Consider the following 57,671-nt stretch of genomic DNA (forward strand, 5'->3'; position numbering starts at 1 on the left):
AGGCATCGGGCACATGGGGAGCCACTTCCCGGTTGAAGTAGGTTTCTATCAGTTCGGAGTTGCTGACGGACGGATCGAGGGGAATGTTCTCGTTATCCCGCAGGTCGCCGTCGGGCTGGAATTCGACCACTTTGCCTTTGTAGCTGAAAGCGCCGTATAAAGGTTGCTCCTCCTCTTTCAGTACCTTTTTAACCACGGGTTCGGCTTCAGGGTTCTTCCATGTGACGGCATCCAGAAACTGCTTTTTCTCTTTGGCATCGAATTTGATCCCGGTGGATTTAAGCGCCGCTTTCAGTTGGGTGTCGAAATGGTTGTAGTCGTTGAACTGCTCAGTGCCTATCGTTTCCAGCAGCTTTTCTGCTTTATCCGTCAGTTCACTCTGGAATAGCCAAATTTTGTCGTTCAATACCTCTTTGATCTGTTTTTCTTTAAGCTCTTTGAAGTCGGCTTTTATTTTGTTGCGAATGGCGGTCTCGTTTTCTGCCAGTTCGGTGTGAATCTCGAAACCAAACTCGTCGATCATCCAGCTCATTATGGCTTTATAAGGTCTGGGAGCAACAAGTAAGCCTGCTACAGCTTCATAGGTGATCTGAGCCGACAGGCGCAGTGGGCGTTCAACGGTAATGCGACGGTAGCCGAATTCGTGAGTATCGAAGATTTTACTGAAAATTGCTCCTGCATTTTCAGTACTTCCGCCATCCATGGTGGTCGCAAATGTTCCGAAACTTCGAGTGATCTTCTTCCGGTCTTCTTCGCTCATAATATTACGCTTGGAACCAAGCGACTTACGCATCTTGCCAAACAGGTTCGCCCCGTTAATCAACTGCACTTTGCCTTTGCGCTCGTCCGGCTTCTTATTGGTCAGTACCCAGATATAGGTGGCGATGCCGGTGTTGTAGAACATATCGGTAGGCAGGGCGACAATGGCTTCGAGCAGGTCGGCCTCAAGAATGTAACGGCGGATTTCGCTTTCACCACTGCCTGCACCGCCGGTAAACAGCGGCGAACCGTTGAGGATAATACCGATGCGGCTGGGGTTGCTGTTATCTGCGCTCTTTTCAAAAGAAGGCGTTCTGAACTTGCTGATCAGGTGCATCAAAAATAGCAGAGAACCGTCGGATACCCTTGGCAGGCCGGGGCCAAAACGACCATCGAAGCCTTTGTGGGTGTGTTCGTCTTTGATGTGGCTTTCGATCTTTTTCCAGTCCACACCGAACGGTGGATTGGAGAGCATGTAGTCAAACTGGTCGCTGGCGAGTTGATCCTGTGACAGGGTGTTACCCAGCTTGATACGGCTGACATCCTGCCCTTTGATCATCATATCGGCTTTGCAGATGGCGTAGGATTCCGGGTTCAGCTCCTGACCAAAAGCACGCATGACGGCATCGGGGTTGTGGGTGTAAACGTATTCCATACCGGACGACAGAAAGCCACCTGTTCCGGCAGTGGGGTCATAAATGGTGCGAATCACGCCTTCTTTGGTCAGCGCATCGTCGTCTTCCATAAACACCAGGGAAGTGGTGAGTTCGACAATATCCCTTGGGGTAAAGTGTTCACCGGCTGTTTCGTTGGAAGATTCCGCAAAACGACGGATCAGTTCTTCAAATACCAGACCCATGTCGTGATTCGAAATGGCCTTTGGACTGAGGTCAATGGTGGCGAACTTCCGCACCACTTTATACAGCAGGTTGGCTTCGTTGAGGGTGCCGACAAATTCATCAAACTTGAAATGCTCAAAGATTTCACGGGCATCACGGGAGAAGGACTGGATGTAAGTTTCCAGGTTGTCTTTGATGCCTTGCTGCCCCAGCTTTTGCAGGTTCATGGGGGAAGTGTTGAAAAACACCATGCCTTCCGGTTTGTCGGTGGTTCTAGTGGCCCGCAGCAGCATTTTCTCTTTGCCGTCTTCCGGCAGACTCATGGCCTTGAGTTTTTCATACTGCGCCAGCACGGCGTCTTTGCTGGGTTCCAATACACATTCCAGACGACGCAGCAGTGTAAAGGGCAGAATGATACGTCCGTACTGGGACTGTTTGAAATCACCCCGCAAGAGGTCGGCAACGGACCAGATGAAGGCGGCGAGGTTGGTTTGGGTGTTTGGCATGGGTTACTTCGATCCAGCAAATGGGAAGCACCGGGACTGATCATCCAGAAGGCGTTCCTTTTATGATGCCGTCTATGCAGTGTATTGCCCGGTGGCTCAGATAATCATTTGCCGGGAAGTGTACCGTTTCTTACAGGCGGGCTGTAGCGTTATTTAGGTGAACAAAGAGAAGTCAGTGATGGAAATCCATGCCGTCGAGCGGTCGTAGCTAATGAGTCTGTTTGATAACCACAATTATGAACACTATAATTACCATAATTAATATATATGGAAACTATAGTGTCCAAAGATAAGAAAAGAAAGGCTCTTATTTTTCCAAAAAACAAAGAAGTTCTCAGCATTTTTGGTGAAAATATCAAGCTAGCCAGAAAACGCAGGAAATACACTCAGACTCAAATTTCAGAGCGAACAGGCCTCAGCCGTGTCACGATTCGAAAAATAGAAAGGGGAGACCCTACCGTTTCAATTGGACACTATGTGATGGTTCTGACCGTCTTGAATCTAGTCAGCGATCTGGCCAACGTAGCGAGAGATGACGAATTGGGTCAAAAACTGAGAGACATTGAACTACTGGGCGGTAAAGGATGAGCCGGGAAGTTTATGTGTACGCAGACTGGGCTGGCCTTGCCGGGCCAACACTGGTGGGTTGCCTGCGAGCCACTGCCACAAGAAGAACGGAACACTTCAGCTTTGTGTACGATGAAAGCTGGCTGGCATCGCCCAGTGTGCAACAGATTGATCCAGAGCTGGAGCTGTTCACGGGAGAGCAGCATTGCCTTGACGGAAAGAACTTTCGAAGCTTTCTGGATTCATGTCCTGATCGCTGGGGGCGTCTGCTGATGAAGCGCAGGGAAGCGGCTTTGGCTCGCAAAGAAGACCGGCGACCCAAACCATTGACGGAAGTGGATTACCTTCTGGGGGTTCATGATTTTTACAGGCAGGGAGCTATCCGTTTTAAAGAATGCTTGAACGGACCATTTCTTGATAACCATGACAGGCAGGCGGCTCCTCCATTCTCCTCCCTGCGAGAGCTGGAATACGCAGTACAACAGGTTGAGAGTAGCGACGTTACAGACAATGCGCTGGACTTTGACCTCGCAATGGACGTTGCAGAGTATTTTCAGTTAACGCCATCAGGTGCCAGGGTGATCCTGAGCGATGTCACATCAGCCGTCAGAACCTGGCGAGAGGAAGCGCAGTCTGTCGGACTTTCAAGAATGGAACAGGAAAAAATGTCCGGTGCGTTTTTTCTTTCAGCAAAATTACCATGAATGGATTAAGGCTTTAAGGTTTCGAACAAAGAGAATTCAGTTTCAGTGCTGGGAGAGTGACAGAACAAGCAAAACTGATAAATAAGAGGAAAGGAAAACACACTAAGTCATTGAAAAATATGGCGCACCTGAGTGGATTCGAACCACCGACCAATGCCTTCGGAGGGCACTACTCTATCCAGCTGAGCTACAGGTGCGTATAAGCTGCTATGGGCTGAGAATTCAACGGGCAGCGGCTGCAATACTACTGACCAGGTTGCTCTTTGTCCATGATTTTTTGAGTTTCAACCCAGTGGTACTAACGTATTTTACAAGGTGATTTTGTCCCTTCTTTACTTTGTACGCACACACCACCCATGACCACGTACAAACCACTGTTTTGAGAAACGCATCTGTTCTATAATCGCAATGCTTAAGAACAATTCAGCTCACAGGTTCACATTCAGGCAGATCCGTTTTCCTGACAGGAAGACAAGATCTCAGACAATAAAAAACATCGTGTTCCTGATGTTGTCATAATGAGGATAAGCGAGTGGCTTGGGTTACACACATGCGATTGTTGACGATTTTATTGGGGTGGCTTTTCCCGATGATGGCACTGGCCAAAGCGGTGCCGCTGGACGATGTTTCCCGTCAGGAAATTGTTGAACGAATAGCTCCGGTAGGAACTGTCTGCAAACAGGGAGAAGACTGTGCAGCTAACTTAGGTGCTGTAGCAAGCGCTTCCAGTGAGCCTCGTAGTGGTGAAGCCGTGTATAACCAGTTCTGTACGGCCTGCCATACGTCAGGGTTACTGGGGGCTCCAAAGAAAGGCGATACGGCTGAATGGACAAAGCGGGTCAGTGCGACGGGCGGCTACAGCAAGCTGCTTCAGCAGGCTTACGCCGGTATTCGCAGCATGCCTGCCAAGGGTACCTGTATGAATTGCTCTGAAGAAGAGTTTGGTAACGCCATGCAATACATGGGAGTCAAACAAGAGTAAACCGTTCACTTGGTTAGTGGTCGTTGCAACACCACTAACCGGGACCATTACCCAAGTGGGCTGACAAAACCTTCCGGCTTAATCGCCAGAATTGAGCAATAGACATTGTTAATGATATTTTCTGCGGTGTTCCCCATAAGAATGCCCTGGCTATGACGCCCCAGGGTTCCCATGACGATAACATCAACATTCACTTCATTAGCCAGCCTCTGAATCTCCTGGGCAGGATGCCCTTTCAGTAAATAGCAATGGATATCAGGGCGACTCTTATCAATATCTGCATCGCTCAGTGCTTCATCCAGCTTTTTCTGGTAACGAAGGTGCGTTATTTCCTGTAGCTCATACAACTCTTCCTCACCAAGATGCTGCAAAGCATGATGCTCAACAGGAAGCCCCCAGACACTGACAATATGCAGCTGGGAATGTTCCTGACTGCTTAAGTAGAGCCCGTTGAGTAATAAAGTGCGGTTCAGCTTTACGGCTTCGGGGTCAGCGTCACCCACATCCAGTGCGACCATAATTTGTCCGGTAAAATCAGGCAGCTGCCCCCGGCTGGCCATCATCAGCACTGGCACCGGACACTTTCTTAACAACGCCAGATCATTCCCGGTCAGCTGGTTCCTGGCCAGTGGGCCACAAGGGTCTGCCAGCTTGACCACCAGATCGACACCATAGTTATTGATCAGCCCCCCTATAACCTGTCTGGGTTTGCCCGGGACAATACAGGTTTCAGCCTGCACACCTTCTTCCCACGCCTTGACTTTTAATTCTTCGGAATACTCCTCCAGCTGTTTTCTGCATAAAGCTTCAAGCTTCCCTTCCAGTGGCAGAAACTGCAGTCGTTGCAACACATCCAGACTCTGGTCAAACACCGCAATAATCAGGCGGGCGTTATTGTCCGATACCAGTCTGAAGGTCTGGCTTAACTCCAGTTCGCTGGAGTGCAAACGGGTTAAAGCCAGCAGGATGGTTTTAAACGCATGCATTGGAGACACTCCCACAGTGGGCTACGCAGCAAGTATTACACTGTGAAATTCCGCTGACAAGAATGACTCCGGCACACCCCTCATTTTGCCGATGAGATGAGTAGTACATTTATCAACCTGCCTCGTGCCTCAGACTGAGACACACATCCGTTATTGTCCCCACACAATTATTATTTCCTATCTAAACCTTGCTTATAACCAATGATTATTCGTTCAATGACTTTATTGTCACCATTACAAAGTTCATTAACCGCCCGGAAACTCTATTTCATATCGACTATTTCACACCTACAATGTTTTGCATTGAACACATACAATACTGCCAAGCCTTTGATCAAAAGCTGGAATAATAAATGAATCAGGCCGAACAACCATTAATTGAAAATCGTCACTCTGACAAATTAAACAATCGCCCTGGCAGCGGGTGGCAACCCAGCCTCAGCCGTTTCTCAGGACCAAAATACAAGGCTCTGGCTGATGCTATTGAAGTAGCGATTACAGAAGGCAGACTCAATAACGGCGAACGCTTACCCACTCACCGGGCTCTTGCCGATCAACTGGGCGTGACCATTGGCACCATTACGAGAGGCTACGCTGAAGCTGAGCGAAGACGGCTTGTCGTTGCCAGGGTCGGTAGCGGAACATTTGTACTTGGTAAAACCTGGGAGAACCGCGACTTCAGCATTCCAGTCAGTAAAAAAGCGGAAGACGATGTCATTGATTTAACCCTCAGCCTGACGGTTCCCGCCCGAAAAGAGCAGGTTCTGGCTAAAACCCTGTTAACACTCGCACAAAACGGGTCATCTCTGTCTGAGCTTCTGGATTACCATCCCGAAACCGGGCTGCCCAGACATCGACAGGCCATTGTTCGCTGGCTTCGATATCATGGTATGGAAGCGGATGCTGAAAACATTCTGATCACCTCTGGCGGGCAACACGCAACCGTTATGACGTTGCAGGGTCTTCTTCATCATAACGATACGGTTGCATCCGATGAACTGACCTACCCCGGCTTTATTAATGCCACCCGCCAGTTGCAGTTAAAACACCTTGGCTTGCCCATGGATGACGACGGGCTTATCCCGTCAGGGCTGGAAGCCTGTTGCCAGCAACACCGCCCTCGCCTGTTATACCTGATGCCCAGCCTGCAAAACCCGACGGCGTCTGTCATGCCCCTGAAACGGCGGCAAGAAATAATTGCCATTTCTAAACGCTACAACCTGCTTATTATTGAAGACGACGTTCAGTTTATCTCCCCCGAAAACCGCCTTCCTTCACTCTACAGCCTGGCTCCCGAACAGGTGATTTATGTCTCAAGTTTTGCCAAACATCTTGCTGGCGGCTTACGGGTCGGCTTTATTGTCAGCCCTGTGGACTTACACCACAAAATAGCCATGGCATTGCGGAGCAACTGCTGGATTACCCCACCCCTTATGGCAGAAGTTGCCAGAGAGTGGATAGATTCCGGAGAGGCCTGGCAACTGATCGCCTGGCAGCGGGAAGAAATCAGCCAGCGCCGACAATTACTGCAAGAAATACTGTCCGATTTCGACGTTGTGTCACAGCCCCACAGTTTTCACGGCTGGCTTAAGTTGCCAGCGCCCTGGCGAGCTGAAACTTTTGTACGACACATGGATGATAAAGGAGTAAAACTGTTACCGTCGGAGCTGTTTGCCGTGGGCAGTACGGCGGCACCTCAGGCTGTCCGGTTATGTATCAGCACACCGGACTCCCGTGAAAAATTACGCACAGCTCTGGAAAGGATTAAAGATGCACTGAGTTATGAGTCAATCGATATCATTCGTCCAATGGTTTTTTAATGTTCAACAAACGACACTCGACTAATGTTATTCTGTTTCTGGCGGGCTGGATCATTTGTTTGACAACCAGTAGTAAGGACAACAGCAGCACTATAGCGCTTGTAACAACGATCACCATTCTGCTCATCCATTTAAAATTTATTGGCAACTGGATGAAAGAGAAAGAGGTTCTGTTAATAACTGTGTTGCTGGGCTCCACTGTTGACAGTTTTGCAGGCAATCTGAACATTCTTGAGTTTTCCACCACCAATCGCCTGTTACCACTATGGATGGCATGTGTCTGGATACTGGCAGGAACAACCATTCGACACTGCATGACATTTTGTCGTAAAAACCACTGGTATGCCCCATTGACGGGTTTTCTTTTCAGCCTCGTCCACTATTTTTCAGTCAGCCAGATAAGCAATGTCGCATTATCGGCCCCGATCTGGCTGTCTGTTCTGATAATGGCGATTATCTGGTCAATCACGGTTCCGGTATTGCTGATATTTTCAGCAGTGTGGCTGGAGCGTTATAAAAGAAAAAATATGTAGTTGAAATCTCATATGGGTTTGAGATAAAAAGTCACAATCGAAGAGCCAATAAATAAAAAATATAGCTCTCGACTTAAAGGAAAAACAAATAACAAACAGGGGTGAAGTGCATCATGAGCACGACTGCCAATGCTTCAGATATCAGTACTTTACTTAAACATAAGGCAGTAGACGTTAAAGCGTGGTTCGAGTCCGGAACCGGTGAAATGAACGATTTATTCGTTCGCAAACGTCCAGTCCATGCTCAAATCACAAAGTTTATTGCAGCAGAGAAAGAAAGGGAGCCAGACCGGGTTCACTTTGACCTCACGGTGCAATACGGCGAGAAGCGGTGGATTGTCAGGCTGGAAATGGCATTTTACAGTCTGCGCTGGGTTTCTGGAGACTCAATCAATATGCCGGGACTGCTGTTTAACGCACTGGCTCCAGACGGTATGCCAACACGAATTGCTTATTACAACCTGAAATACACACCCGTTCTGGATGCCATGGACCCACAAACCTGGTGTAAAGGCTGGATTCAGAAAATCCTGAAACACCCGGAGATAAAGCATCTGTTTGCCCATAAAGTAGAAGTGCCTGAAGAAGAACTCGAAGAGTAAGCGCTTCCAGGGAGTTATGCTACGCTGGTTATGTTTTAACCGATGTAATCGACGGGCACAGTGATGAATAGCATAACAACAGACACTGTCAAACTGACGGAATACAGCCACGGTGCAGGTTGTGGCTGTAAAATTTCGCCTGAAATTTTAGACAGCATCCTCAAAACCAGCCTGTCGCTGCCCAGTTTTCCGGGGCTGCTGGTTGGCCACTCCAGTAAGGACGATGCAGCCGTTTTCGATACCGGTAACGGCGACGGAATTATCAGTACCACCGACTTTTTTATGCCTGTTGTCGACGATCCGTTCGATTTTGGACGGGTCGCTGCTACCAATGCGATCAGTGACGTTTATGCCATGGGTGGAAAGCCCCTGATGGCCATTGCGATTCTTGGCTGGCCCATTAATACCCTGCCTGCTGAAATTGCCGGAACGGTGGTCGATGGAGGAAGGCAGACATGTGCTGACGCAGGCATTCCCCTGGCTGGCGGACACAGCATTGATGCACCTGAACCCATTTTTGGCCTGGCAGTTACCGGACACGTTCCGGTTCAACAGCTCAAGCGCAACAATCAGGCGCGACCGGGTAGTTGTCTGTACCTGACTAAACCCCTGGGTATTGGCATTCTGACCACTGCCCAGAAGAAGAAGTTGCTGAATCCTGAACACTCTCATATTGCCCGGGATACCATGTGTACCCTGAACAGGATCGGCGCAGAGTTATCCAGACTGGACGGCATCAGTGCCATGACCGATGTCACCGGTTTTGGTCTGCTGGGGCATCTTCTTGAAATCTGTGAAAGCAGCCATGTAAAAGCCATTCTTGAAACTGACAAGCTGCCAGTCCTCCCCCATGTTGAACACTATCTGGCACAAGGCTGCATTCCCGGTGGTACCCATAGAAATTTCTCAAGCTATGGGCATAAAGCAAGCCCGTTGACAGAAAAGCAGAAGCATATTCTCTGCGATCCTCAAACCAGCGGCGGTTTGCTGGTTGCCGTTGATGAAGGTTCTGAGAAGCCGTTTCATAACATTGCCAGAGCGTCTGGTCTTGAGTTAACCGCTATTGGAAGGCTGGAGGCATACGACAAAGGGCATCAGATTACGGTTAAATAAAAAGCCCGAACTCAAATGAGCCGGGCTAAAAACTATCAGATAGGTCTGTTACCGTACTCGCCAGAGGGCTTCTGGGGTGGATCAGCGGTAACATTCGATGGTACTTCTTCTATCTCGCCACCCTTGGCCAGAAAGGCTTCAATCTGAGAATTGAGGCTCTCTCTGAGCTTTTTGCGAGACTCTACTGTTCTTTGATCCGCTGGTTCGTCGCGACTTCCCAAAAATCCTATGTCGACACCATCAAAACCAGCAGCAGCTTTTTTCGGCGTTCTCCGTGCCATAGCTAGATCCTCTTGGATACTGGTTCAGGAGCATCTGCTCCAAACTGATTGTAAATGTATGTTTCCGATTTTTTATAGTTATAGTCCAGCGTCATTAAAACGCTAGTTCGGTTATACCCTCCGGTGTCTTTCGGTTAAATTAAAGTGAACTTAAGTTTTTATTTAAAATCATCATTACTTATATGTCTGACCTTGTAAAGTTGCAATGTCGATTCTTTGCTCGTCTTTGTCGAATACCTGTCAAGCTTCTCCTTTTTCAGTCGATGGCACTGTGTTATCAGGATTCATGGTTATCCGGGTTTATGAAGCTAAAAGGTAAAGCGGAGCAAAGTTATCTGGCTCTATGTTTTCTGGTCTTTTCAGCACTGGTGCAAGCCGGTGAGCTGAACCCCTATGGCTGTCAGTTCAAGGATATGGAAGCTTTCTACAAAAAAAAACTTGGGATAGAAACAGCACACATTGACTACGAATACGAACGGGTTAAAGACCCAAAGATTCAGGGTTATGCCCAGCAAACCGGCAGGGGAAGGTATCGCATAACGCTGGCTAACTGGCTGGAAGACAGTGAACTGAGGGTCACACTCGCCCATGAGCTGGTACACGTCAGACAATTGGAAAGGGGGCAGATAGACAGGGCGGAGTTTGAAAAGCACTATCTGGATCGAAGCTTCGAAGATGAAGCCTTCCGGCTCAGCCTGCCAATGGCAGCAGAGTTTTTCACTCAGCACAAATGCATTAAAGGCGATTCAAACCTCAAATGGCTGCGCAATAGGGAATCTTGAATGGGCGATTCGTATAAGATTGGGAAATTCTGACTTCAGGCGGTTAGGCCAAGCATCTCTTCGGCATGAGCCAGTGTGGAGTGGGTGATTTCCACCCCGCCCAGCATTCGGGCTATCTCGTTGATACGGTGGTCACCATTAAGGTTGGTGATACGGGTGCTGGAGGAGGATTTGCTGTGCTTCTTGCTGACAAACAGATGTTGATGTCCCTGTGATGCTACCTGTGGCTGGTGGGTAACGCACAATACCTGGCTTTTTTCGCCCAGTTCTCTCAGCATGGAACCAACGATCTCGGCGGTTCCACCACCAATTCCAACATCGACTTCATCGAATACCATGCTGGGAATACGAGAGGTCTGCGCAGTAATAACCTGTATTGCGAGACTGATACGGGAAAGCTCGCCGCCGGACGCCACTTTTGCCAGAGGGCGGGGAGGCTGGCCGGGGTTGGTGGTTACGAGAAACTCAATGTCTTCCTGCCCCAGTGGTGAAAGGGTTTTGGTATCGTGCGGTGTTAGCGAGATGTTGAACAGGCCCCGGGGCATTCCCAGCAGGCTCATGCGTGCAATAACCTGCTTTTCCAGTTTACGGGCTGCTTTCTGGCGACGTTCAGACAGCTTTTCTGCCTTGGCCTGATACTTGTGTTTGAGTTCGTCCAGTTTGCTTTGCAGGGAGTCTGCGTGTTCATCGCTGAACTGTATTTTTTCCAGTTCACTGGCAAGTGACAGTTGTTTGCCCAGCAGTTCATCGGGTTGAACGCGGTGCTTTCTGGCCAGGTCATATATGGCACTGAGTCGCTCATCCACTTCCTGCATACGTTGCGGGTCGGCATCAAAGTGGTCAATAAAATGATTCAGCTCGCCTACGGCTTCTTCTACCTGAATATGGGCAGATGAAAGCATCTCCATGGTGCTGTTGATGGCTGGGTGGTCAACGGAGAGATCGCCGAGTAGATGCATACAGTGAGTGAGTTGCTGAAGCAGGTTGCCTGCATCGCTGTCGGAACAGATATGGTTGATTTGATGGCAGGCTGACAGCGTGGCTTCAGCATGGGTGAGTTGCTGCAGTTCTTTTTCCAGCCCGGAGAGTTCCCCTTCCTGCAACGATAGCTGTTCAAACTCTTCCAGTTGATAGGTCAGTAGCTGGATGCGTTCGTGCTGTTCCTGCTGGCTGCTGAGCAGTTCGTCCAGTTCTGTCTGTAAACGATTGTGCTGGTGGGCAATAAAGGCGACGTCTGTTGCCAGTTTGCGGGTATTGGCATAATCGTCCAGCAGAAGGCGATGACTGTTCTTTTTAAGCAGGGATTGCGATTCATGCTGACCATGAATATCGACCAGTAACTCACCGATGCCGCGCAGGTCCGAGAGAGGAGACAGGGTGCCGTTGATATAAGCTCTGGAACGACCTTCCTTCGTTATGACCCGGCGCAGAATGCATTCATTGTCGCTGAGCAGTTCCTTGTTTTCCAGCCATTTAATGGCATCCGGACAGAGGGTCAGGTCAAAGCAGGCGTGAATTTCAGCCCGGTCAGCGCCTGTACGGACGCATTCCGGGTCGGCGCGGTCGCCGGTGGCCAGTCCCAGGGCGTCGAGCATAATGGATTTACCCGCACCGGTTTCGCCGGTAATAACGGTCATGCCGGATTCAATATCCAGGTCAAGTTGGTCAACGATGGCGAAATTGCTGATAGACAGTTGAGTCAGCATAACGGCTTCCGGAGGCTGCTTTAGTATAACTGTTTATATATACAGTAACCTGAAGTCGTTGCGGCGTAAAGGCTTGGGACAAAAAGATTTTCAGGGATAAAGGTTCAGAACAGGACGGCATCGTAATCCATTGGCAAAAAACTTCCTGCCTCCTCTTGAAACTCCCAAAGCCAGCCCCATATAACCCATCAGTAAAAGATTTGACTCCCAACCGGAGATTCGGAATGACAGTTGAAAACGGTAAGCCTGAAGAACAGGTATCTGAAGAAGCAGTAGCAGCTGAGCATGAAACAGTAGAAGAGTTCGTGCTTAACGAAGAAGGTGGTGTGCCTCTTGGTGATGAAGCAGAACAGGCTGCGGACAGCAAGCTGCAACAGCAGGTTGAAACCCTGACCGAACAACTGGCACAGGCTAAAGACCAGACCCTGCGCGCCCACGCTGAAATGCAGAATATCAAACGCCGCTCTCAGCAGGATGTTGAAAAAGCCCACAAGTTTGCCCTGGAGAAGTTTGTCGACTCCCTGATCCCGGTGGTAGACAGCCTGGAGAAAGGCATTGAAAGTGCCGAACAGGCGGAAGGCAGTCATGAAGGTATCATTGAAGGTATGAACCTGACCCTGAAGCAGTTCCTGTCTTCCCTGGAAAAGTCAGGTGTAAAACAGGTCGATCCGGCTGGTCAGCCATTTGACCCGAATTTCCATCAGGCCATGTCCATGGTGCCTAATCCGGATATGGAACCAAACACTGTCATGGATGTTTTCCAGAAAGGCTACACCTTGAATGACCGCCTGGTTCGTCCGGCGATGGTGGTTGTTTCCAAGTAGCAGTTATTTAGAGCAGCTATTAAAAATTGAAAAAAAGTCTGTATCGGACACTTGAAAAAAAATTGGGCGATCCCATATAGCAAAGCGAAGGCCATCGACCTCCGGATCATCAAAACGCTTTACCGGCTTCTGATCGGGTAAAGCACACAGGATGACAACGGCAGATGGCAAACCGGATTTAAACAGTTTTCAAAAATTTAACGCTCTGATTTCAGAGTACTGGAGATAACCATCATGGGTAAAATTATCGGTATTGACCTGGGTACAACAAACTCCTGTGTATCCATTCTGGACGGCGAAAAAGCCAAGGTTCTGGAAAACGCTGAAGGTGGTCGCACTACTCCTTCCATCATCGCTTTTGCGGATGAAGGTGAAATTCTGGTAGGTCAGCCAGCCAAGCGTCAGGCCGTTACCAACCCTGATAACACCCTGTTTGCCATCAAGCGTCTGATCGGCCGTCGTTATAAAGATAACGTGGTTCAGAAAGACATCGAGATGGTGCCTTACAAAATCGTTGAAGCCGACAACGGCGATGCGTGGGTAGAAATTAAGGGCGACAAGAAAGCACCGCCTCAGATTTCTGCTGAAATCCTGAAAAAAATGAAGAAGACCGCTGAAGACTACCTGGGTGAGTCTGTATCTGAAGCAGTCATCACTGTGCCAGCGTACTTCAACGATTCTCAGCGTCAGGCCACCAAAGATGCTGGCCGCATCGCGGGTCTGGACGTTAAGCGAATCATCAACGAGCCAACCGCTGCGGCACTGGCTTACGGTATGGATAAGCGTAAAGGCGACCAGACCATCGCGGTTTATGACCTGGGTGGCGGTACTTTCGACGTATCCATCATTGAAATTGCCGACGTAGACGGCGAACACCAGTTTGAAGTACTGGCGACCAACGGTGACACGTTCCTGGGTGGTGAAGACTTCGACCTGCGTCTGATCGACTATCTGGCAGAAGAGTTCAAGAAAGACCAGGGTATCGACCTGAAAGGCGACCCTCTGGCGATGCAGCGTCTGAAAGAAGCGGCTGAAAAAGCGAAGATCGAATTGTCTTCCGCACAGCAGACCGACGTAAACCTGCCATACATCACGGCTGACGCAACCGGTCCTAAGCACCTGAACGTTAAAGTAACCCGTTCCAAGCTGGAATCTCTGGTAGAAGATCTGGTTCAGCGCTCTCTGGAGCCATGCCGCATTGCAATGAAAGACTCCGATCTGGATCTGTCCGAGATCGACGAAGTCATTCTGGTAGGCGGTCAGACCCGTATGCCAATGGTTCAGGAAAAAGTTGCAGAGTTCTTCGGCAAAGAGCCTCGTAAAGACGTTAACCCGGATGAAGCCGTTGCTATGGGTGCTTCCATTCAGGGTGCGGTTCTGGCGGGTGACGTAAAAGACGTTCTGCTGCTGGATGTGACTCCGCTGACTCTGGGTATCGAAACCATGGGCGGTGTTATGACCTCCCTGATCGACAAGAACACCACCATCCCGACCAAAAAGTCCCAGGTATTCTCTACAGCTGACGACAACCAGACTGCGGTAACCATTCACGTATGTCAGGGTGAGCGCAAGCAGGCGTCTGCGAACAAGTCTCTGGGCCGTTTCGACCTGTCCGACATTCCACCGGCTCCACGTGGTATGCCACAGATCGAAGTAAGCTTCGACCTGGACGCTAACGGTATCCTGAACGTGTCCGCTAAAGACAAAGCGACTGGTAAAGAGCAGTCCATCGTGATCAAGGCATCTTCCGGTCTGTCCGATGACGAAATCGATCAAATGGTACAGGACGCTGAAGCCAACGCTGCAGAAGACAAGAAGTTCGAGGAACTGGCTGCTGCACGCAACACTGGCGATGGCCTGGTACACGCAACTCGCAAGACTCTGGAAGAAGCTGGCGACAAGGCCACTGAAGAAGAGAAGACTGCGATCAACGCGGCTCTGGCCGAGCTGGAAGAAGCTCTGAAAGGCGACGACAAAGACGCTATCGAAGAGAAGTCCAAGGCTCTGTCTGAAGCCTCTTCCGGCCTGGTTCAGAAGATGTACGCTGAAGCTCAGCAGCAACAGCCGGGTGCTGAAGGTGCTGCTAAGCAGGAAGCTAAATCTGATTCTGCGGACGACGCTGTTGACGCCGAGTTTGAAGAAGTGAAAGAAGACAAGAAGTAAGCACGGCATTCCGCGCTGCGGTATGAAGTGAGTTAAACGACAGCGCGGGATTATTCCCGCGCTGTTGCATTTAACAAAACGATTAAATGATCGGGAGTGTTCCCGGTGTGAAAACGGTTAAGAATATTTAAGAGCCTGCGGGTACAAGTACCGCAGCTCTCAGGGTTTTACTGATGGCAAAACGTGATTATTACGAAGTTCTCGGCGTGGCAGAGGGTGCTTCGGACAAGGAAATCAAGAAGGCCTACCGCCGGATGGCCATGAAGTATCACCCTGATCGTAATCCTGATGACAAGAATGCTGAAGAGCATTTCAAGGAAGTCAACGAAGCGTTTGAGATTCTGTCTGACGACCAGAAACGGGCTGCTTATGACCAGTATGGTCATGCTGGGGTTGACCCTAACATGGGTGGCGGACAAGGCGGCTTTGGCGGCGGTGCCGGTGGCTTTGGTGATATCTTTGGCGATGTGTTTGGCGACATCTTCGGTGCAGGTGGTGGTCATTCCCGCAGCAGTGTCCAGCGTGGTGCCGACCTGCGTTATCAGCTGGATCTGAGCCTTGAAGAAGCGGTTAAAGGGACGACCAAGAAGATTCGTATCCCAACCCTGAACGAGTGTGGCAGCTGTAATGGTACGGGTGCCAAAAAAGGCACTTCAGCAACGTCCTGTAACACCTGTGGTGGTATGGGGCAGGTGCGTATGCAGCAGGGCTTCTTTGCGGTTCAGCAGACTTGTCCGGACTGCCGTGGTTCCGGCAAGATGATTAAAGACCCTTGTCGTGAATGTCACGGTGAAGGTCGTGTGCAGGAATACAAGACGCTGTCTGTTAAGGTGCCTGCGGGTGTTGATACTGGCGACCGTATTCGTTTATCTGGTGAAGGCGAAGCGGGTGCTAACGGTGGTCCTTCCGGCGACCTGTATGTGCAGGTGAGCGTTGCGGATCACCCGATCTTTCAGCGTGATGGCAAAAATCTGTATTGCGAAGTGCCGATTACCTTTGTCGATGCTGCGCTGGGTGGTGAGCTGGAAGTGCCAACCCTCGATGGTCGGGTTAAGCTGAAGATTCCAAAGGAAACTCAGACCGGCAAGCTGTTCCGCCTGCGTGACAAAGGTGTAACGCCGGTTCGTGGTGGCAGTCGTGGCGACCTGATGTGTCGTGTAGTTGTTGAGACGCCGGTGAAGCTGACAGAGCGCCAGAGAGAGTTGATGCAGGAATTGAAAGATACCTTTGCAGCTGAAGGTGAAGAACGCCAGTCTCCAAAGAAAACCTCTTTTTTTGAAGGGGTGAAGAAATTCTTTGACGATATGGCTTCCTGATTTGGCGATTCAGACACAAAAAAAGCGGCTTTTATAGCCGCTTTTTTTGTCTTTGGTTTTATGTGAAAAATGTCTTTTATCGTTTATTTTAAGTTTACTTTACGGCAGAAGGTTTGCCGCCGGATGGGTCGTCCGGATCCTCTTTTTTGTCTCTGCTGCTACCTTTTTCTGTAACTTCTGAGTTGCAGGATTGTGGTGTGGTGGTTTTATCCTTGGTTTCACTCTTTTTTTCAGTGGGCAAGAGTATATATACACGCCCACAATCTGGACAAGGCACCGCTAGTAGCCCAAACTGCCCGATTATAAAAGACAGCTCATCTGGACTGTAAGCACCACCACCATCACTATTATTGATGGGTGGGCCGGCCTCCTGAGTGGAGGTTGGAGGCTGGTCACCCGTTCCGCTTTCACTACCTGACTGAGTGTTTTCCCCTTCGTTCGCTGCCGTGGGGGCGGGGGCGTCTTTTTTTATTACTACCATTACCACTGCTGTGGAGGGTGTTGGTTGTTGTAGCCATGCTTCCTGCTCGCTGTACAGGTCGGATTTTAGCTGTCCCTGATAGCGAACTATGTGTCCCCATTGTTCAGCTGTCGTTGTTGTCTTTTTTCCGCCTTCGCGTTGTAAGCCGTGAAAAAGTGGTTTGAGTTGCCGGGGTTGGCCGTTGACTTTATTTTTTTCTGTATCAAGAGTGCCTGTTCCAATCAGGGAAAAAGCGCGGGTTCTTACTTGTTTGCTGGCTGACAGGTTAATGTCGACCTGATATTTATTATTCCTGATCTGGCTAACGGATACCGAAATGCCACTTTCAAAGGTAACCAGCTCTACAGCATCGTCAAAAAACAGGGTTATTGTAGTCGCAGGTGATCCGGGCAGGCTGGTCACTGCAAAGGAGTGGTTTTGCTCTGTGTTGTAAATAACCGGGCCGTAGGTATTGGGGTCACCAGTGCTTGCAGGCAGAGGAATGTGCTGAAATCCACCTGAATGGCTTGAGTAATGTAGCAAAAGAAAATTATCCAGAGCGTTGGTTTTTGAATAAGCCTGGGTGCTTATAAGCCCGGCAATAACGAGCATCCATAAAAAATAACAACTTCGCATATTAGATAGTTCATGACGTGATTGGAGTTCATAAATATAGACATCATTGAGCAATTATCAGGTTTGCTGTTTTAAAGGCTGGCGTTAGACTGTTCGCAGACAACTGAATGCCGGAATTCATGGAGAAGCTCATGTCAAAAACAAGAATTGCTGTCGTTGGTGCCGCAGGTCGAATGGGGCGAATGTTTGTCGAGGCGATTGCTGCTGATGAACGGGTAGAGCTGGGTGCTGCCATAGAGCGCCCCGGTAGCAGTCTGCTTGGTGTTGATGCGGGAGAACTGGCTGGAGTAGGAGCCTTAGGCGTAAAGTTGTCGCCGCAGCTGTCTGACGTTGTTGACCAGTTTGATACTGTGATTGATTTTACCTCGCCTGCTTTTACCCTGAGCAATGTTGAACTGTGTCGTGAGCATGACAAGAGCATTGTGATTGGCACAACGGGTTTGAGTGATGAGCAGAAAGCCCGGTTGCAGGAAGCGGCCAGAGATATCCCCATCGTCTTTGCTTCTAATATGAGTGTCGGTGTGAACCTTGTATTTAAACTGCTGGAAACTGCCGCCCGTATCATGGATGAAGATGCGGATATTGAAATCATTGAAGCCCATCACCGCAACAAGGTGGACGCACCTTCCGGAACTGCCCTGACGATGGGTGAAATTGTGGCGGGTGCCGTGGGTCGGGATCTGAAACAGTGTGCCATTTATGGCCGTGAAGGTGTTACCGGTGTTCGGGAGCGTGAAACCATTGGTTTCTCAACCATCCGTGCCGGAGATGTGATTGGTGACCACACGGTGTTGTTTGCCTCAGAGGGTGAGCGGGTTGAAATCACCCATAAAGCCAGTAATCGTGTGATCTACGCCCGTGGTGCATTAAGAGCCGTGCGTTGGTTGGCAGGTAAACCGGCAGGCCTTTACAATATGCAGGACGTTTTGGGGCTAAAATGATGTCTGCTTAACGAAAATGGCTCAATGAGAACTCGCTAAAAGCCCGATAAAAGTAAGTAGACAGTTCAGTTTTTTTGTGTTTAAATGCGAAAAATTTGAATTTGATTTGTTGCGTGTGTGGCGACAGTTCAGCATTAGCTTTCCGGCTGGTTTTGAATGGTACGGACATAAGCTGATAAGAAAGCGAGACGGTATCTTAACCTCTCGCTTTTTTTGGGCGTGTTCATAACTTCGCTGGTTGTAATTTGAGTAGGTGGTTGTTCTTATATTGCCTGTTTTTAGTGCCTGGATTGTTGTAGATGCCTGGACGGTGCCACACGATTACTGCGCAATCCCATTTGTTATCCATCTGAGTTGTAACAGCGCTGATTGCTGTTACTGCAGTAGGATATAACAGGTCGAAGTTTGGGAGGACCCATTGACTAAGTCTGCCGTTCTGGCCCTCGAAGACGGAAGTCTTTTCTGGGGCATTGCCATCGGAGCTGATGGCGAAACCAGTGGTGAGGTTGTTTTCAATACAGCCATGACAGGCTATCAGGAGATTCTCACTGATCCTTCCTATTCCCGTCAAATCGTCACCCTGACTTATCCCCATATTGGTAATACCGGCATCACCCCTCTTGATAATGAATCTTCCAGTGTTCATGCTGCCGGACTGGTTATTCGTGACCTTCCTCTTATTGCCAGCAACTGGCGCCACCAGATCTCCCTTGATGACTACCTCCGCCGTGAAAATGTTGTCGCTATCGCTGAAATCGACACCCGTCGCCTGACCCGGATTCTGCGTGAGAAAGGTGCCCAGAATGGCTGCATCATGACCGGTGAAAACCGTGACAGTATTGATGTAGAAGCGGCTCTGGCGAAAGCCCGTGCTTTCCCGGGTCTGAAAGGTATGGATCTGGCGAAGGAAGTCACGACCGGGCAGCCTTATGAATGGACTGAAGGTGTCTGGGAGCTGGAAACTGACAGCCATCAGGCGGTTGCCAGACAGCCATTCCACGTAGTGGCTTATGATTTCGGTGTGAAGCAGAACATTCTGCGTATGCTGGCGCAGCGCGGTTGCCGTCTGACGGTGGTTCCGGCTAAAACACCAGCCAGCGAAGTACTGGCGATGAACCCTGACGGTGTTTTCCTGTCCAATGGTCCGGGCGATCCCGAGCCGTGCGCTTACGCGATTGAGGCGATTACAGAGATTCTGGAAACCCGTATTCCGGTATTTGGTATCTGTCTGGGTCATCAGCTGTTGGCTCTGGCCAGTGGCGCACAGACTGAAAAAATGAAATTTGGTCATCACGGTGCTAACCATCCGGTTCAGGATCTGGACAAGGGCACAGTAATGATCACCAGCCAGAACCACGGTTTCGCAGTGTCTGAAGAAGGCATGCCGGAGAACGTTCGTGCGACGCACAAGTCTCTGTTTGATGGCAGTCTGCAGGGTATTGAGCTGACAGACCGCCCGGCGTTCAGCTTCCAGGGACACCCTGAAGCCAGCCCCGGACCGCACGATGTAGCCTGCCTGTTTGACCGCTTTATTGATGAGCTGGCTAAGCATACGGCCTGATTTATCGGATAACGAAGCTGCGGTTTTTCGTATCCCGTGGCCCGATTCCCGTTTGTTCATACGGGCTTCGGGCTACGGGCCACGGGCTACGATGAGACAGCTTCCAGAAAGATTCCCAGCTTGTTTGTCTGTCTGAAGCTGCATAGAGAACAGACAGGCAAACGTGAAAACTAGTTACGAGAGCGACGATGCCGAAACGTACTGATATTGAAAGCATCCTTATTCTGGGAGCCGGCCCCATCATCATTGGTCAGGCTTGCGAATTTGACTATTCCGGCGCCCAGGCCTGTAAAGCGCTGAAAGAAGAAGGTTACCGTGTCATTCTGGTGAACTCTAACCCGGCGACCATTATGACCGACCCGGTGATGGCTGATGCGACTTACATCGAGCCAATTCGCTGGGAAACCGTTGAGAAAATTATTGCCAAGGAGCGTCCGGACGCCGTTCTGCCGACCATGGGTGGCCAGACCGCTCTGAACTGTGCGCTGGATCTGTTCCACAAAGGTATTCTGGACAAGTATGACGTTCAGATGATCGGTGCCAGCCGTGACGCCATCGACAAGGCTGAAGACCGTGAGATGTTTGACAAGGCGATGAAGAACATCGGCCTGGAAACACCTCGTGCCGGTATTGCTCACACTATGGATGAAGCCTGGGGCGTACAGGAAGAAGTGGGCTTTCCCTGTATCATCCGTCCGTCTTTCACCATGGGTGGCAGCGGGGGTGGTATCGCCTACAACCGTGACGAGTTTGAAGAAATCTGTAAGCGTGGCCTGGACCTGTCTCCGACCAACGAGCTGCTGATCGACGAATCCCTGATCGGCTGGAAAGAATACGAAATGGAAGTGGTGCGTGATCGCAATGATAACTGCATCATCGTCTGCTCCATTGAAAACTTCGACCCGATGGGTGTACACACAGGCGACTCCATTACCGTTGCGCCAGCCCAGACGCTGACTGATAAGGAATATCAGATCATGCGTAACGCCTCCATTGCGGTACTGCGTGAGATCGGTGTTGAGACCGGCGGTTCTAACGTACAGTTTGGTATCTGTCCGGATACTGGCCGTATGGTCGTGATCGAAATGAACCCGCGTGTATCCCGTTCTTCCGCCCTGGCTTCCAAGGCGACCGGTTTCCCGATTGCGAAAGTAGCAGCCAAGCTGGCGGTGGGTTACACACTGGATGAGCTGCAGAACGAAATCACAGGTGGTGTGGTGCCGGCTTCCTTCGAGCCTGCCATTGACTACGTTGTGACCAAAATTCCTCGCTTCGCTTTCGAGAAATTCCCACAGGCTGACGACCGTCTGACGACTCAGATGAAGTCAGTGGGTGAGGTAATGGCTATTGGTCGTACATTTCAGGAGTCCATGCAGAAAGCCCTGCGTGGTCTGGAAACTGGCGCTAACGGCTTTGATCCGATTATTGATGTGACCGCTGAAGGTGCGCTGGATCGCATTAAATCCGAGCTGGTGACGCCGAAGGCTGATCGTCCTTATTACGTGGCGGATGCGTTCCGTGCCGGTATGACCGTTGAAGCGGTGTTTGACCAGTGCATGATTGACCCGTGGTTCCTGGTTCAGATTGAAGACCTGGTGCGTGAAGAAGAGAAGCTGCAGGGTACTTCCCTGAAGGATATCTCTGCGGATCAGATGTTCCGCCTGAAGCGCAAAGGTTTCAGTGATGCCCGCCTGGCAGAGCTGTTGAACATTGCTGAAGACGAAGTGCGCAGCCATCGTCGTGTGCTGGATATCAAGCCGGTATTCAAGCGTGTCGATACCTGTGCGGCAGAGTTTGCTTCCACGACAGCGTACATGTACTCCACGTACGAAGAAGAGTGTGAAGCCGATCCGTCTTCCCGCGACAAGATCATGGTGATCGGTGGTGGCCCTAACCGTATCGGTCAGGGCATCGAGTTTGACTACTGCTGTGTGCATGCCGCCATGGCAGCTCGTGAAGACGGTTATGAGACCATTATGGTCAACTGTAACCCGGAAACTGTTTCTACCGACTACGACACGTCTGACCGTCTGTACTTCGAGCCCATCACTCTGGAAGACGTACTGGCGATTATTGATGTTGAAAAGCCAAAAGGTGTTATCGTTCAGTACGGTGGCCAGACGCCGCTGAAACTGGCGCGTGCGCTGGAGCGTGCAGGCGTGCCAATCATTGGTACCAGTCCTGAAGCGATCGACCGTGCGGAAGACCGTGAGCGTTTCCAGGAAATGATTCAGAAGCTGAAACTGGTTCAGCCTCAGAACGCTACCGTTCGCAGTGTTGAAGAAGCGGTCACGAAAGCTGAAGAGATCGGCTACCCGCTGGTCGTGCGCCCATCCTATGTTCTGGGTGGCCGTGCCATGGAGATCGTGGCCGGTGAAGACGAGCTGCGTCGCTATATGTCTTCTGCGGTAAAAGTATCCAACGACAGTCCGGTACTGCTGGACTTCTTCCTGAACCGTGCGGTGGAAGTAGACGTGGACGCGGTATGCGATGGCAAGCATGTGGTGATTGGTGCCATCATGCAGCACATTGAGCAGGCGGGTATTCACTCTGGTGATTCCGGTTGTTCCCTGCCACCCTACTCCCTGAGTCCACGTGTCCAGAACAGGATTCGTGAGCAGGTTCGGGATATGGCGATCGAACTGGGCGTTATCGGTCTGATGAACGTACAGCTGGCGATCCAGGATGACGAGATTTATGTGATCGAAGTCAACCCTCGTGCCTCCCGCACGGTGCCGTTTGTGTCCAAGTGTATTGGTCACTCACTGGCGAAAGTGGCAGCACGCGTTATGATGGGTAAGACTTTGGAAGAGCTGAACTTCACCAGGGAGATTATCCCTCCGTATTTCTGTGTGAAAGAGGCGATTTTCCCATTCAACAAATTCCCTCGTGTTGACCCGATTCTCGGCCCTGAGATGAAGTCCACTGGTGAAGTAATGGGTGTTGGTCAGTCCTTCCCGGAAGCTTATTATAAGGCTCAGCTGGCTGAGAATATGTCTCTGCCAAAAGGTGGCAAGGTGATCATCAGTGTCCGTGACCTGGATAAACCAGCGGTTCCGGCACTGGCGCGCCTGCTGATGGATACCGGCTTTGAGTTGGTCGCTACCAGTGGTACTGCCCGTGTGATTGAGGAAGCCGGTTTGCCGGTCACCTACACCCGCAAGGTCATGGAAGGTCGTCCAAACCTGGTGGACAGTATCGTGAATGGTGATATAGCCTTTGTAGTGAATACTACAGAGGGTCGTCAGGCGATAGCGGATTCGTATAAAATCCGTCGTTCTTCTCTGACCAACAAGGTTCTGTACACCACCACTATGGCGGGCGCAGAAGCTATTGCCCGGGCCATTGCTTTTGGTTCGGAAAAAACAGTCAGACGACTTCAGGATCTGCACGAAGGTAAGACTGGATGAATCGATACCCAATGACGGTAGAGGGCGAAAAAGCCCTCCGCGAAGAACTGGCACAACTGAAAGGTGTTGAGCGGCCTCGTGTTTCTCAGGCCATTGCGGAAGCAAGAGAGCTGGGTGACCTGAAAGAGAACGCTGAGTACCACGCTGCCCGGGAGCAGCAGGGGCTGATGGAAGCTCGCATCAATGATATTGAAGCCAAGCTGTCGAATGCGGTGGTCATTGATGTCAGCACGTTGACGCAGAATGGCAAGGTTGTATTTGGTGTCACGGTTGCTCTGGTGAATCTTGATGACGACAGTGAAGTGGAATACAAAATTGTTGGTGATGATGAAGCGGATATCAAAGCCAGCCGTATCTCCATCAACTCGCCCATCGCCCGCGCCCTGGTGGGTAAGGAAGAAGGCGATGTTGTAGTGGTGAGTACACCGTCAGGCTCTATCGAGTATGAGATTGATGAGGTGAAGTACATCTGATGATGTACTGACTGGTTGATCTTGAAAAAAGCCGCGCCCTGAAAAGAGGCGCGGCTTTTTTTGTGCCTGCTGCCTGGCTAAGTCAATCCGCCGGACGATTGCTGATAAGCCGACTAACCTGTTCTGACTGGTATCTGTAAAAACAAGGTAATCGCTGTGAATCCTGAATCCAGGCAGTCAGTCATTCAGCCAGCACCTTTCTCTGAGGCGCGTTACGCTGAAGCATTCAATTTTCTTGTGAAGGTGTCCCGTGAATACGAGCCAATGAAAAGGGCATTGGTTCGTGTTATTAACAAGCATTGCCCCGGCCCATACTCTCTTCTTGATATAGGGGCTGGTCGCGGCATTTTTTTTCATGACGTATTATCTGAGCTTTACAGGCAGCCTTGCCGTTATGGAGCTTATGAGCCCAATGCGAACCATTTTCAAGAGCTTCAGACAAGAGCCGAAGCGTTGGGAGAGCAACAGGAATTACGACAACAGTCTTTTACTCCGGAGTCAGAACTGAAGCCTGTGTGGGATGTGGTGCTTATGTCGCATTGCCTTTATTGGATGCAGCCTATGGGGAAGTATGTTCGGGCAGCAATGGCAGGACTGAAACCGGATGGTGTACTGGTGATTTTTCTTCAGCCGGCTGCGGGTTTTTATCTGATTCAGAATGATTTTAGTGAACTGATGTCCATCCGGGAGGATGGTTTAAATACCCATTCGAGTACTTTGGAACTTATGCCTGAACTCAGTGAACTGAATATCGAAGCTGTTGAAGAGTTGCTGCCGGGTTATCTGGATTTTTCTGGTATATGGAATGACGATGAAGCCTTGCTTGAGATGGGGTGTTTTATTTTAGGGGGAGAGCTTCGGGGCTTGCCTGAAAGCATTCAGAAAAGCATGTTGCATCACATACGGGCAAACACTCTGCAGTTAGATCAATTCAAACTCTTTAACCAGCCAACGAGCATGGTGCTTGTGTATAAGTAAATACAGTGTGCGAAGCTTTTACTTCGCACGATACGGACACCCTGCAGCAGATGCCCATAGAATAGTAGTGCCTGGCGGAGACAGTTTGGAGGATACACAAGTTACCTTTTGTGAATCTTTAATCATTATTTTTTATTTCTGGAATTTTTGGGCTTTAAACCTATTCTTGTCCCGGAATAAATATTCGACAGGTTTTTTATGTCCCTGCTGCTTAAAAAAAAACAGCCAGAACGATTGTGCATTTTTTTGGTTGTATTGGCCTTTCTGCCATTAACGGTTTTTGGGGAAGAACTCTACAGGGTTGAAGAAACGTTTTCATACTTTCCTTCGGATCCTGAATATGGGAAAAGGTTCAACGCAAGGCAGTCAGAGTCAGAAGAAGTCAATTATAAGCGTTTTAAGGAACATATTCCCAAAATCCATTTGTCGACAAAAAAGGATTGGGAAAAACTAAACAATCTCACCTGGAAAGCCTTTTTTAATAATATTCGGTTGTCGTCTAAAGAACCGAAAATGGCTGCCTTTGTGTCGAACAGGTTGAGTACTCAGCTTTCTGATCACGAATTTTTCTGGCATCAGGCGTTTATCAGCCTCGGTTTCGGACGTTATGTCCATAGAGCATTTAATACACTGGGGGGGTTAGACTGCTTTTACAATCAGCAACATGAAGATGGTTTTATACCCAGGGAAATTTCGCCGAATGGTAGTGAAGTGCATTTCTTTCCGGGATGCTCCGTCTGGCTGTTAACCAATCTGCCTCCGGAGCTGGCAATAGGCAGCAACATAACAGACTTCGGTTTGAAAAAAAGTAACTGGGATGTTTACAAAGGGGCAGGCAATGAAATTGCTTATGAAAAATTCAGGAAATCCATCCTTAAAAGAAAGTCCAGAATCATAAAGCGTTTTGGACAAGAAAATAACAGTAATCCCCCTTTGGCTGCCCACGCCGAATGGCGACATTATCTTGCAAGCCGTGACCGCAGCAGACTGGAGGCTGTTTACGACGTGCTTAAGGGGCATACTGAGTGGCTGGAAGAGAATCGAAAAATTAAAAGTGGGGAGGAGGTTGACGGATTGTTCTGGCAGGGGGGGATGGGGTCAGGTATGGATAACTTGCCCATTACGTTTGAATTTATCGACATAGACAACCGTGGTTTATTTAAGGGTGATATCTGGTCTGTGTCTATTCTGTCTCATTCCTATAACCCCCTGGATCCGGAAGTTACAGTGAAGAATCTTGCTATGTTTGATGCCTCAGCCCAGATGAAGCTGCATTATGATGCGATGGCAAACATATCGGACATTCTGGATAAAGAAACACAAAAAGAACTGTATCACAAAAAAGCTGAGGTGCTGAAAGAGAAAATAAATGCATGCCTTTGGGATGAAAACAAGGGTTTTTACTTTAACGCTTATGAAAAATGTAATTACAGATCTTCTGATTTTGTTTTGTCTGCCTACTGGGGGCTGTATGCAGAAATTGCCAGCACTGAACAAGCCCGGGATATGTTGACCTATCTGAAGAATGATCGTTATTTCAACACCCCGATGCCTTTTCCGGCAGTCGCTACATCAAGCAGCTGGTTTCAGAAAGAGGGTGATTACTGGCGGGGTGGCGTCTGGCCGCCGCTTGTTTATATAACGCTGAAGGGGCTGATGAACTACGCAGGGTCTGTGAAAGGGGCGTGGACTGTAGCCGTCAATGCCAGTGAAAAATATCTCGCAGGTCTTGCCGAAACCATGTTTGAGTCGTCAGGGAGTAGCACAGATGATGAATATGAAGTCTGTTGGTCAATCCCTGAAGATGGCTCAATCGACTTTTGTGGAAAGGCGGGAGATGAAAAAAGAATTTATGAATACAACAGCCCGATGACCGGGGGGCGGGGACAGCGAAAAGATTCGACAGGCAATGAATGGTTAGCCAAAGACAATTTTGTGGGTTGGGGAGGGTTAGGGCCTATAGGTGTGATGCAGGAAGTGGCTGTGGGTCTGGATATTCATGAAAATGAGATTGTCTGGCACCTGCATCGCACTGATGAGCATGGCATCAAAAATCTATATATTGGCACTCAGTCGTTAAGTTTTATGGTGACAGAGAGAATCCCCGGACAGTTGAGCCGGGAGAACATCATTATAGAAGGCATGTTGCCGGAAGACTCTCCCATTCAAAGTATTCGTGTTATTCCCAAAGAAGAACCTTCTAATGAAATAAGGATTTCCCTGAAGCAGCAGGGAGAGTAACAACCCAGAACGTCCCGGAGCCATAACCGCGCAGGCAAGTTCGCAAACCGTTGCACGTAAAGAATACAAAGACTGTGCGAAGTTCGACCCTCGCACAGTCTTAACGATCAGGCTGCAGAACCTGCGACAGAATTTGTTTTTGTTCTGTATAACCTACAATAAGATACTAAGCTAATGATCCTGCAAAATTATTCACAGTTTCCATTTATGATGATTAGATCGATTTTGATCATATTGCTGCCTGGCCTCTTAACCTTATTGGTCAGCACGGGTAGTGCTTCGCAGTATTTTGATGACAGGCTGACTTTGCCCCTTGTGTGTGTGATATTTGTTATATCAAACACTATGCAAACCAAACAGGTTTTAGATTCACATTTTTTTTTGTATCCCAAAGACCCCCCAAAAACAGAGAGTGATATCAATAGCAACGCAGGCGGATCTTTATTTTCTATTGCAAACTTACAGAGTTCAGAGACCCTGTCTGACTCTTTATCCAGAAAAAGTTTTTTAGGGGATGACGACGACGAACTTAATGTTCTGCTGCAACAGTTCGGCAATATTCTGTCGGAATACAATCAATATAATTTTCTTATTGTTACGGATGTAGATGGTATTCTGTATCAAAGCAAACATCCGGTGGGTGATAACAATGCGGCTTTGAGTGTGCATAGCAAAAAATCAGCTAAAAAGATAAAACGAAATCAGAAAAGATGGTTAGAAAAAATAAAGTCATTTCTCCAAAAATACCCAAATGTTTTTTTGGTTTATAATATGACATCGCCTCTTATTCCAGTTGCAGCGCCTCAAAGGCAAACATTTTTTGGACATGATTTATATCGGTTTGGCAGTAGGTTGCCAGTTCCGGATGCCATTATTTCCAATGCTGGAGCGAAAATAACAAAAAAGTCTAAGTTGTTGGGTGGTCGTATATCTTTCATCAACGAGCAGCTCAAAGAGTGGCTTTTGGAAGATAACGATGAACCTCTGAATAAGGTGAGTCTATGGCAAGGCGACGGTATGATTGAAAAACCGTTTATTTTATTTAACAATTTACAGAAGGGCGATGACGATCAGACTAAGCCAGGTAACCCGGTTACTTTTACTGGGTTTACCAACTATCTCAATGAACAGTTTATTTATCGGTTCGGGAATAATACTGATCGATACAAAGCTATAACTAACAAACAAGAATACACTGGCAAAACCGGTGAGAATCCATACGACATTAACTCTTTGCCTTACATAATATTGACGCCTTTTGAAGAAGGGCAGTACCTGAAGCAAATATTGTTCAGTAATACCAGAATTAATAAAGGGCAAGCACTGAGGGTACTCATAAATTTAATGCATTTAGATGGTGATTTTGGGAGGAAGCCTACATTTCTGGTTGTTGTAGGTGGGGGTATCACTGATATGCCAATGATCAGGATTGATCAAAAAGCCAACGCACTCACTCCGTTAAGCGTTGAGCAACAAAGCCGGACAGATTCTTGCATGAATACATTGATTGACTCTATTGGTGAGCTGGAAAGTTCCGTAATATGGCTGAAAAGTATTGTTTTTAATAATTTGAATTTAAAAAAACTGACTAACTCTCATGTCTCTGAAATGCTTAAGCATGAAAAAGTAGTGCAAGTTGATTCAGACCCGGGACCCTTTGGTTTTCTGGAAGCTATTGTTAATGAACTGAAACCGGACGAATTAAAAATTTGGGATCACTTTTTTCAAAAGTGATTGGGCAGGCTCTCCCAGGGTTTGCGGACCGGACGGATCCCAAACCCTGAGATAGAGAGTCATGAGATAGAGAGTCAGAAGCTCTTTACGTTAGACAGACTGGGTTTGGCGTCCTTGTTTTCCTTGTAAATCAGGGCGATGTTGCCAATGGTTTGTACCAGTTCACACTGGGTTTGTTTAACCAGTGCGTCGATCATTGCCTTTTTAACATCGCGGTCACCTACTGCGAATTTTACCTTGATCAGCTCGTGATCACTCAGGGCTCGCAGTGTCTCTTCTATAACGCCATTGGTCATGCCTTTACCGGCGACCATCACAACAGGCTTGAGCTTGTGGCCCAGGGAACGGAAATGTTTTTTTCTATCAGTGGATAGACTCATGATTGCACAATCCTGAGGCTGAACAATACAATGGCCGGATTGCGATACAGCCATAGCAATCAGGCTTTTTTTAAAGGGGATTTTCCAGCTCTAATAGCTCGTTCTTATAGAGAACTACCTGAAAATTGCAGGCATGCCTCGTACAGAGACCTATATTGCCAGAGTGAAAAGTTCATTATTCTACATTCTCGCTCGTGGCTTAGCGAGTTCGTTATTTGTACTGGTGTGTGGTTTGACCGTTAAATCCTGCGCCGGTTCCTCATTATCTCTGTTTTAAGGTAAATCCTAAGGTAAATCATGACCCGATCCAAAAGCACCAGCTCTTCACGCTGCTCTCGTTCCAAGAGCAGTAAGCGTTGGCTGCAGGAACATTTTGATGATCAGTATGTAAAGCGCTCCCAGGAGGATGGTTGGCGCTCTCGTGCCAGTTATAAGCTGCTGGAAATTCATGAGAAAGATAAGCTATTTCGTCCCGGCATGAGGGTTGTCGACCTGGGGGCTGCGCCCGGTGGCTGGACTCAGGTGGCTGCTGAAATTATTGGCGACTCCGGACGTATTGTTGCTTCTGATATTCTGCCAATGGATCCGATTGCCGGTGCCACCTTTGTGCAGGGCGATTTTACAGAAGATCGTGTACTGGAAGAGATTCTTGAGGCGATCGGTTCTGACGAGGTAGACCTTGTAATTTCCGATATGGCCCCCAATATGAGTGGAGCACAGTCTATAGATCAGCCCAAGGCAATGTATCTGGTCGAGCTGGCACTTGATCTGGCCAGACAGGTGTTGCGTAAGAACGGTGTATTCCTTGCCAAGGTGTTTCAGGGTGAAGGCTTTGAGGAATATCTGAAGGATTTACGTTCTTCTTTTACGAAAGTGATTACCCGTAAGCCTGATGCTTCAAGGGCTCGTTCCCGGGAGGTTTATCTGCTGGCAAAAGGCTTCAAGGGTTAAACGTTAAGCATTTTGTAAGGACGTGTAATTACTTTTTTCTATTGGCTATATAGATTGTTGATGACTGTCGCCTGAACGTCCAATCGTGTATTGTTACAGGTGCAGATTAACTAAATAAAGAGAGTAGAGCCGGTACACATGCCCAAACCGACCGACTATCCCAGGCTTCAGTACGTTCAAGAGAGGGTAGCCCTTTGAATGATATGGCGAAAAATTTAATTCTCTGGGTCATCATCGCTCTGGTGCTGTTGACCGTGTTCAAAAACTTCGATGGTATGCAGACAACCACGCAGAAGGTCAATTATTCTGACTTTATCAGCATGGTTGAAAACCGACAGGTCAGTAAGGTAGTGATCGACGGTTATACCATCAACGGCGTTCTTAGCAGCAGTGAGCGCTTTGAAACCAACCTGCCTCCGGCAGTGCCTGATAATCAGCTGATGGACGAGCTGCTGCGTGGCAACGTGCAGATTGAATCCAAGCCTATTGAAAAGCAGAGTATCTGGACTCAGTTGCTGGTCGCCAGCTTCCCGATTCTGGTGATTCTGGCAGTCTTTATGTTCTTTATGCGCCAGATGCAGGGCGGTGGAGGCGGCAAGGGCGGCCCCATGAGCTTCGGCAAGAGCAAGGCGCGCCTGTTGTCGGAAGACCAGATCAAGACCACCTTTGCTGATGTGGCGGGTGTAGAAGAAGCCAAGGAAGACGTGCAGGAGCTGGTGGACTTCCTGAAAGACCCTGGCAAGTTCCAGCGTCTGGGCGGTCGCATTCCTCGTGGTGTCCTGATGGTAGGTCCTCCGGGTACGGGTAAAACGCTGCTGGCAAAAGCCATTGCCGGTGAAGCAAAGGTTCCGTTCTTTACGATCTCCGGTTCTGACTTTGTAGAAATGTTTGTGGGTGTGGGTGCGTCCCGTGTCCGCGATATGTTCGAGCAGGCCAAAAAGCAGGCACCCTGCATTATCTTTATTGATGAGATCGATGCGGTAGGTCGCCACCGTGGTGCTGGTATGGGCGGTGGTCACGATGAGCGTGAGCAGACCCTGAACCAGCTGCTGGTTGAAATGGATGGTTTTGAAGCAAACGACGGTATTATTGTAATTGCCGCCACTAACCGTCCTGACGTTCTCGACCCTGCACTGCTTCGCCCTGGTCGTTTTGACCGCCAGGTGGTTGTGGGGCTGCCGGATATCCGTGGTCGTGAACAGATTCTGAAAGTACACATGCGAAAAGTGCCTGTGGCTGACGATGTTGATGCGGCAGTAATTGCCCGTGGTACGCCTGGTTTCTCTGGTGCGGATCTGTCCAATCTGGTGAACGAAGCTGCGTTGTTCTCTGCCCGTGCTGATAAACGCATGGTAGGTCAGCATGAGTTTGACCTGGCGAAAGACAAAATCATGATGGGTGCCGAGCGCAAGTCCATGGTGATGAGCGACAAGGAAAAGAGCAATACGGCTTACCATGAGGCGGGTCATGCTATTGTCGGTCGACTGGTGCCAGACCATGATCCGGTCTACAAAGTGTCCATCATTCCTCGTGGTCGTGCATTGGGTGTCACCATGTTCCTGCCTGAGGAAGATCGTTACAGTCAGAGCAAGCAGGCTCTTATGAGTCAGATTTGTTCTCTGTTTGGTGGCCGTATCGCTGAGGAAATGACCCTGGGTGCTGATGGTGTGACGACGGGTGCTTCAAACGACATTCAGCGAGCCACCCAGATTGCCCGCAGCATGGTGACGAAGTGGGGCTTGTCTGAAAAGCTCGGGCCGCTGATGTACGACGAAGACGAAGGTGAAGTCTTCCTCGGCAAGAGCTACGGCAGTGGCGGTGGTTCTAATGTTTCAGGCGAAACGGCCAAGCTGATTGATCAGGAAGTTCGCCGTATTGTTGATGAGTGTTATACCTGTGCGGCGACGATTCTGGAAGAAAATCGTGACAAACTGGATATGATGGCTGACGCCCTGATTCAGTACGAAACCATCGACAGTGATCAGATCAACGACATTATGGAAGGCAAGACACCTCGTCCACCAAAAGATTCCAGTGATAAAGGCGCTGGTGGTGAAGGCGGTGAAAAGGTTGAAGCGTCTGAAGAGCAACCTGAGGCCAAAGCCCCGGAAGCTGATGATGGCGCTGATCAGGATAAAGCTGATCAGGATAAAAAGGACGACACCATTGGTGGTCCGGCCAACCATCAGGCTTAATTAATTCGGTCTATGATAACGGGCAGGTTTTCCTGCCCGTTTTTTTTCGTTAACCGTTTTGGTTCTTCTAAGGTGACTTTTTTGTGGTAGCTATGACTAAGCTGAATTGTGCTGGCCGAACCCTTGATTTCAATCGTACCCAGGTCATGGGTGTTCTTAATGTTACCCCGGACTCTTTCTATTCAGGCAGTCGCTATCAGGATATGGATACGATTCTGCGTGTCGCTGACGCCATGGTAAACGACGGTGTTGATATATTTGATGTCGGTGGCGAGTCTACCCGGCCTGGTGCTGACGGAAAAGGGGTTGCCTGTGAAATGGAGCTGGAGCGTGTACTTCCGGTTGTGGAAGCTCTGAATGCTCGGTTTGATCAGGTGATTTCAGTGGACACCAGCTCTGCACTGGTGATGACTGAAACGGCTAAAGTCGGTGCAGGCATTATAAACGATGTGCGTGCGTTGCATCGGGAAGGCGCTTTGCAGGCTGCGGCGCAAACTGGTCTGGCGGTGGTGTTGATGCACTCGCTGGTTGATCAGCCTGAACCGGGGTTTGCCCCCTGTTATGAAGATGTAGCCGGTGAGGTCTGCCAGTATTTGTTGAACCGGGTGTCAGACTGTGAGGCAGCCGGTATTCAGAGAGATCGAATTATTCTTGATCCGGGCTTTGGTGGTGGCATGTTTGGCAAAACCCCTAAGCAGAATCTCAGTTTGCTGAAGCATCTGAACAGGCTGGTGCAGTCGGGTTTTCCCGTGCTGGCAGGTCTTTCCCGTAAGTCATTTATGCAGGTGCAGCTGGGTAAGCCGGCTGCTGAACTGTTGTCTGGCAGTCTGGCGGTAGCATTGATGGCTGTTCAGGCTGGAGCGCACATCATTCGGGTGCACGATGTTGCTGAAACCAGGGATGTTGTGACCATGCTCGAAGCGGTTCAGCAGGCAGAATAAAGTTTTCAGAGATCGCTGGCTGCTTTCAGGCCGGTGATTCAACCTCGTTACGTAAGGTATTACAAATGGGTCGCAAGTTTTTTGGAACGGATGGAATTCGTGGTCGTGTTGGTGAATTTCCCATTAATCCTGAGTTTGTCCTGAAGCTGGGCTGGGCTGCCGGTAAAGTGCTGGCAGCGGAAGGTGAAGGTCAGGTGCTTATTGGTAAGGATACCCGGATTTCCGGTTACATGTTTGAGTCTGCCCTGGAGGCAGGTTTGTCTGCGGCGGGCATCGATGTGTGCCTGACGGGGCCTATGCCTACGCCAGCCATTGCGTATCTGACCAGAACCTTTAACGGTCAGGCGGGTATTGTTATCAGTGCCTCTCATAATCCATTCTACGACAATGGTATTAAGTTTTTCTCTGGAAATGGTACCAAGCTGTCCGATGAGGTAGAGGAGAGAATTGAAGCCCTGCTGGAAGGTGACATAGACGTCGTGCCTTCTGAAAGGCTTGGCAAGGTGACACGGCTGGACGATGCGGCTGGTCGTTATATTGAATACTGCAAGGCGAGTACGTCTCATCAGCTGAACCTGAGGGGGCTGAAGCTTGTGATTGATGCCGGACACGGTGCGACCTATCAGGTAGGTCCTTCTGTTTTCCGTGAGCTGGGTGCTGAAGTGCATGCCATTGGTGTTTCACCGGACGGTGTCAATATCAATAAAAACGCAGGCTCTACCAAGCCGGAAGGTCTGTCCCAGGTGGTGCAGGAGCTGGGAGTTGATATGGGTATCGCCTTTGATGGCGATGGTGACCGTGTGATCATGGTAGACGACAAAGGTGACATTGTTGATGGTGATGAGCTGCTCTATGTTATTGCCCGTGACCGTCAGGCGCATGGTGAGCTGAAGGGTGGAGTGGTAGGCACTCTGATGACCAATCTCGGCATGGAAAAGGCTCTGCAGAAGGCTGGTATTGAATTTGACCGTGCGAAGGTGGGTGACCGTTACGTTAATGAAATGATGATAGAGAAAGGCTGGGAGATTGGTGGTGAATCTTCTGGTCATGTTATCTGTCACGATGTTTCTACAACGGGCGATGGTATTGTGTCAGCCCTACAGGTGTTGAAGGCGGTGGTTCGTTCCGGCAAAACGCTTTCAGAATTGCGCTCCGGAATGAGTAAATACCCACAAACCATGATTAATGTCCGGGTCAAGGTGAAGGCGGATACAAGCCAGGTTCCGGCAATCGTTGAAGCTGTTAAGCAGTCAGAGGCCGAACTGGCGGACAGAGGGCGGGTGTTGTTGCGTCCTTCCGGTACTGAGCCTGTGATTCGGGTCATGGTTGAAGGTGAAGATGCGGCTCAGGTGCATCGTCAGGCTGAGAAGCTGGCAAAAGTCGTTGAGTCGGCTATGGTTTAACGTTTTATACAGGGCAAGCGGTTTGCTTGCCCTCGCGGCCTTGATAATGAAGGCAGGCTGGCCAGTGGCTTTTAGCCTTACTCTGGCTTTAGATGAAATATAAAAGATGGAATTTGGGGTGATCCTTTTTTGAATAATGAATCAAACTGCTGACTTTGCCAAAGCTCGGTGTAGTTGTGGTCTGAAACATAGTTGATATAGCTTGGTTGCTCCTCCCTTCGTTGCTCCTGATCGAGATTTATGAAGTAGTGTTGCATATGCTTGTTTATTCTTTTGATTTCCTTCTCTGCTTTTTTTTGCTCTTTCTCCGCTTTGCTCATGGCCGCAGGAGGCTCTTTGACACCTTTCTTTACAGGTTCCGGCATGCTGCCTAATAACCGGTTTGCACCCGTTTCGTCTTTGGTGATTGAAGATTTCTTTACTTTGAAAAGCTTAAGTATTACATCATAAACACCTTCGCCGGGTTCGGCCCAGAGCCGCTTTACCTGCTCAAGGCTTTGGAAATAAATGCTTCCATCTATTTCGGCTGAAATAAAGTAATCATTTCCGGCGTAGATCAGCGTATGGCCTGCAAATGACGAGGTTGTTTCCATATCCGTGTTGAAAACTTTGACTATAAAGATATCACCAACATCTGCGTGTTCATCAAGATCCTCATCTCCCACATCTTCCAGTTGCAAATCAGCCGTACCGTGGGGTGAAAAATGTTTAACATTGCCGGAAACATAAAAAGCAAATTCCATACATGAGAAGGAGTTGCTTTTGCTGGCTTGATGTGGGTTGATGCGGCTCTCGATGCATTCTTGCCAGCCGTTCCTTATCCATTTTACCAGCCGGTTGTTCATACCTTGATCCATAAATGTATAGCGGGTAAGAGAGTCCTCATATTCCCAGAACAGGGTGGGTGGTTTTTTTGTCTCGCTGAGTTTAGGTTTGAGATCACTCAGGGAGTCGTAAAGTCCACGATACTGAAAAGGGTAGAAAGAAAAAGACTCACCGCTAGACGTTAGTTCTGCCAGTTGTTCACTGTCGGCATCATTTTTGACAGTCAGAGTGATTTCTGTGGCTGGACACCGGATTATGCTAAGCGTGAGAATTAAAAGGGTAAAGGGTAGCGCTTTCAATTTTCTGTACATAAGTTTTTTATCATGTTGTGTATTGTTGGGGTTGCTGACAGATAGTTCTTAAAAAAAACAAAAGCCCATTTATTCTTCTTCTATTCTTCTTCTATTCTTCTGCATGACTTTGGAGAAAACAGAATAGAGCAGGAAAGTGGCTTTTGTAGAAAAAATGATTTTTTTATCTCAGCCATTCTGGTCAACAGGGCTAAATCGGAAAGTTTGTTATTCATCAGAATGAGAATGGACTGCCGGGAGTCAAGGAAACTATCTGGCAGAATGTTATTCTGCCGTTTTCAGGTTGTATAAATTTATCGCGTAGGTTAGTATGCCGACCTCGCGAACGTTGAGGTAATGCACTATGCGTCAGCCACTCGTAGCCGGTAACTGGAAGATGAATGGTTCTTCCGACAGTAACCGAAAATTGCTTGAGGAGCTGGTTTCTGGTTTGGAAACCAAAGCCGAAGTTCTGGTATGTCCTCCGGCTGTCTACGCTCAGCAGGTTCGTGATCAACTGGCTGGTTCCATCGTTAAGACTGGTCTGCAGAATGTATCTGAGCAGTCTTCCGGTGCGTTCACTGGTGAAACTTCGCCTCTGATGGTTAAAGATCTCGGTATTGAATATGTGATCATTGGTCACTCCGAGCGTCGCACCCTGTTTGGTGAGACTGACGAAATCGTAGCTGCGAAGTTCAACGCTCTGGTTGATCAGGGTATCGTTCCTATCTTGTGTGTAGGCGAGACTCTGGAAGAACGCGAAGCAGGCGACACTATGAGTGTGGTTGCTTCACAAATTGAGGTTGTGCTGCGGGCTGCAGGTCCGGAGCGTCTGGCAAACTTTGTGATCGCTTATGAGCCTGTATGGGCTATTGGTACTGGTTTGACTGCAACTCCTGAACAGGCGCAGGAAGTACACGCTGAGATTCGTAAACTGTTGGCTGAACATGATGCTGATATGGCTGCGAAGACTCGAATCCTGTACGGTGGTAGCATGAAGGCTGCCAATGCTGCCGAGCTGATCGCGCTTCCTGATGTGGATGGTGGTCTTGTAGGTGGTGCGTCGCTGGTTGCTGAAGAGTTCAAGGCGATCTGTCACGCTGCGGGATAGCGATGGAAACCATAATTCTTATTTTTCATGTTCTTGCCGCTGCTGGTGTGATCGGTCTGATCCTTCTCCAGCAGGGCAAGGGTGCTGAAGCCGGTGCCAGTTTTGGTGCTGGCGCGTCACAAACTGTTTTTGGCAGTAGTGGTAGTGCAAGCTTTCTTAGTCGCACAACTGCGATTCTGGCCACCGTGTTTTTTGTGACCAGCTTCTCTCTGGCAATGGTAGCCAGGCAGAAGGCGAACACTATCAGCGATGCTGGTGTTCCGGCAGCTGCTGTTCAGCAGCAACAGGCTCCTCAGACATCTGATGCGCCGGTTGCGATTGAAGGCACTGCAGGGGGTGTTGAAAGCGATGCTCCTGTGTTAGACTCTACCCCCGTCGAGACTGACGAGATGGGTCAGAATCAACAGAATGACCTGCCTCCTGTGCAGTAAGATATTCCGCCTCTGAGGTGGTGTTTTCAACAGGAAGTAGAATGCCCAAGTGGTGGAATTGGTAGACACGCTATCTTGAGGGGGTAGTGATCGTATGATCGTGCGGGTTCAAGTCCCGCCTTGGGCACCAAATTTGAACTCTGCTAAATAAGCAGAATGAAGTAAAAAAGAAGGTTTCTGTATTGGGTTGTTAGCTTCCTAATCAAACAGTATACTGAAAGAGATTTTGGTGCGGGGTGGAGCAGCCTGGTAGCTCGTCGGGCTCATAACCCGAAGGTCGTCAGTTCGAATCTGGCCCCCGCTACCAACTTATTAAAACCCCCATTGTGGGGTTTTTTATTAGGTACGTAGCTGAGAGGCTGTTTGAAAATAGACCGCTGGGCTCGCAGCTATTAACAATGACCCGGTACATCGGGTGAAATTGTTAATGCTGTGATTGTTATGGCAGCTGCGGAACTATTTTCAAACAGCCTTAATTGCGTCCAGCCGGAAAACTGGAGGCTAGGGCATTTTTTCCGGACAGCTTTCCGGAAAAGAATGCTTAATTGATACAGGGCTTTATAGCCCTTTTTTTGTTTTTGCAGACAGGTGTTTCCATCGTGGCAGGTAAGCAGTCGCAATTGGAGGCGTTGATCGGGCCGGTGGTTGAATCGCTCGATTACCAGCTCTGGGGTATAGAGTTTAAATCCCAGGGACGTAACTCCGTTTTAAGAATTTTTATTGATACCCTTCCCGGCAGGGAAGGTGGCATCAGCCTGGATGATTGTACTAAGGTCAGTCGTCAGGTCAGTGGGGTTCTCGATGTAGAAGACCCGATTACAGAGGAATATACCCTGGAAGTATCTTCACCGGGAGTTGACCGCCCGCTGTTTACGCTGGAGCAGTATCAGCTTTGGGCAGGTGCCGAGGTGAACATCCGTCTGCGCGTTCCTTTTGAGGGGCGTCGCAAATATCGGGGCATTGTAAAGGGTGTTGAGGATCAGGATGTGGTTGTGATCGTTGATGATCATGAACTACTGTTCCCCATCGAGAGCATTGATAAGGCTCAGGTGATACCAAGGTTCGACTGAGTAGTTTTGTCCTTCGTTGCCTGCTTCTGTAGCTGATTTCCACAGAAGGCAGGGTCGAAAGACTGAAGCTGCGTTTGGTTCAGATCGGAACAAAGATAATGACCTGACAATTCTGGTCAGTCATCCGTTCCGGTGTGCGGCCAGGGAAGTGTTGGCATAAGCATGGACTGGTACAGCATAGGCGAGGCAGAGCATGAGTAAAGAAATTCTGTTGGTCGTAGAGTCCGTTTCCAATGAGAAAGGAGTCTCCCCCGAAGTGATCTTCGAGGCGATGGAGATCGCATTGGCAACCGCGACTAAAAAGCGTTACGAAACTGAAGTCGATATCCGTGTCGCGATTGATCGTAAAACCGGGGAATACGACACATTCCGCCGCTGGACAATCGTAGCTGACGAAGACTTCGAGTTTCCGGGAATGCACTTTACCCTGGATGAGGGTAAAGAGAAGGACGAATCCCTGGAGATTGATGGTGTCTGGGAAGAGCAGGTTGAATCCGTAGGATTTGGCCGGATTGCGGCCCAGACCGCCAAGCAGGTAATTGTACAAAAAGTACGTGAAGCTGAGCGTGCTCAGATGGTTGACGCTTACCGCGATCGTCTGGGTGAGCTGATCAACGGTACGGTTAAAAAAACAACCCGTGACAGCATCATTATTGATCTGGGTAGCAACGCCGAAGCGGTTCTGCGCAAGGACCAGATTCTGCCCCGTGAAAACTTCCGTGTCGGTGTTCACGTACGCGCCCTGCTGCATGAAATTTCTACTGAAGGTCGAGGGCCTCAGTTGATGATGTCTCGCAGTGTGCCGCAGATGCTGATTGAACTGTTCCGCATTGAAGTGCCTGAAATCGCTGAAGAAGTGATTGAAATCAAAGGCGCTGCACGTGATCCGGGCTCCCGTGCCAAGATCGCCGTTAAGACAAACGACGGTCGCATTGATCCGGTGGGTGCCTGTGTCGGTATGCGCGGTGCGCGTGTGCAGGCGGTTTCCGGTGAACTGGGTAATGAGCGCATTGATATCGTGCTCTTTGATGACAACCCGGTGCAATATGTTATCAACGCGATGCAGCCTGCTGAGGTGGCATCCATTATCGTTGACGAAGAATCCAGAACCATGGATATCGCCGTCAGCGAGGACAATCTGGCCCAGGCGATTGGTCGCGGTGGTCAGAATGTCCGTCTGGCCAGTGAACTGACTGGCTGGAACCTGAATGTAATGACTGAAACCGACGCTGCTGCCAAACAGGAACAGGAAGCGGGTCGGATCAAACAGAATTTTATTGACCTGCTCGACATTGATGAAGAGTTAGCAGAGCTCCTGGTGACAGAAGGCTTTACCACCATGGAAGAGCTGGCTTACGTACCTCTGGAAGAGATGACTGCCATCGAAGGTCTCGATGAAGACATCGTGGAAGAAGTGCGTAAACGTGCCAAGGATAAACTGCTGACTCAGGCCATAGCCCGGGAAGAGAAACTCGACGGCGTTCAGCCGGCTGAAGATCTGCTTAACATGGATGGCATGGAAGAGGATCTGGCTTTTGAACTGGCCAGCCGGGGTGTTGTAACAATGGAAGACCTGGCGGAACAATCCATCGACGACCTGCTTGATATAGAAGGCATGGACGAGAAACGGGCCGGAGACCTGATTATGACGGCACGTGCACCCTGGTTTGAGGAAGCTGGCAACTGAGCGGGCCACTGAGAGGAGAAGTGTTAATGGCAGATGTAACCGTAGAACAACTCGCAAAGGTGGTCGGCGCGCCTGTTGAAAGGCTGTTGAAACAGATGAAGGATGCAGGGTTGAAGCATACCCAGTCTTCCCAGTCTGTTTCTGATGCTGAAAAACAGCAGCTGCTTGCGCACCTGAAGGCGGCTCACGGTGATCACACTGGCGGTGCAGAACCGACCAAGATTACCCTGAAGCGCAAAACTGTCAGTCAGATGAAAGTGGCTGGCGGTTCCGCAGGTAAAAACAAAGTGGTTAACGTAGAAGTTCGTAAGAAGCGTACTTACGTTAAGCGCGAAGAAGAAGAGAAGAAAGACGAAGGTCGTGGCCAACGTCGTGACGGTGGTCGCGATGGAGATGGTCGTGGTCAGCGTCGTGAAGGCGACAGCCGTGGTCCGCGTCGTGAAGGCGACAGCCGTGGCCAGCGTCGTGAAGGCGACAGCCGTGGTCCGCGTCGTGAAGGCGACAGCCGTGGTCAGCGTCGTGAAGGCGACAGCCGTGGTCCGCGTCGTGAAGGCGACAGCCGTGGTCCACGTCGTGAAGGCGACAGCCGTGGTCAGCGTCGTGAAGGCGACAGCCGTGGCCCGCGCCGTGAAGGTGACAGCCGTGGCCCACGTCGTGACGGTGACAACCGTGGTGGCCCACGTGGTCCATCTGCACCGCGCTTCGATCCGGCTGCTGCACCGCCACCGCCACCGAGCGATGACAACAAGCGTGGTCGTAACCGCAAAGGCAAAGATCGTCGCGATAATGAACGTGATGATCGTCGTGATGGTGATCGTCGCGGTCGCGGTCGCGGTGGTCGTGATGATCGCCGTGGTGGTCGTCGTCAGCATCGCACTGTGGCACCAGAGTCCATGGCAGCGCACGGCTTTACCAAGCCAACGGCTCCTGTCGTACGTGAAGTCTCTATTCCTGAGACGATCACGGTTGCAGAGCTGGCTCAGAAGATGGCAGTCAAGGCGGCTGACGTTATCAAGGCCATGTTCAAGATGGGCTCCATGGTGACCATCAACCAGGTGATTGACCAGGATACTGCTTCCATCGTTGTGGAAGAAATGGGTCACTCCTACAAGCTGACCAAGGCGGATGACATTGAGGATACTCTGGTTGAAGATCAGATCGATGGTCAAGCCAGCTTTGAAGAGAAGTCTCGTGCTCCGGTTGTTACCGTAATGGGTCACGTTGATCACGGTAAGACCTCTCTGCTGGACTACATCCGTAAGAGTCGTGTACAGGCTGGCGAAGCCGGTGGTATTACCCAGCACATTGGTGCGTACCACGTTGATACGCCACGCGGCATGGTGTCCTTCCTGGATACGCCGGGACACGCGGCATTTACTCAGATGCGTGCCCGTGGTGCCAAGGCGACTGACATCGTTATCCTGGTGGTCGCAGCAGACGACGGCGTAATGCCTCAGACCGAGGAAGCGGTTCAGCACGCGAAAGCCGCTGGCGTACCTCTGGTGGTTGCTGTGAACAAGATGGATAAGGAAGGTGCTGATCCGGATCGCGTTAAGAACGAACTGTCCGCTATGGAAGTGATTCCTGAAGAGTGGGGCGGTGATACTCAGTTCATGCACGTTTCTGCGCTGACTGGTCAGGGCATCGACGAACTGCTGGAAGCGGTTGTTCTGCAGGCTGAGGTTCTGGAACTGACAGCTCCGAACGAAGGTCCTGCGAAGGGCGTTGTGGTTGAATCCCGTCTGGATAAAGGTCGTGGTCCGGTTGCAACGGTTCTGGTACAGGGCGGTGAGCTGAATCAGGGTGACAACATCCTGGTGGGTCAGCAGTACGGTCGTGTACGTGCGATGCTGGATGAGAACGGCAAGCCAATCAAGGTAGCTGGTCCTTCTATTCCGGTTGAAATTCTGGGTCTGGATGGTACGCCTGAAGCCGGTGATGAAATGCTGGTGGTTAAGGATGAGCGCAAGGCGCGTGAAATCGCCCTGTTCCGCCAAGGCAAGTTCCGTGAAGTTCGTCTGGCTCGTCAGCAGGCTTCCAAGCTGGAGAACATCTTCAACAGCATGGGCTCTGAAGAGAAGAAGACCCTGAACATCGTGCTGAAAGCCGACGTTCGTGGTTCTCTGGAGGCTCTGACCTCTTCTCTGGAAGAGCAGGGTAACGAAGAAGTTCAGGTTAAGGTTATTTCCGGCGGTGTGGGTGGTATTACCGAAACCGACGCTAACCTGGCGCTGGCTTCTAATGCGGTTATGGTCGGCTTCAACGTTCGTGCTGACGCTTCTGCCCGTAAGGTGATTGGAGCTGAAGAGCTGGACCTGCGTTACTACAGCGTTATCTACGACATTATCGAAGATGTTAAGAAAGCGCTGGGCGGTATGCTGGGCTCCGATACCCGCGAGCAGATTGTTGGTACCGCTGAGGTGCGTGACGTCTTCCGCTCTCCGAAGTTCGGTGCTGTGGCTGGCTGTATGGTGATTGAAGGTACTGTGTACCGCAACGACCGTATCCGTGTATTGCGCGATAACGTGGTTATCTTTGAAGGCGAGCTGGAATCTCTGCGTCGCTTCAAGGACGACGTTCAGGACGTTCGCGAAGGCATGGAATGTGGTATCGCGGTTAAGTCCTACAACGACGTTAAGCCTGGCGACAAGATCGAGGTTTACAAGACCATCGAAGTTCAGCGCACTCTCTAAGCTGGCTGGCATGGCGTAACTAAAAAGCCCGTGGTTTCGACTGCGGGCTTTGTTATATCAGGGGATTCGTAGTCCGAGGTCCGAGGTCCGAGAACCGAAGCCCGAAGCCCGTATCCCGTAGCCCGTTTCCCGTTTTTCGGGCTACGGGCTACGGGCTACGGATTACGAAAAACCTGACCGATTTCATACGGAATGATGTATGGCAAAAGAATACAGTCGAACCCAGCGGGTTGCTGACCAGATTCAACGTGAACTGGCACAGCTGATTCAGCAGGAAATGAAAGACCCGCGACTGGGTATGGTGACGGTCAGTGCTGTGGACGTGACTCGCGACCTAGCATTTGCTGACGTGTATGTCTCTTTTCTGGGCGTGGATGACCAGAAACAGATTGACGAGTCTCTGGAAGTGCTGAAGCGTGCTTCCGGTTTTCTGCGCAGCCAGTTGGCACGTGCTATCAAGCTGCGTTTTACTCCGCAACTGCGTTTCCGTTACGACGCCAGTATGCGCCGTGGCGCCTTCCTGAGCGATCTGATTGAAAAGGCTCGTTCTCAGGACAGCGATTATGAAGGTCCCTTGAGTGATAAGGCGGGCCAGGATAAGTCTGATTCCGGAGATTCAGAGGAATCAGGGGACTCTGGGGACTCTGGGGAGTAAGTATCAATGTCCAGACGCAGACGTAGCCGTGGCCGTCCGGTCGACGGCATTGTTGTCGTAAATAAGGAAAAAGGCGCCAGCTCTAACGACGTATTGCAACGTGTTAAGCGCCTTTACGGGGCAGCCAAGGCGGGTCATACCGGCAGCCTTGACCCTCTGGCAACCGGTGTGTTGCCAATCTGTCTGGGTGAGGCGACCAAGTTTTCCCAGTTTCTGCTGGACTCTGACAAGTCTTACCGTACCGTTGTAAAGCTGGGGGCTCGCACTGAAACCGGTGACCTGGAAGGTGAGATTGTTGAAGAGCGTCCGGTTAATGTCACGCAATCAGATGTTGAAGCCATTCTGGAACAGTTCCGTGGCGACATTGACCAGATACCGAGCATGTACTCTGCCCTGAAATACAATGGTGAGCCTCTGTACAAGCTGGCTCGTCAGGGTATTGTGGTGGATCGTCCAAGTCGTCGAATCACCATTCACCGTCTGGAAATGGTGGCGTTTAACGGCGACAGCATTACCCTGGAAGTGGATTGCAGTAAGGGTACTTATATCCGGACTCTGGCAGAAGATATTGGTGAGGCTCTGGGTTGTCTGGCGCATGTGATTGAACTGCACCGGGTGGCGGCAGGTCCTTACCGTGAAGACCAGATGCACACGCTGGAAGCGCTGGAAGCAGTACGTGATGGTGGTGGTCATGCGGCTCTGGATGAGCTGCTGTTGCCGCTGGATACTTCTGTCAGTGACTGGCCTCAGGTTCGTCTGGGGCAGACCAGTAGTTTCTATATCACTCAGGGGCAGCCGGTTCAGGTGCCTCAGGCACCGACAAGCGGCGGTGTTCGTCTTTACGGGCAGGAAATTTCTGAGTCTGGTGAAGAAAGCTTCCGCTTTTTGGGTGTGGGAGAGATTGACGACGATGGGCGTGTAGCGCCGAAGCGGTTGATCAGTAACAAGTCCTGAGTTTGAACTGCAGATTAATCCCCCCCTTTGCAGCTGATATTGCAAAGGGGGGGCAGCCAAACTAATTAGAGTTGCCTGAGTGGGGTCTTAGACGAGCAGCCAGAGAGATCATCGCAAGAAAGGAGACGGCTTGTTGCGGGTTTATCTCCGGGTCTACCCCTGGGTCTACCCCTGGGTCTACCTCTAGGTCTACCTCCATATCTTGGCTCGTATCAATTCTTACTGCTGCATCAAAGTGCTCCAGGCGACTAATCGCATTTGGGTAATGAATAAGGTGGCCAATGGCTTGCCTGGCAGATGTAATGCTGGCTATCCGACGTCTTGCCCTGTTGACATCAGATGGTAGTAATTCTGCAATTTCAAGACGCTCAGTGTCAGATAAGTCAGGAAAGGAGAAGTGCGGGTTTGCTAATAAGGCTGCCAGAAGGTTGGGTGCTAAAGTAACCCAGAGATTCAGATCATAGACCCCTGTATTCAGACCTGAAAGACCTTGAGTGATCACTGAAAACCGGACGCTTTGTGTTGGTGCCAGTAATGGGATTAACTGCGTATCACCAAACTGCTGTAAAACCCCCAGCTCTGAATCCCCTTCAGCTGCTGACTGGGTGATTACACGGTTTTCTATAATGGCCGGGATAATTTCAGCATTTAAGCCGGTCAAAAGTTCGAGCTCTTGAAGCAGGTTACTCCTGCGAGGGTGGTTTTGAATGGCGTCATTAATAGAGCGAAGATTACGTTCGATGGTATCCCGAACAGCCTGCTGGTTCCATGCACCCATTTCTTCAGAGGGTTGGTGCCTGTTGTAAATCTCTGCAATTGAAGAGTACATACAATTTCCATCTCCATTTACCCTTATCAATTCATAACCTTCAGGAACAGGGTTATAATGATTTACCGGCCCATTAATTTGCTTTTGAGGGTATTGACTTTCCATTTGATCATACAGTTTTTTTGCACCAGTCCTGATACATTTATCTTTCTCTTTGCATTCTTTATTATGAAGAGGCTTGATTAGCCTTGGGTTATTTTCTTTATGGTGTTTTTGTTTGTTTCTACGGCTGCCAGAGATTGGGTCAGTAGTTTCATAAACTTCACCACAATGATAACATGTCTGTTTATAGGTTCCGGTGACTGTTTTTTCATTGATAAAGCGCTTAGGAGTATTTTCTCTGAAGGTATTTATCAGTGCTTCTGTTTCTTTTGTATCAAAAATAGGATCATTATCCGTTGAGCTGGAACCAATAGTTTCTTTAAAGTATTTTCCCAGAGATCTCTTAACCTCTTTTTTTCCGGAGCGCTGCTGATACTTCTCCAGAACAGCCAGTCTGAATTTGTTTTTGAAATGATCGTCATTAAAGTCTATTCCTGTAGGACTGTATTTTGCCGTGGGAAGTAAATTATCCAGAAGTGAAGGAAGGAAATCTTTGCTTGATTCCATCTTGCTGTATAAATTTTTAATATTGATTTGCAGTGATTCAACTTCTGATTCACTCACTTTAAAACTATCGGAGTTTTCCGTAAATACTATTTTCTGAGTAAGAAAATCCATTAGTGCCAATGTGTTAAATGCAACCTGAATACCTGTTTTATTGGTATTGATTATGTCACTAAGCTTAAAACTTTCAGGTGTTTCAGTTATTGTATTTACTAATTCAGAGCCACTTCCGAATTCCTCACGCAACAAAGTACGAACACAAATCTCAATCAGGTAATTTATCATGATCCTCTGATTAATCAGAGCTATGTCTTTGTAATCCATATTGGATAAGTGCTTAAGGCTTGGGGTGAGTTGACCAAGGAAAAATGCCAGGTCTTCGATAGTATTCTTTTTAAGCTCACCCTTCAGTGCATGCTCAAAAAAAAGATTATTACTTTCTACAATTGAATAGTCTTTTTTTGCTATAAGAATCGACATCTGTACTCCTTGTAACAGTATTTCCAGGAAGGCTTGAGTTGGCTGCCATGTCTCTACGTCCTTATCAGGCTTCAGTAGGGATTTTGTAATAATATGATTTCCTTTATTTGCCATGATATATTTCTTTTCATTGGGAAGAGCCAGCTTTCTTTTAGATAAATCATACATAGCTGTTACAGCAAATTCTTTTTCTGCCTCAGACATATCTTCCCTTATCATTGGTATCCATACATTTGCCTGGCTGCCATACTGGAATCCCCCCCTGTATCGTTCTGTTGGCTTCATGCTTTCCCTGGGTATCATCAAATGGTATTGATTTACCATATTGTTATCTTTGGCACGCTTTTTACCACCTGGTACTAGATGTATTTCCCATTCAATCTCTTTTGGTGTGCAGACACCTGAGCATAAGATGTCTGGATTTTCAGGTGTGTAGTATTGACTGCCTTCTTCCGTAGCCTTCTTAAATGCACGCTCCTCATAATTTGGCACTTTAACAATCATGGTCAGTTTTGAGTTTTTATTATCAGTTCTTTTGGGATTTTCTTTCCTGTTACTTTGTTCTGCGTCAAAAACTTTTTCGCTAACTTCCTCTTTATCAATCAGATCCCTTTTGTAATATATTTTGGGCTCAATTCCTTCTGGTATGTAAAAGCTGGTTTCTTTTATAGCTTTAAAGACAATGTCATGATATTCTCCAATTTCATCTGTATTTTCAATTTCATCTGTATTAAATTCAACGATCTCTGCTTCTTTGTACATTTCAACTGGAAGAAATATACGTGTTTTTGAGTGTTCTTTTTTATTGTCTGCTTCATCATAAACTAAATAATCAAAATTCGGGTCTCCGTTAGGTGTGATTCTGGTGTTGGCGGCTTCTTTTATTTTATCTAAATTTGTTTCTACTGTAAGGCTTGTCTCTAATCGTGAAGCATCGAGGTTGTTGTTATGTATCCTCTGTGAGATTTCTTCAGCAGCTGATACATAGAATTTATGTCCTTTTTTTGTTGCGTGTAAATATGCCAGAAAACCTTCATCTTTAATATCAAAATCTCCAGACATAAAGTTAATAACCTGAATGACTTGCTGTTCGATAGAGTAATTATTTGAACCGTAACGTACCCGACCGTTACAATTATCAAACCACCATTGATGAGCATTAAAACCTGAGACTGCGTCTGGATATCTTTCTGAATTCTTATAGATTTGCATAAGACACAATTTGTTACCGATGAGGTGCGAAACAGGAGGAGCTTGTTGGACGTCTACTTCTGCTCCCTCGTCACCAATATTGTCAAAGTTAAAAATAACTCTGAAAAATGCGCCTTGCCACCAACCAGTGGGAGCCACAAAATCTAATGAAACCTCTAACATATTATGATCGTCGACACTTATTTCGAAGTTACCTGGATATTTTTGCTCAAGAAAGTTCCTGAGGTTGTTGACCGCAAAATAGACTTCTCTGGCTTTAGCAGCGGGGTTTCGCATTGGTGACTGGGTTGTTACTTTTCCATCTTTTGACTTTTGGTTGACCGAAATCGCAGACTCGGGATTTTTACTCCATAAGTTGCCTCTGTCCTCAGTTATTAATTTTTCATCCGCATAGTTACTAATTATTTCGATCAGCCATTTATAATCGGAGTCTTTGTTTTCTGTGGGAATAGTGATGAAATCATCCTCAGTACGGTTGCGTGTATGAAAATAAATAATGGCCTGAACTAAATTGAAGGCTCTCAGAACCCCGTAAGGCATTTGCTTTTTATTGCTGTCAGGGCTTACCGTTATATCCAGCAAATGACCGACTTTTTTACTTTGTTCTCTGAAATATCTATTTCTTTGGTTAGTGTTTCGATTCTCCATAAGTAAGCTTATGTAAGAGTCCAAATCATTTTTACGAATGAGCTTGATTTTACTTTCAATTTTTTGATAGTCCTCATAATCAAACTGCTTGATTACAGAGATTTGTTTCTGGCTCAGTTGAAACGCAAAGACATTTACCGAAATCAGAGACAGGAGCAAAATATAAAAATATATTTTGTATTTATATAAAGTAACTTTGAAATGCATACTTTTATTTTTCCTAAATCCAGTAAATTAATTTAACTTTTTACAGAAAGCAGGCTTTTTGGTGCAGGCAGTCTAGCACTCCCTCCGATTAAGTCATTATTTTTGTTCTCTCAAAACCTCCGGATGTTGCGAATTACTGAATGCTGAGCTTCAACCACCGCAAAGGCGAGGTGGCTGATGGTGATGGTTTTCTATGATGCGGGAATCGGTTTGACTGGGTGTTATTTTATAGCAACAATCAGGTTGCGATTGATTGATTGATCAACTCGATGCAGGTAATTGATATAGGGTTCTTTATCCAGAACCTTAAAGCCAGCTTCCGTTAAGGCTTCTTCAGCCTCTTTCCATTTCAGGGTGAATTCGTTAAATGAAATCACCAGCGCCCCTTTCTGCTTCATAACCGCTTTCCATGCCGGTGCGGCTTCTTTTAACAATTCAACCGGGCTGCGATCCAGCTTTGGGTCTTTCGCATTTTTACTGCCGTGCTGAACACCATAAGGGAGATCAGATACCAGAATATCGCAGGAATTCTTTTTTGCCAGAAACTGGGTATGACGGGTGTCCGACGGGAAGACCTTCAGGGTCTGGGTTTTTCCATTGCTGAAGTCTTCTTTGGTGGCGGCGGTTTCAAGCGTGAAGCCGTCGGATAAACGTTTGCCATTATGGGTACGTCGTTCTTTGGCTTTTGTATGCTTGTAACGACCTTTCTTAAGGTAATTGATCAGGTAAGCCTGTATTTCCTGCGTCCATTTGTCGTTGATTTCTACACCCACCACGTTGAAGCCACGAACCATGCCTTCAAAAAGGGTTGTGCCTTTACCACACATCGGGTCGATCAGAGTGATCTGCTCACTGCCGGTTTTGCAGGCGCTTAGGGCGAGGTTCACCATCATGCGGGTGAACTGCTCATTGGTTTTGCCAGTGTATTTGAGAATCTGGTTCAGGCTTTCCGGAAAAGTCTCGAACGGTTCCACGGCTAAAGGCTTGAGCAGCCCCTGTTCAAGAATTTCAAAAATGGCGTAATAAATCGAGGAAGCCGACAAGGCTTTCAGGGCTTTGCTGTTCAGGGGTTCTTCGGTGCTGAAACAGATGCAGGCAGGAAGGTTAAGGTCCCGTTCACCAATGTCGCTGATTTCTATGTCTCTGGCCTCGGTAATTGCCCGGATTTCGTTACAGGCGATGTTGAGGGCAGCGTCAAAGTAGATGCGGTTGTGGCCGGGGTTGGCAAGAATGGCGTAATGTTGCATGAGAACTACGTGATATTGAAACTGGCGGGAAACTAGCAATATTCATTACTGGCTGCAAGCTGTTTTGCAAGCATTTCCTGACTTTTATGTAGGGCTCATAGAGGATACAGGTGCATAGAATAACCCATTTTTTCAGTCTCTGACCGCTGAGCTATCAATTTTGAGCCGTAATTATTTGAGGCGGGTACCGGAAGAAAATTAATAAAAATGGAAGTTTCAAACCGGCTTTTCGAAGAGTCGGTCACTACCATAACGCCACCTCCCATCAGAATATTGGAAATTCTGCTTGCTACAGCAATCACTATTTTTTTTTCAGGAAGTATGCAAAAAGCTACGCCATTGCTTCCCGAGGCGTGGGTTAGCAGTTCTATGTTTAAGTTGTCTTTGTGGTGCCAGCTGGGATTGGCGGTCAGTTTTTTAGCTTCGTAGATTGACCTCATAATACCCTGATGAAGTATTGAGGAGAGTTCTTCCAGATATTGTATAAACCATATACAGTGATTTTTTAGTAACAATTTTTGGAGGTTCAGTAAGCTCTTCTCAGTATCTCCGGGTACCGAAACCAGTTCGCCATCAACGTAATACTTTAACCTTGGTAAGTCCAATATCATGCAGTCATTGATTCGTTCTCTTCGGAACTCTAACCGTTCTTCGTCAACCAGGGGGCTGCTGACTTTACTCATTTCGAAAGTTAAAAGATGGGTAAAATGCATTAAAAAATCTTTGTCGTACTCGCCTGCAATAGTGATTGGTTCATTGTTTATCATTCAGCACCTCTGTTTAGTGCAAGGAGGAATTCGCTGACAGGCCTGCTCAAAAGTTTGTTTATGATTAAAAGCTGTGTGAAATCAGGAAAAAATAACGTCAGCTGATCCAAGAGTTGCTTGTTGCCATTTGCACTCAATGAAGGATAGTGCAAAAAAAAAGAAATACTAGCAGCCTGACTGAGAATAGACTGCCCTGCCGGTAACTGCTCCTGCGTTGCCCTGGCTCCTGCATCCATGCCGTCCTCGCTACGGGCGCTATTGTCAGTCAGGCTCCCGGTCCTTTTTCTGTGACTTATGTGCTGGCACTCGTATGAGCTTCAGTTGCTGGAGGGATTTGTGGCCTGAATATCTTTTCAAGTTGTTCCTGCCCCGCTGAAAAGAGTTTGTGGTAGTTTTGGCAGAATCGTTCTTCGCTGGGCTCAAGTAGTACCTTTACTGATGGGGCTACGCCCTCTGCCCAGGGGGGTAAATCAATACGATGCAACCGGCAGATGGTGTTTGTTATCATTTCAGCAATTCCCCCCGGACCTCGTACCACAGGTGCCAGCTGTACATACCACCAGTGGATTCTGGGTATCTGGCTCAAGTCTCCCGCTATGGCTTTTTCAATTAACTTATAGATATGAGGCATTATCTCTGGTATCGCTTCTTCGGCGTCAGGACTTCTCCACACAGGGCAATAAAAGGTATTCTCAATTTTACCCATATGGTCATTGGCATATGTGTAGGCATGTTTGAAGAATTTTTCATGTGTAAACCTGAAGCGATCATTTTCTTTAAGAGGGCAGAGCCAAAGTTCCAGTTCTGTGAGTCCGACAGGCTTGCCATCTATAAACCCCTGGATCTTTCTTATTATTAATCCGTCTTTGTTGTAGGTTTCAATGTAGTCCTCGCCATTTGGTTTGGTTTCTACTGCCCGGTCTATAGCGTGACGATAGGCCGGGCTGGATAAAAAAGTAACAACACTGTCTCGGGTTTCAAGACCAAAACGGTAAGCTTGACTGTCTCCCAGTTTTTCTGCGATTTCCCGTCTTCTTTCGCGGCAGAAATCAACCAGACCTTTTGCTTTAAGATCATTGTGTCGCAGTTTGAGGAGGCCTGTCTCAACCGTTAGCTCAAATTCTTCATCCCAGACAGATGGATCGCCGTACTTCAGTATGTCATCCCATTTATCCTTCGGTCTTTTTGCCAGATGCTTTCCTATGACAGATTCCGGGCCCGGGCTGAACATCATCATATCGGACATCAACCGGTCAGCTAATTCCTGCCGACAGGTATTGGTGATTTCAGATGGGTCAAAATTGTTATGAATAAATGACCTGAAGTCTGCTTTAGCGTCATCCGGTAATGAACTTAGCCAGTAGACTTGCTTATTCAGTAATTCCCATAGCTCATTAATGGCAGTTTCAACGCTATGATCATCTTCTCCCATAAGCTCACGGACAGGTCTTAACGCCAAAGGGACATAACTACTGCTCATGGGAGGCAAAGACCACTTTAAACCATGCCCATGGGGAAGAGAGTTAACCTTTCTCACCCCGAAGAGCGGGGCTTCCTCTTTAGGAGCTTCTGATTCTGGCTCTCTATTTAACGAGTCATGACTCGTATTTGCGGATAGTTGTGGTTCAAAGCAAGGTGCCGGAGTGAGTGAATTCATGTTGAGATCCTTCTTCTGCCTAACGGGTTCATTCCCCATAAAAACCGGAACTTATGTGCTGGCACACGTACGGGCTTCAGTTGCTGGAGGGATTTGTGGCCTGAATATCTTTTCAAGTTGTTCCTGCCCTGCTGAAAAGAGTTTGTGGTAGTTTTGGCAGAATCGTTCTTCGCTGGGCTCAAGTAGTACCTTTACTGAGGGGGCTACGCCCTCTGCCCAGGGAGGTAAATCAATACGGTGCAGTCGGCAGATGGTGTTTGTTACCATTTCAGCAATTCCCCCCGGACCTTGTCGCACAGGTGCCAGCTGTACATACCACCAGTGGATTCTGGGTATCTGGCTCAAGTCTCCCGCTATGGCTTTTTCAATTAACTTATAGATATGAGGCATTATCTTTGGTATCGCTTCTTCGGCGTCAGGACTGTTCCAGACAGGGCAATAAGAGGTATTCTCAATTTTACCCATATGGTCATTGGTATATGTGCAGGCATGTTTGAAGAATTCTTCATGTGTAACCCTGAAGAGAGCATTTTCTTCAAGAGGGCAGAGCCAAAGTTCCAGTTCTGTGAGTCCGACAGGCTTGCCATCTATAAACCCCTGAATCTCTCTTATTATTAATCCCTCTTTGTTGTAGGTTTCAATGTAGTCCTCGCCATTTGGTTTGGTTTCTACTGCCCGGTCTATAGCGTGACGATAGGCCGGGCTGGATAAAAAAGTAACAATACTGTCTCGGGTTTCAAGACCAAAACGGTAAGCTTGACTGTCTCCCAGTTTTTCTGCGATTTCCCGTCTTCTTTCGCGGCAGAAATCAACCAGACCTTTTGCTTTAAGATCATTGTGTCGCAGTTTGAGGAGGCCTGTCTCAACCGTTAGCTCAAATTCTTCATCCCAAACAGATGGATCGCCGTACTTCAGTATGTCATCCCATTCATCCTTTGGTCGTTTTGCCAGATGCTTTCCTATGACTGATTCGGGGCCCGGGCTGAACATCATCATTTCGGACATCAACCGGTCAGCCAATTCCTGCCGACAGGTATTGGTGATTTCAGATGGGTCAAAATTGTTATGAATAAATGACCTGAAGTCAGCTTTAGCGTCATCCGGCAATGAACTTAGCCAGTAGACTTGCTTATTCAGTAATTCCCATAGCTCATTAATGGCAGTTTCAACGCCTTGATCATCTTCTCCCATAAGCTCACGGACAGGTCTCAACGCCAAAGGGACATAACTACTGCTCATGGGAGGCAAAGACCACTTTAAACCATGCCAATGGGGAAGAGAGTTAACCTTTCTCACCCCGAAGAGCGGGGCTTCCTCTTTAGGAGCTTCTGATTCTGGCTCTCTATTTAACGAGTCATGACTCGTATTTGCGGATAGTTGTGGTTCAAAGCCTGGTGCCGGAGTCAGTAAGTTCATGTTGAGATCCTTCTTCTGCCTAACGGGTTCATTCCCGATAAAAACAGGAACTAATGTACTAACTGACACTGATTTTTATCAATGGTTCCGGTTAGTTGGCATTTTCACCGCTCGCCTTTGATTTTAATGTTTTTCTCCTGCTGCCACTTAAGGCGTTGCTGTAAATGTTGCTCAATAATCCGGGCGACCTGTTTCCACTGTCTGGAGCGAATTGAGCTTAGCTCAGGCCAGAGTGCATGGTTGAGTGTGACGTACCAGCCGTTGTCTTTAAGGGCCTGTACCAGGCTTTTCATTTCCTCCTGGTCTCTAATATGATTGACGCCTTTGTTGAAGCTAATGAAATTGTTGTTTTCGTCGGTAGTGGTTATTCGTTCGGGCAGGTAGATGTCAGCTGGGTAGTTTAACGCTTCGTTGGAAGCCAGGGAGTGAGCGTCATGATTATGATGTACGGCAGGATTGTCATCAGGTCGGCTCAGTGCTTCATTCATCAGTTCAACAAGCTCTATGGCTCTGGGGTTCACATTGCCCATGTCCGGGTGTTCCCTGGGAATTCTTATTAAATAACCTGAAATGCCCTCAACCTCTATCCATTTTTTTTCCACAAACGGCCAGTATTTTTCCAGAACATGTAATGTGGGTAACTGAGGGTTTAATAGTATGAGTTTATTGATGGCCGCCCTGTCCAGTGCGGGTGTTTTTTTATCCTCCACTGGAGGATGTGGAAGAAAGACGGTTTCCATAAAAAAATCATCTATTCCTGTCTGAAGTGCCTCAAGGCTTGTCTCCTGAGCCCTGGTGGGGTTAGCCGTTTGCTCAAGCTGCTTTATTCGCTTTCTTGCATACAGGTCGGTTATCAGGGGTAAGGGCAGTTTGTCGTGATGTGCCAGATCAAGCTTTTCACGTTTAAAGCTGATAAAAAGCGGGTCAAGATCGGCAGTCATAATGCGACCATTGTTGTCTGTAATGACCTGAACTCTGGCCAGTTCTTCCGGTTTTTTACGGTAAACATCCCAGTTTTCTCCAGCATAGGGGCGAATCAGCACAAAGGTGATTTGTGTTCCATTCTCCTGAGTTTCTGTCATTTCAACTTCAAGGGGTGTGCCGTCTTCTGCCTGTTGGGTGATCTCAACGGTCAGGTGCTGGTTGCTGAGTAAATCGTTCACTTCGCTGTCGGTTAATGTATAGGCGGTTAATCCGATTAGTCCCGTTGTTAAATCTTTCAGCAGACTGGTTCTGAGTTCTTCCTGGAAAAACCGACACTTATTATTGTCTTTCGACAAAGAAGGGGTGGCTGGGATCAACGAATGAATAACCTTTAAATCAGATGTTTTGCGTTTTTGTTTGAAATCCTTTGTTGACTTGTTTTTATTTTCAATATGCTTTTTTGCTCCAGTCGCAACATGTCGGTTTCCGAACACTATAAAATGTTTACCTGAGGCTTTTGCCAGATTTTTCAGATAAATTTTGGGAACGCCGGTCTCAGCTTTATTGGCAGGCATGTGGACGTGATACTCATCGAATGCTCTGACGATCTTGATGAGCAATAATACTTTTTTCACCTGGGCCTGAAAGCTCTTAACGGCTTGCCCGGATGTATCAGATACCCCGTTGACCGTTATCTCACTATTGAATTTGTGTATGCGATCCTGAATATCAGGGAGTTGAAGTGGTTGTTTTTTTATTTCAGGATGCTTTGTTGAATGAAGCAGGGCGTTGATCTTACATTGAATGCCAAATGATCGACGATCAGTGGCAATCTGGCGAGCAAGATAGTAAAGGTAATTGACGGGGTAAAAAATGGGAAACCCTTCGACTTCTGTATTGATGGTCGCAATGGCGATGCGAAAGCACGGAGACTTTTCATCAGAATGGCACGGGTTACATGGCTGTCTGATCAGGCGATACCTGAAAGGGGAGTCGTAGTCTCTGCCCGGAAGGCTGGCTTGCAGGTTGTCTGGCAAGGATGGATTGTCTGGCAAGGATGGATTGTCTGGATATACGCCCTTGTCAGATGGAGGGGGGGATGGAAGGTTGGATGAAGAGCTGGCCGGTTTCAGGGTTGTTAAAAACGCAAGGTTATCTATTAATGATCTTTGCCAGCCAGGTGTTTCCTGAGTAAGCCCGGGCGTGACGCCATAGTAGGCGTCATCGGCAAAGATCAGGACAATGGCATTTTCTGTGCTGGCGTAATGGGCGGTTGAATTCAGGCTGATCTCTGTAAAGGACAAGTCTGTGTTGATTAGCAGGTGGGGATGGTCTGTGAGTGTGGAACTCAGGTTGATCAGGATAATCGGACGATTAAGAACATAGACAATAAAAGGCATCAGCATCAACTCTCCCCATTCGCCATTTCGTCGCAATCGCCCATCCAGGTAAAAATTGGCAAGGTCGTGCATGCTTGAGTGTATGGGGGTACGCCTGAGGGCGTTGTCAAGCAGATCAAACACCAGAGGGGTTGGGGTTTGGAAAAAGTGGGCAAGAAAATGGTGAAGGGTTTCCCTGAGCGCTTGTGAACTCTGGCCGGTCTGGCCTGCAATAGCATCGTAAAGACAGTTGCCATCGTGTCTGCTCTTAATCAGCTTAAGACCCATTTGCTCAAGTTTATGCCGGGTTTGCACTGGCAGGGCAGCCAGTGATTTTGTGGGAGTGAGCAGAACGAGGCTCAGTATGCATAAGAGTGCAAAATGTATACAGTCCTTTGTTCCTGGTTTATTAAGGTTGAATCTCATAAAAGCAGTAGTAATTAATAATGGTTTTTTCCTTTGGGGGAAAAGTAGATCAAATTACTTTGTATCGCAGGAATTTGTACTGGTAATGGTTGCTGGCATGGAGTGACCGGCTCTGCGGCCTCTGGAGTGCTTTAGCCTGAGAGGCCTGATTTGGATAATTGCCTGTCATAGTGTTAGAATGCAGCGCTTAATTTTGCCAGTGCTTTGAATAAGCGCTGGCAGCAAGGTCGGCTGTAAATATGCACGGTCGTACCCGATTTATGTTTATGCATATTCAATGGAGACTTTATCATGGCTTTGACTGTTGAAAAGAAAGCTGAAATCATCAAGGAATTCGGTCGCTCTGAAGGTGACAGCGGCTGCCCTGAAGTTCAGGTAGCTCTGCTGACTGCAAACATCGAAGGTCTGCAGTCTCACTTCAAGGCTAACCACAAGGATCACCACTCCCGTCGCGGCCTGATCCGCATGGTAAACCAGCGTCGCAGCATGCTGGACTACCTGAAGCGTAAGGACGTTGAGCGCTACCGCAGCCTGATCGAACGTCTGGGTCTGCGTCGCTAATAGCCTTCGGGATTGGCACGGGTGGTTTCTGTTGAAACCACCGGCAGAACAGGAAGGCTTTGCTGTAGCACAGGCTCCGCAAGGCTTCCGCAGTCAGAGCACCGCTAGCTTCCATTGTGTGGCTGGCGGTGTTTTGTATTGAGCAGACACTGGAATTTAGAGTGTCTGTATGAAAAAAGAGCCAGTAGTGGCTCTCTATCCAGCCCTGACCTTATTTTGCTGTCAAATCGGGGTGCAATTCCAAGTCTCTCTGGTGCTTTTTCAGGCAGAAAGTTTCAGACGAAGGTTTCAGACGAAGGTTTCAGACAGAAAGTGCAAACCAGAAGGTTTTGAATTGCATCCGTGTCTCGTGACAGCCACAGATGGTTGGGGTTTTACTAAAGGAAAACGTTGTGACTCAAGAAAACGTTGTGACTCCGGTAACCAGGACTTTTACATTTGGTGACCAGACCATCACTCTGGAAACAGGTCGCGTTGCCCGTCAGGCATCGGGTGCAGTTCTGGCAACCATGGGTGATACAGCCGTTCTGGCAACGGTGGTTGGCTCTAAAGAAGCGAAACCAGGACAGGACTTTTTCCCTCTGTCCGTCCACTATCAGGAAAAAACCTACGCTGCGGGCAAAATCCCCGGCGGTTTCCTGAAACGTGAAAGCCGTCCCAGCGAAAAAGAAACCCTGACTTCCCGCCTGATCGACCGTCCTATCCGCCCTCTGTTCCCTAAAGGCTTCATGAATGAAGTTCAGGTGGTTCTGACCGTTGTGTCTGTCGACAAGAAAAACGATCCGGATATTCTGGCGATGGTGGCCTGC

At 48.5% G+C, this 57,671-nt stretch carries 45 protein-coding genes and 3 tRNA genes (2 of these 48 cut by a window edge); 33 read left to right on the plus strand and 15 right to left on the minus strand.

Features of this window, described 5'->3' with window-relative positions; all coding sequences use genetic code 11:
* Window positions 1–2,104: the 5' portion of a type I restriction-modification system subunit M gene (locus NX722_RS26380; protein ID WP_262565806.1), read on the minus strand. It extends 179 nt beyond the left edge of the window; 2,104 of the gene's 2,283 nt are visible here — the first part of the coding sequence; its start codon is at window positions 2,102–2,104; its stop codon lies beyond the left edge, outside the window.
* A gap of 279 nt (window positions 2,105–2,383) precedes the next feature.
* On the opposite strand from NX722_RS26380, the gene NX722_RS26385 reads away from it, so the two are divergent.
* Together NX722_RS26385 and NX722_RS26390 are read left to right on the plus strand one after the other, a co-directional pair.
* On the plus strand, window positions 2,384–2,692 hold the full coding sequence (locus NX722_RS26385; protein ID WP_262565807.1) for a helix-turn-helix domain-containing protein: 309 nt from the start codon (window positions 2,384–2,386) through the stop codon (window positions 2,690–2,692).
* On the plus strand, window positions 2,689–3,375 hold the full coding sequence (locus NX722_RS26390; RefSeq protein ID WP_262565808.1) for a hypothetical protein: 687 nt from the start codon (window positions 2,689–2,691) through the stop codon (window positions 3,373–3,375). The genes NX722_RS26385 and NX722_RS26390 overlap by 4 nt, the downstream gene beginning before the upstream one ends.
* Before the next feature lie 120 nt (window positions 3,376–3,495).
* Here the strand turns inward: NX722_RS26390 and NX722_RS26395 are convergent.
* A tRNA-Arg gene (locus NX722_RS26395) sits at window positions 3,496–3,572 on the minus strand.
* 335 nt (window positions 3,573–3,907) lie between these two features.
* Here NX722_RS26395 and NX722_RS26400 point away from each other — a divergent pair.
* Window positions 3,908–4,357: a c-type cytochrome gene (locus tag NX722_RS26400; RefSeq protein ID WP_262565809.1), complete on the plus strand. Its 450-nt coding sequence runs from the start codon at window positions 3,908–3,910 to the stop codon at window positions 4,355–4,357.
* Window positions 4,358–4,404: 47 nt separating this feature from the next.
* Here the strand turns inward: NX722_RS26400 and NX722_RS26405 are convergent, their stop codons facing one another.
* Window positions 4,405–5,343 (minus strand): universal stress protein, encoded by a 939-nt coding sequence (locus NX722_RS26405; RefSeq protein ID WP_262565810.1) that lies wholly within the window; start codon window positions 5,341–5,343, stop codon window positions 4,405–4,407.
* Window positions 5,344–5,696: 353 nt separating this feature from the next.
* Here NX722_RS26405 and NX722_RS26410 point away from each other — a divergent pair, with 353 nt between their 5' ends.
* The 4 genes from NX722_RS26410 (at window position 5,697) to selD (ending at window position 9,411) form a co-directional block, all read left to right on the plus strand.
* Window positions 5,697–7,163, plus strand: coding sequence for an aminotransferase-like domain-containing protein (locus NX722_RS26410; RefSeq protein ID WP_262565811.1), 1,467 nt, complete (start codon window positions 5,697–5,699; stop codon window positions 7,161–7,163).
* Complete coding sequence (locus NX722_RS26415; protein ID WP_262565812.1) at window positions 7,163–7,696, plus strand: DUF2878 domain-containing protein; 534 nt, start codon at window positions 7,163–7,165, stop codon at window positions 7,694–7,696. Before NX722_RS26410 ends, NX722_RS26415 begins: the two co-directional genes overlap by 1 nt.
* A 113-nt stretch (window positions 7,697–7,809) precedes the next feature.
* Window positions 7,810–8,298, plus strand: coding sequence for a hypothetical protein (locus tag NX722_RS26420; protein ID WP_262565813.1), 489 nt, complete (start codon window positions 7,810–7,812; stop codon window positions 8,296–8,298).
* A gap of 63 nt (window positions 8,299–8,361) precedes the next feature.
* A complete protein-coding gene (gene selD / locus NX722_RS26425) occupies window positions 8,362–9,411 on the plus strand; it encodes a selenide, water dikinase SelD (RefSeq protein ID WP_262565814.1) in 1,050 nt (349 codons plus the stop codon).
* Between the two features lie 35 nt (window positions 9,412–9,446).
* Here the strand turns inward: selD and NX722_RS26430 are convergent, their stop codons facing one another.
* Complete coding sequence (locus NX722_RS26430) at window positions 9,447–9,692, minus strand: hypothetical protein (RefSeq protein WP_262565815.1); 246 nt, start codon at window positions 9,690–9,692, stop codon at window positions 9,447–9,449.
* Between the two features lie 302 nt (window positions 9,693–9,994).
* Between NX722_RS26430 and NX722_RS26435 the strand changes: the two genes are divergently transcribed.
* Window positions 9,995–10,474 (plus strand): hypothetical protein, encoded by a 480-nt coding sequence (locus tag NX722_RS26435; protein ID WP_262565816.1) that lies wholly within the window; start codon window positions 9,995–9,997, stop codon window positions 10,472–10,474.
* 35 nt (window positions 10,475–10,509) lie between these two features.
* Here the strand turns inward: NX722_RS26435 and recN are convergent, their stop codons facing one another.
* Complete coding sequence (recN, locus tag NX722_RS26440; protein ID WP_262565817.1) at window positions 10,510–12,180, minus strand: DNA repair protein RecN; 1,671 nt, start codon at window positions 12,178–12,180, stop codon at window positions 10,510–10,512.
* A 224-nt stretch (window positions 12,181–12,404) separates the two neighbouring features.
* On the opposite strand from recN, the gene grpE reads away from it, so the two are divergent.
* From grpE to dnaJ, 3 genes are all read left to right on the plus strand, one after another.
* Window positions 12,405–13,004 (plus strand): nucleotide exchange factor GrpE, encoded by a 600-nt coding sequence (gene grpE / locus NX722_RS26445; RefSeq protein WP_262565818.1) that lies wholly within the window; start codon window positions 12,405–12,407, stop codon window positions 13,002–13,004.
* A gap of 234 nt (window positions 13,005–13,238) precedes the next feature.
* On the plus strand, window positions 13,239–15,167 hold the full coding sequence (gene dnaK / locus NX722_RS26450; RefSeq protein ID WP_262565819.1) for a molecular chaperone DnaK: 1,929 nt from the start codon (window positions 13,239–13,241) through the stop codon (window positions 15,165–15,167).
* Window positions 15,168–15,340: 173 nt separating this feature from the next.
* Entirely contained in the window at window positions 15,341–16,483 is a 1,143-nt protein-coding gene (gene dnaJ, locus NX722_RS26455) for a molecular chaperone DnaJ (protein ID WP_262565820.1), read from the plus strand.
* 94 nt (window positions 16,484–16,577) lie between these two features.
* Here the strand turns inward: dnaJ and NX722_RS26460 are convergent, their stop codons facing one another.
* The gene (locus NX722_RS26460; protein WP_262565821.1) at window positions 16,578–17,579 is read right to left on the minus strand and encodes a hypothetical protein; all 1,002 of its coding nucleotides are present in this window, start codon (window positions 17,577–17,579) and stop codon (window positions 16,578–16,580) included.
* Between the two features lie 131 nt (window positions 17,580–17,710).
* Between NX722_RS26460 and dapB the strand changes: the two genes are divergently transcribed.
* From dapB to NX722_RS26495, 7 genes are all read left to right on the plus strand, one after another.
* The gene (gene dapB / locus NX722_RS26465; protein ID WP_262565822.1) at window positions 17,711–18,520 is read left to right on the plus strand and encodes a 4-hydroxy-tetrahydrodipicolinate reductase; all 810 of its coding nucleotides are present in this window, start codon (window positions 17,711–17,713) and stop codon (window positions 18,518–18,520) included.
* A gap of 418 nt (window positions 18,521–18,938) precedes the next feature.
* Window positions 18,939–20,081, plus strand: coding sequence for a glutamine-hydrolyzing carbamoyl-phosphate synthase small subunit (carA, locus tag NX722_RS26470; protein ID WP_262565823.1), 1,143 nt, complete (start codon window positions 18,939–18,941; stop codon window positions 20,079–20,081).
* A gap of 188 nt (window positions 20,082–20,269) precedes the next feature.
* A complete protein-coding gene (gene carB / locus NX722_RS26475; protein ID WP_262565824.1) occupies window positions 20,270–23,491 on the plus strand; it encodes a carbamoyl-phosphate synthase large subunit in 3,222 nt (1,073 codons plus the stop codon).
* Window positions 23,488–23,964: a transcription elongation factor GreA gene (greA, locus tag NX722_RS26480; RefSeq protein ID WP_262565825.1), complete on the plus strand. Its 477-nt coding sequence runs from the start codon at window positions 23,488–23,490 to the stop codon at window positions 23,962–23,964. Before carB ends, greA begins: the two co-directional genes overlap by 4 nt.
* 156 nt (window positions 23,965–24,120) lie before the next feature.
* Window positions 24,121–24,942 (plus strand): class I SAM-dependent methyltransferase, encoded by an 822-nt coding sequence (locus NX722_RS26485; protein WP_262565826.1) that lies wholly within the window; start codon window positions 24,121–24,123, stop codon window positions 24,940–24,942.
* A 198-nt stretch (window positions 24,943–25,140) separates the two neighbouring features.
* Entirely contained in the window at window positions 25,141–27,183 is a 2,043-nt protein-coding gene (locus NX722_RS26490; protein ID WP_262565827.1) for an MGH1-like glycoside hydrolase domain-containing protein, read from the plus strand.
* A 174-nt stretch (window positions 27,184–27,357) separates the two neighbouring features.
* Window positions 27,358–28,917: a tryptophan--tRNA ligase gene (locus NX722_RS26495; protein WP_262565828.1), complete on the plus strand. Its 1,560-nt coding sequence runs from the start codon at window positions 27,358–27,360 to the stop codon at window positions 28,915–28,917.
* A 74-nt stretch (window positions 28,918–28,991) separates the two neighbouring features.
* Here the strand turns inward: NX722_RS26495 and yhbY are convergent, their stop codons facing one another.
* Entirely contained in the window at window positions 28,992–29,297 is a 306-nt protein-coding gene (gene yhbY / locus NX722_RS26500) for a ribosome assembly RNA-binding protein YhbY (protein WP_262565829.1), read from the minus strand.
* Between the two features lie 297 nt (window positions 29,298–29,594).
* Here yhbY and rlmE point away from each other — a divergent pair, with 297 nt between their 5' ends.
* The 4 genes from rlmE to glmM all read left to right on the plus strand — a co-directional run bounded on the left by rlmE (window position 29,595) and on the right by glmM (window position 34,787).
* Window positions 29,595–30,248, plus strand: coding sequence for a 23S rRNA (uridine(2552)-2'-O)-methyltransferase RlmE (gene rlmE, locus NX722_RS26505; RefSeq protein ID WP_262565830.1), 654 nt, complete (start codon window positions 29,595–29,597; stop codon window positions 30,246–30,248).
* Window positions 30,249–30,451: 203 nt separating this feature from the next.
* Complete coding sequence (gene ftsH / locus NX722_RS26510) at window positions 30,452–32,443, plus strand: ATP-dependent zinc metalloprotease FtsH (RefSeq protein ID WP_262565831.1); 1,992 nt, start codon at window positions 30,452–30,454, stop codon at window positions 32,441–32,443.
* Between the two features lie 92 nt (window positions 32,444–32,535).
* Window positions 32,536–33,384, plus strand: coding sequence for a dihydropteroate synthase (folP, locus tag NX722_RS26515; RefSeq protein WP_262565832.1), 849 nt, complete (start codon window positions 32,536–32,538; stop codon window positions 33,382–33,384).
* A gap of 65 nt (window positions 33,385–33,449) precedes the next feature.
* Window positions 33,450–34,787 carry a phosphoglucosamine mutase gene (glmM, locus tag NX722_RS26520; protein WP_262565833.1) on the plus strand — a complete coding sequence of 446 codons (1,338 nt, stop codon included), beginning with the start codon at window positions 33,450–33,452 and terminating at the stop codon, window positions 34,785–34,787.
* 77 nt (window positions 34,788–34,864) lie between these two features.
* Here glmM and NX722_RS26525 read toward each other — a convergent pair whose 3' ends face one another.
* Window positions 34,865–35,923 carry a hypothetical protein gene (locus tag NX722_RS26525; RefSeq protein ID WP_262565834.1) on the minus strand — a complete coding sequence of 353 codons (1,059 nt, stop codon included), beginning with the start codon at window positions 35,921–35,923 and terminating at the stop codon, window positions 34,865–34,867.
* 343 nt (window positions 35,924–36,266) lie between these two features.
* Here NX722_RS26525 and tpiA point away from each other — a divergent pair, with 343 nt between their 5' ends.
* The 9 genes from tpiA (at window position 36,267) to truB (ending at window position 44,503) form a co-directional block, all read left to right on the plus strand.
* Window positions 36,267–37,013: a triose-phosphate isomerase gene (gene tpiA / locus NX722_RS26530; RefSeq protein WP_262565835.1), complete on the plus strand. Its 747-nt coding sequence runs from the start codon at window positions 36,267–36,269 to the stop codon at window positions 37,011–37,013.
* Window positions 37,014–37,015: 2 nt separating this feature from the next.
* Window positions 37,016–37,444: a preprotein translocase subunit SecG gene (gene secG / locus NX722_RS26535; RefSeq protein WP_262565836.1), complete on the plus strand. Its 429-nt coding sequence runs from the start codon at window positions 37,016–37,018 to the stop codon at window positions 37,442–37,444.
* 43 nt (window positions 37,445–37,487) lie between these two features.
* Window positions 37,488–37,574: transfer RNA gene (locus NX722_RS26540), tRNA-Leu, on the plus strand.
* Between the two features lie 100 nt (window positions 37,575–37,674).
* Window positions 37,675–37,751: transfer RNA gene (locus tag NX722_RS26545), tRNA-Met, on the plus strand.
* Window positions 37,752–38,043: 292 nt separating this feature from the next.
* Window positions 38,044–38,514: a ribosome maturation factor RimP gene (gene rimP, locus NX722_RS26550; RefSeq protein WP_262565837.1), complete on the plus strand. Its 471-nt coding sequence runs from the start codon at window positions 38,044–38,046 to the stop codon at window positions 38,512–38,514.
* Between the two features lie 193 nt (window positions 38,515–38,707).
* Window positions 38,708–40,201, plus strand: coding sequence for a transcription termination factor NusA (gene nusA, locus NX722_RS26555; protein ID WP_262565838.1), 1,494 nt, complete (start codon window positions 38,708–38,710; stop codon window positions 40,199–40,201).
* A gap of 26 nt (window positions 40,202–40,227) precedes the next feature.
* A complete protein-coding gene (gene infB, locus NX722_RS26560; protein ID WP_262565839.1) occupies window positions 40,228–42,894 on the plus strand; it encodes a translation initiation factor IF-2 in 2,667 nt (888 codons plus the stop codon).
* Between the two features lie 199 nt (window positions 42,895–43,093).
* On the plus strand, window positions 43,094–43,549 hold the full coding sequence (rbfA, locus tag NX722_RS26565) for a 30S ribosome-binding factor RbfA (protein ID WP_262565840.1): 456 nt from the start codon (window positions 43,094–43,096) through the stop codon (window positions 43,547–43,549).
* 6 nt (window positions 43,550–43,555) lie between these two features.
* Entirely contained in the window at window positions 43,556–44,503 is a 948-nt protein-coding gene (gene truB, locus NX722_RS26570) for a tRNA pseudouridine(55) synthase TruB (protein ID WP_262565841.1), read from the plus strand.
* A 61-nt stretch (window positions 44,504–44,564) separates the two neighbouring features.
* On the opposite strand, the gene NX722_RS26575 is transcribed toward truB, so the two are convergent.
* From NX722_RS26575 to NX722_RS26605, 7 genes are all read right to left on the minus strand, one after another.
* A complete protein-coding gene (locus NX722_RS26575) occupies window positions 44,565–48,485 on the minus strand; it encodes a hypothetical protein (RefSeq protein ID WP_262565842.1) in 3,921 nt (1,306 codons plus the stop codon).
* A 221-nt stretch (window positions 48,486–48,706) separates the two neighbouring features.
* A complete protein-coding gene (locus tag NX722_RS26580; RefSeq protein ID WP_262565843.1) occupies window positions 48,707–49,732 on the minus strand; it encodes a TRM11 family SAM-dependent methyltransferase in 1,026 nt (341 codons plus the stop codon).
* A 95-nt stretch (window positions 49,733–49,827) separates the two neighbouring features.
* On the minus strand, window positions 49,828–50,499 hold the full coding sequence (locus NX722_RS26585) for a hypothetical protein (protein ID WP_262565844.1): 672 nt from the start codon (window positions 50,497–50,499) through the stop codon (window positions 49,828–49,830).
* Window positions 50,496–50,735 (minus strand): hypothetical protein, encoded by a 240-nt coding sequence (locus NX722_RS26590; RefSeq protein WP_262565845.1) that lies wholly within the window; start codon window positions 50,733–50,735, stop codon window positions 50,496–50,498. Before NX722_RS26590 ends, NX722_RS26585 begins: the two co-directional genes overlap by 4 nt.
* A gap of 56 nt (window positions 50,736–50,791) precedes the next feature.
* Window positions 50,792–52,156 (minus strand): hypothetical protein, encoded by a 1,365-nt coding sequence (locus tag NX722_RS26595; RefSeq protein WP_262565846.1) that lies wholly within the window; start codon window positions 52,154–52,156, stop codon window positions 50,792–50,794.
* Between the two features lie 51 nt (window positions 52,157–52,207).
* A complete protein-coding gene (locus tag NX722_RS26600; protein ID WP_262565847.1) occupies window positions 52,208–53,572 on the minus strand; it encodes a hypothetical protein in 1,365 nt (454 codons plus the stop codon).
* Window positions 53,573–53,676: 104 nt separating this feature from the next.
* Window positions 53,677–56,163: an anthrax toxin-like adenylyl cyclase domain-containing protein gene (locus NX722_RS26605; RefSeq protein WP_262565848.1), complete on the minus strand. Its 2,487-nt coding sequence runs from the start codon at window positions 56,161–56,163 to the stop codon at window positions 53,677–53,679.
* Window positions 56,164–56,592: 429 nt separating this feature from the next.
* Between NX722_RS26605 and rpsO the strand changes: the two genes are divergently transcribed.
* Both rpsO and pnp read left to right on the plus strand, forming a co-directional pair.
* Window positions 56,593–56,862, plus strand: a complete 270-nt coding sequence (gene rpsO, locus NX722_RS26610) for a 30S ribosomal protein S15 (RefSeq protein ID WP_034878324.1) — start codon at window positions 56,593–56,595, stop codon at window positions 56,860–56,862.
* A 410-nt stretch (window positions 56,863–57,272) separates the two neighbouring features.
* Window positions 57,273–57,671: the 5' portion of a polyribonucleotide nucleotidyltransferase gene (pnp, locus tag NX722_RS26615; protein ID WP_262568731.1), read on the plus strand. It continues 1,704 nt past the right edge of the window; the window shows 399 of its 2,103 coding nt (coding positions 1–399); the start codon lies at window positions 57,273–57,275; the stop codon falls past the right edge of the window.

The sequence above is a fragment of the Endozoicomonas gorgoniicola genome, from assembly GCF_025562715.2.
Taxonomy (GTDB): Bacteria; Pseudomonadota; Gammaproteobacteria; order Pseudomonadales; family Endozoicomonadaceae; genus Endozoicomonas_A; species Endozoicomonas_A gorgoniicola.

Excerpts from the sequence above, each read along its gene's own strand:
- NX722_RS26390 (WP_262565808.1), top strand. The coding sequence starts at position 2,689 with ATGAGCCGGGAAGTTTATGTGTACGCAGACTGGGCTGGCCTTGCCGGG.
- NX722_RS26405 (WP_262565810.1), bottom strand. The coding sequence starts at position 5,343 with ATGCATGCGTTTAAAACCATCCTGCTGGCTTTAACCCGTTTGCACTCC.
- NX722_RS26410 (WP_262565811.1), top strand. The coding sequence starts at position 5,697 with ATGAATCAGGCCGAACAACCATTAATTGAAAATCGTCACTCTGACAAA.
- NX722_RS26415 (WP_262565812.1), top strand. The coding sequence starts at position 7,163 with ATGTTCAACAAACGACACTCGACTAATGTTATTCTGTTTCTGGCGGGC.
- NX722_RS26420 (WP_262565813.1), top strand. The coding sequence starts at position 7,810 with ATGAGCACGACTGCCAATGCTTCAGATATCAGTACTTTACTTAAACAT.
- selD (WP_262565814.1), top strand. The coding sequence starts at position 8,362 with ATGAATAGCATAACAACAGACACTGTCAAACTGACGGAATACAGCCAC.
- NX722_RS26430 (WP_262565815.1), bottom strand. The coding sequence starts at position 9,692 with ATGGCACGGAGAACGCCGAAAAAAGCTGCTGCTGGTTTTGATGGTGTC.
- NX722_RS26435 (WP_262565816.1), top strand. The coding sequence starts at position 9,995 with ATGAAGCTAAAAGGTAAAGCGGAGCAAAGTTATCTGGCTCTATGTTTT.
- recN (WP_262565817.1), bottom strand. The coding sequence starts at position 12,180 with ATGCTGACTCAACTGTCTATCAGCAATTTCGCCATCGTTGACCAACTT.
- grpE (WP_262565818.1), top strand. The coding sequence starts at position 12,405 with ATGACAGTTGAAAACGGTAAGCCTGAAGAACAGGTATCTGAAGAAGCA.
- dnaK (WP_262565819.1), top strand. The coding sequence starts at position 13,239 with ATGGGTAAAATTATCGGTATTGACCTGGGTACAACAAACTCCTGTGTA.
- dnaJ (WP_262565820.1), top strand. The coding sequence starts at position 15,341 with ATGGCAAAACGTGATTATTACGAAGTTCTCGGCGTGGCAGAGGGTGCT.
- NX722_RS26460 (WP_262565821.1), bottom strand. The coding sequence starts at position 17,579 with ATGCGAAGTTGTTATTTTTTATGGATGCTCGTTATTGCCGGGCTTATA.
- dapB (WP_262565822.1), top strand. The coding sequence starts at position 17,711 with ATGTCAAAAACAAGAATTGCTGTCGTTGGTGCCGCAGGTCGAATGGGG.
- carB (WP_262565824.1), top strand. The coding sequence starts at position 20,270 with ATGCCGAAACGTACTGATATTGAAAGCATCCTTATTCTGGGAGCCGGC.
- greA (WP_262565825.1), top strand. The coding sequence starts at position 23,488 with ATGAATCGATACCCAATGACGGTAGAGGGCGAAAAAGCCCTCCGCGAA.
- NX722_RS26490 (WP_262565827.1), top strand. The coding sequence starts at position 25,141 with ATGTCCCTGCTGCTTAAAAAAAAACAGCCAGAACGATTGTGCATTTTT.
- NX722_RS26495 (WP_262565828.1), top strand. The coding sequence starts at position 27,358 with ATGATCCTGCAAAATTATTCACAGTTTCCATTTATGATGATTAGATCG.
- yhbY (WP_262565829.1), bottom strand. The coding sequence starts at position 29,297 with ATGAGTCTATCCACTGATAGAAAAAAACATTTCCGTTCCCTGGGCCAC.
- rlmE (WP_262565830.1), top strand. The coding sequence starts at position 29,595 with ATGACCCGATCCAAAAGCACCAGCTCTTCACGCTGCTCTCGTTCCAAG.
- ftsH (WP_262565831.1), top strand. The coding sequence starts at position 30,452 with ATGGCGAAAAATTTAATTCTCTGGGTCATCATCGCTCTGGTGCTGTTG.
- folP (WP_262565832.1), top strand. The coding sequence starts at position 32,536 with ATGACTAAGCTGAATTGTGCTGGCCGAACCCTTGATTTCAATCGTACC.
- glmM (WP_262565833.1), top strand. The coding sequence starts at position 33,450 with ATGGGTCGCAAGTTTTTTGGAACGGATGGAATTCGTGGTCGTGTTGGT.
- NX722_RS26525 (WP_262565834.1), bottom strand. The coding sequence starts at position 35,923 with ATGTACAGAAAATTGAAAGCGCTACCCTTTACCCTTTTAATTCTCACG.
- tpiA (WP_262565835.1), top strand. The coding sequence starts at position 36,267 with ATGCGTCAGCCACTCGTAGCCGGTAACTGGAAGATGAATGGTTCTTCC.
- secG (WP_262565836.1), top strand. The coding sequence starts at position 37,016 with ATGGAAACCATAATTCTTATTTTTCATGTTCTTGCCGCTGCTGGTGTG.
- nusA (WP_262565838.1), top strand. The coding sequence starts at position 38,708 with ATGAGTAAAGAAATTCTGTTGGTCGTAGAGTCCGTTTCCAATGAGAAA.
- infB (WP_262565839.1), top strand. The coding sequence starts at position 40,228 with ATGGCAGATGTAACCGTAGAACAACTCGCAAAGGTGGTCGGCGCGCCT.
- rbfA (WP_262565840.1), top strand. The coding sequence starts at position 43,094 with ATGGCAAAAGAATACAGTCGAACCCAGCGGGTTGCTGACCAGATTCAA.
- truB (WP_262565841.1), top strand. The coding sequence starts at position 43,556 with ATGTCCAGACGCAGACGTAGCCGTGGCCGTCCGGTCGACGGCATTGTT.
- NX722_RS26575 (WP_262565842.1), bottom strand. The coding sequence starts at position 48,485 with ATGCATTTCAAAGTTACTTTATATAAATACAAAATATATTTTTATATT.
- NX722_RS26580 (WP_262565843.1), bottom strand. The coding sequence starts at position 49,732 with ATGCAACATTACGCCATTCTTGCCAACCCCGGCCACAACCGCATCTAC.
- NX722_RS26585 (WP_262565844.1), bottom strand. The coding sequence starts at position 50,499 with ATGATAAACAATGAACCAATCACTATTGCAGGCGAGTACGACAAAGAT.
- NX722_RS26590 (WP_262565845.1), bottom strand. The coding sequence starts at position 50,735 with ATGGATGCAGGAGCCAGGGCAACGCAGGAGCAGTTACCGGCAGGGCAG.
- NX722_RS26595 (WP_262565846.1), bottom strand. The coding sequence starts at position 52,156 with ATGAATTCACTCACTCCGGCACCTTGCTTTGAACCACAACTATCCGCA.
- NX722_RS26600 (WP_262565847.1), bottom strand. The coding sequence starts at position 53,572 with ATGAACTTACTGACTCCGGCACCAGGCTTTGAACCACAACTATCCGCA.
- NX722_RS26605 (WP_262565848.1), bottom strand. The coding sequence starts at position 56,163 with ATGGGTCTTAAGCTGATTAAGAGCAGACACGATGGCAACTGTCTTTAC.
- rpsO (WP_034878324.1), top strand. The coding sequence starts at position 56,593 with ATGGCTTTGACTGTTGAAAAGAAAGCTGAAATCATCAAGGAATTCGGT.